We start from the raw sequence: 57671 nt of genomic DNA on the forward strand, positions 1-57671 counted from the left end.
CTTTGTTTGCTGTACTCTTTTTCCTTGCTTGCACCAAAAAAACAAACGGCACAGGGCTTTTCCCCATGCCGTTTCGGATTCCATTTTTATTCCCTGTCTTGTCTTTGAGTTTAACTTAATGACATTGCCGAGGAGGGCTAAGCTTTTGTTCATCAACATCCTTATTGTACCGAGTCCGGCGCAACCGGAGTGAACAAGTATTTGGTCGATCCCGGCCGGTTACCGTCATCGAAGGTCGCGTCGTCCACGAAGAAAGTGACGTAATCGGTTCGGCCAACATTGACATAAAGAGGAGTCGCCAAGTCAAATGTCAGTGTCTGCGCTTCGGTTACGCTCATGTAATAGAGCTTCTTTCCCGTTTTACCGTTCTCCCGAACCTCGATCCAACATACTCCGGTAATATCAAGCTTCAGCTGATGTCCCGTTCCAGGCGACACATCGTAATAGTTGATGCTGTTGCTAGTTTCCTTGAGGGTTAGCGTAACAGGGCTGATCGAAGGCGTCTCGGTAGGGCTCTCCGTAGGCGTGACGCTAGGAGTTACGCTAACCGAGGGGCTAGGGGTCGACGTCTCCGAAGTGATCGGCGGGTTGGAGTTCAGCTCTTGAGTTCCAGGCTCCTTGTTGTTAGACCAATAAATATATATAACGACGACGATCAGGATGGGAAAGGCCCACATAAGCAGGGATACGGCTACTTTGCCCCATCTGTCGTTATGTTGCACGCTTCTTCTGCTGGATTTGATCCTTGGCTCGGTCTTAACGACCTCCGTGGAGGTTGGCTGAGGCAGTTCCTTGTGATAAAGGCGCAGCACTTCTTCCGCGTCCAAACCAACCGTTTCCGCATACGTTTTTACAAAAGCCCGCACGTAAAAGGAACCGGGCAATACTTTGTAATCGCCGGTCTCAATCGCTTCTAGATATCTCTTTCGAATCTTCGTATATTCTTGAATGTCGTCTAACGTGTATCCACGTTGCTCGCGAGTTTTACGAAGCAGGGCACCCAAATCGGACATGCCTTTCACCTCCCGATGTTCATGGTGTTGGCGGTATGTAATTTAGAACTCATCGTTCAATCCCGCGGTCGTGAAGTTCTCGTACGTGATCTCTTCATCCGGGGTATTGCGCAATTCCACGATGCAATCGAAAACGTCGTAATCGAACTGCGATTCCCTTACGAAAATATCGGGATGCTCGATCACCTTCGTGGAAGGCATGGCCATTATGTCTTGAAGCAAGGAATAATGCTTCTCGTTAGATCGAATCGTGCTGACGATTCCGTCGATGATAAATACATTATTAGGATTCATTTCTTCTTCGGACAGTTGGCTTCTTACGGTCTGACGAAGCAAAGTCGAAGAGACGAATGCCCAGCGCTTGTTCGAACAGACGCTTCCGGCAATGATGGATTCCGTCTTGCCTACTCGCGGCATTCCCCGAAGGCCAATCGTCTGGTTGCCCTCGCGCTTGAATAATTCACCTAGAAAATCAACGAGAAGGCCTAATTCGTCGCGAGTGAACCTGAACGTCTTCCTGTCATCGGAGTCCCGTTCGATATAACGGCCGTGCCGAACAGCCAAGATGTCCGTCAATCTAGGCGGTCGCAACGTATTCACGGTAATATTCTCTACTTTGCGCAGCATCTTGCCGAGAAGCTCGATTTTCTCTTCGTCGTCGGTTTGCAGCAGCATTCCGCGCGTTCTATCTTCTACGCCGTTGATCGTCAGAATGTTGACTTCTAGCATCCCAAGCAATGATGCGATATCGCCGAGCAATCCGGGACGATTTTTATGAATCTTGTACTCCATGTACCATTGTTTGGGTTCCATCTTGCACCTCATTCAAAATAACGATAATAATTCCCATTTATGACTATCGTCAAATGGACGAATTTTTATATTTTATATCATACTTCTCCTTTATTCTACAACGCTCATCATTATCCTGCAAAATAAAACGATTATTAAACCGAAAGTCCTATGTTTATTCGCGCTGATGGACAGAAAAGCCTCCAATTGGAGGCTTTCCCTTGCTATCCACTTGCGTTACTCGTTTTTGCCGGCTAATTTGACCATCAAGCGAGCCATCGTCTTGCGATCGCCTTCGTCGCCTACGTCCCATAATTCCTTGAGCACGCGTTCCTCATCGTTCTTCGGATCAACCTTCTGATCCAGAAACTCGCCGATCTCATACGCAAGCTTAGAGATGGCTTCCTCGTTAATCCCGAGCTTTTTGGCCGCCTCTACCCGATCGCCCAAAAACTTCTTCCATGTATCGAAATTACTGAGTACCGTTGACATTGAGCAGCCTCCTTACGATGATTGGGGTTAAATCTCAACGATAATATGTCCGTAAAAGTACGATTGTATTCTACATATGCCAGCCGCCGTTTATTCCGATTAGCTGTCCGGTTATGTATTCCGCTTCGTCCGAAACAAGAAAGCGTACCAGTTGAGCGATTTCGTTCGCTTGCCCTAGCCGTCCCGCGGGAATCTCCTTGCGCAACTGTTCCAGATCTGCCTGTTCAAGCGATGCAATCATTTCCGTCTCCACGGCTCCCGGACTTACCGAATTTACCGTTACGCCCGAGGAAGCCAATTCCTTAGCTATCGACTTCGTAAAGGCATTCAAGCCGCCTTTGGAAGCAGCATAAGCCGCTTCGCCCGAAGCGCCAGTCTGGCCCCAAATGGACGAGAGAAATACGAAACGTCCCCACCGCTTCCATCTCATCGAAGATGCGAACCAACGGGTCAAATAGTACGCGCCCTTCAGATTCAAGTTCATCAGATCATCCCAGAGCTCTTCATCCGTATCTTCTATTAACCCATAATGTGCCATTCCCGCGCAATGAACGACGATAGCGGGCGTCCATTGCAGCTCGTCTAATTGCTGCTTCAAGCTTAACGCAGACGATCTGGAGCGTAAATCCGCCTGCAATACAATCGCAAGCACTCCATAGCCTCGGCATTGATCCGCAACGGCCTCTGCCTCTTTCCTCGCCGAATGATACTGGATAACGACGTCGGCGCCGTCCGAAGCCAACTGACGGGCTACCGCGGCACCGATGCCGCGGGAACCACCCGTCACAAGAGCTACTCGCTTCATGCCGTCCCGCTCCGCACGATGGAGATCGCCCGCCGATCCGGATTCGCATGCTCTTTGACACGTTCGTTGATTTCTTCAAGAGTCAAGCTTTCGTACACTTCCACTAACGTGAACAAGTCGCCGCCTTTATGCCGGTAACGGGTAAATTCGCTTGCGATCGATTCCGGACTGTTCATCATACGCAGGAAGGCCCCGATTTTTTTGCGGCGCGTCCGCTCGAAAATATCCGAGGAAATTCCGTTCTTGGCAGCTTCGTACAAAGCCTCGCTTACTTGCGTAACCAATTCGTCCGGATCCCTTGTCTCGCCGCCGATAATCGAGAAAGCATAGCCGGGACCTGTATTATACTCTTGCCCGAAGCCGTCGGAGATCAGGTTGTCGTCATACAATTGTTGATATAGCGCCGAACTGGAACCAAGCAACGCCTCTAACATTATTTTACTAGCTAGCTCTTTGCGGACGTCATCTTTATGTTCGTCAGGATCTTCCTTAAATCCGAACAAGCACTTCGGCAACGAAACTGGAAGCTGGAGCTCTCTTTTCTCGTCTTTTACCTTTTCCGGCTCATTTTCAAACAATCGTTTGATTTCTCCGCTCGGCGGGAACGTCTTGTTCGCTTGATTCCGCTTTATCCGCTCCATCGTTTCCTGCGGATCCACTCCTCCGACGACGAAAAACGTCATGTTCGAAGGATGATAGAACGTGTTGTAGCAATCGTAAAGCATTTCTTTCGTTATGGAACGTACGGACTCGGCTGTCCCGGCGATATCGATATGAACCGGATGAGTTTGGTACATCGCCTCGATTAATCCGAAATAGACGCGCCAATCCGGATTGTCCCGGTACATGTCGATTTCCTGCACGATAATTCCCTTTTCTTTTTCCACGTTCTCGTCCGTGAAATAGGGGTTTTGAACGAAGTGCAGAAGCGTATCCAAGTTCGCCTCGATCTCGTCCGTCGCCGTGAATAGGTATACCGTCCTGTCGAAGCTCGTATACGCATTGGCTGAAGCGCCTTGGGAAGCGAATTTGGAGAAAATATCCCCATCGGGCTCCTCGAACATCTTGTGCTCGAGAAAATGCGCGATACCGTCCGGCACTCTAATCGTCTCGCCGCCCGGAGGAGTAAAGTGATTATCAATGGAGCCGAAACGCGTCGTGAACGTCGCATAGGTTTTCGTGAAACCGGGCTTCGGGAGAATAAATACCTCTAGTCCGTTATCCAGCTTCTCATGCCATAACGTCTCTTGAAGCTTCGGGTATGGTTTAGCAGACATGTTCAGCCCTCCTCCTTCCGGTTGCGCAAGAAGTAAATGGTGTCTAATTCAACGCCTTGGGCGACCGCGGTAATTCTCTCAGGCGTTACCGCCTGGATTTCGGCTATAAAGCTTTCTCCCGTGCGCTCTACGCCGGACAATACATTGCTGAAATCAAATGAAATTCTCTCGAAAGCAGAGTCCTGTATCTCGCGCAATTGACCAATAATCATGGCTTGAGTCCTCTGCAAATCCTCCATCGCGAAATCCCCAGCCTTCATCGCTTCGATCTGCTCGCGAATGATCTTAACGGCTCGCTCGTAATTGGCAATTTCAACGCCCGATTGGAGCGTCAGTATGCCCTTATGTCCGTCTAGCCGCGAAGAAGCGTAATACGCTAGGCTTGCCTTTTCCCTAACGTTAATAAAAAGCTTCGAGTGAGGGAAACCGCCGAGTAGTCCGTTATACACTAGCAATGCCGCATATTGCTCGCTGCCATAGGTCGCTCCCGCCCGCAGGCCCATGTTCAGCTTGCCCTGCCCGACGTCCAACTTCTCCACGATGGTTTGGACTTCGCTTCTGGCACCTCTGAGATTTGGCTTCGTATAGGTCGATGGCCGACCACCCGGGAGGTTGAACGATTTTTCAACCAAAGCCTGAACCTCTTCCAGGGAAGTATCGCCCGACACGTACAAATCGAAAGAAGCTTCCTCAAGCCATTTCCGATAAGCTTCATAGAGTGTATCGGCGCTTATCGTTGCAAGTTGGTCTTTCCGGCCGAGAGCTGGCAAACGATAGGGTTCATCCTTGCACATCTCTTCGACGCACCGCTCTGCCGCATAACGGATCTTATCATTGATAATCGCGTCGATTCGCTTGCTTATCGTCGTTTTCTCTGCCTCGACGTATTTGCTTCTAAACTGGTCGCCGTCCAATGCGGGAGCCGTTAGCACTTCGCCGAGGAAAGTCAAAGCTTCCCCGAGCAGCGATTCCGTCACCGAAACGAACCGGTCGTTAATGATATCCAAACGGAATTGAACGATCTGGTGATCGCCTCTTTTGTACAAATCGAATCCGAAGCCCGCGCCGTATAAATCATCCAATCGTTCGCGGAATGAGATCGTTTCCGGATACGAACGGGTCCCCCGTCTGAGAACGAAGGGCGTAAGCGCAACCGGCGTCACCCTATCTTCGGATAATGGAACGCCTGCAAACAATGACAAGGCGAACGTTTTGAAACGTTTGGTTGGCAATACGTGCAGGCGCAGCCTTCCCCATACGCCCCTCTGGAACTGTTCCGACATCCTCTCAAGCCCCTTTGACTAATTTCGCTTCATAAGCGTCCATCGTGACATTTCAGCCCCATTCTAACCGATTGGACGAACAGGAAGCAAATGTTGGAAATGCGATTCTCGTCCGTAAACGCGACAACCAACCGCTGCGCTAGGCGCACTGGTTGGTTGCATAGAGCAATATCGATCGTACTATCTGCAGAAAATATGTTTGCCGATCGTTTTGTACTGCGGACGGGTCCATATCCACTTCGACGTTGCCGTCTCCGGATTAAAGTAATAGGTGCATCCATCGCTCGGATCCCATCCGCTCATCGCGTCTTTAACGGCTTTGATCGCTTTCTCGTTCGGGGTCAGCCAGATCTGCCCATCGGCGACGGCCGTGAATGCTAAAGGTTGAAAAATAACCCCAGTCGGAGTATTCGGAAACTCCGGCGACTTCACGCGATTGATAATAACGGCCGCTACCGCCACCTGTCCTTCGTACGGCTCGCCCCGCGCTTCTCCGAATACGGCGTTGGCCATTATTTTCAGGTCCTTCTCGGTAAAACCAAGATTGTTCGATGCGGGCAGCTTAGCATCGCCTTCAATCGCGTTACCTCCCGGGGTTTGCGGTAATCCCTCAGCCGTCGGCTTCCAGTTCTTCGTCGCTTGCCATAACTTCAGCTTGGTTTTGGCGCCTACGACGCCATCCGACTTCATTCCGAATTTCCATTGGAACCAAGTTACGGCATTTTTAGTGGTGGCGCCGAATTGTCCATCCACTGGGCCGTTATAATACCCAAGCGCTTTTAATCGGCCTTGCAGCTCGTAAATATCCTTTCCCGAGGCTCCCTCCTTGAGAATGGTATTGCTGAACGTTTCCCGGCTTTGGGTCGAGTGCTGTATCGTATAAAGCCCCAGCAAGCCAAATACGACGCATACTGTCAAGATCACTAGACGATAACTCACTAAAGGTCACGCCTTTCCTGTTCCATGTTATGTCTTCGATCGTTAGTATTAGAAAGGTGAAAGGCTCTTATACCCATTTTTATTTGCTTTCTAATTACGCATGAAAGCCCGCGGTCCATTAAAGGACAGCGGGCTTTCATGAAATTCGAATAGCTAGGATGGAATGCGTTGCTGGTATTGCTCCATCGTCATAAGCACCTCGCGCGGTTTGCTTCCCTCGTAAGGACCGACGACACCTTTAGCCTCCATCGAGTCGATGAGTCTAGCTGCGCGCGTGTAGCCTATTCGCATGCGCCTCTGGAGCAGCGATACCGATGCCTGCTTTGCCTCCAGAACGATATGTACGGCTTGATCGAACAGCTCGTCCAATATTTCTTCGGAACCTTCGTTAACGGAATCATCGATCTCCGGGACGAGATCTTCGATGTATTCGACTTCCGCTTGCCCGCGGCAATAAGCAACAACCGATTCCACTTCCCCGTCGGACAGGAAGGCTCCCTGCACGCGGATAGGCTTCGAAGCTCCCATCGGCAGGAATAGCATGTCTCCCCGGCCTAGCAATTTCTCCGCTCCGACCATGTCCAATATCGTCCGAGAATCGACTTGGGAGGATACGCCGAAAGCAATTCGGCTTGGAATGTTGGCTTTGATAACCCCGGTGATAACGTCGACCGACGGCCTCTGCGTCGCGATGATGAGATGGATGCCCGAAGCCCGCGCCATCTGCGCTAAGCGGCAGATCGCGTCTTCTACGTCGCCTGCAGCGACCATCATTAAATCCGCAAGCTCGTCTACGATGACGACGATGTAAGGAAGTACGGCATCGGCATTATCTCCGCTCAGCATTAAGGCATTGTAGCCCTCGATGTTCCTCGTTCCGGATTTGGAGAACTTTTCGTACCTCTTCTCCATTTCCACGACGATTTTCTTCAGGGCTAACGAAGCGCGTCTAGGATCGGTTACAACGGGAGCTAGCAAATGCGGAATGCCGTTGTATACGTTCAGCTCGACCATCTTAGGGTCGATCATCAGAAACTTAACCTCTTGGGGCTTCGCTTTGTATAACAAACTCGTTATGATCCCGTTAATACATACCGATTTCCCCGAGCCGGTCGCACCGGCGACGAGCAGATGCGGCATCCGGGCAAGATTGCCGACGATCGGCTGTCCGGAGATATCCCGGCCGAAGGCGATGGTCAGCTTGGCCGCAGACTCTTGGAAAGGCTGGGTTTCCAGCACTTCCCGAAGCGTTACTACGCTGACTTCATTGTTAGGCACTTCGATGCCGATGGCTGCTTTGCCCGGGATAGGGGCTTCCATCCGAATATCCTTCGCGGCCAGAGCAAGCGCGATATCGTCCGTCAGGCTGACGATACGGCTTACCTTGACGCCGACATCCGGTTGAAGCTCGTAACGGGTCACCGCCGGTCCACGTGCGACATCCAACACCTTAGCTCTAACGCCGAAGCTCTCCAGCGTTGCTTCCAGCTTCCGGGCGATGCTCATGTAGTCCGCAGGATTGCCGGATTTCGCGCCTCCCGAAGGTTTGTCCAGTATATTTACTCCAGGCAAACGGTAGGGCTTCTGGATTTTGCGAACGGGCTTCGGCGGGACGGCCATAGGCGTTACGGAATCCTCATTCAAGTTCAGATCCAACTCCGTATCAACGATATCCGCGTCTATTGCGACAGACAAGTCCGTCTCCATCGCAAGCGGCATAGTTTGTTGCTCAACCTCCGCCTCGTCATCCCACTCGTAGTCCGGATATCCCTGCGCGGTGAAATCCGTAAATCGTGGAGCAAGCGGCTGTTCCTCATCCGGCTCTTCCGATTCATGAATACCGAAATCCAGCGGTCTTTGCGAAGGTGCCGTGCGCTCACCTCGCTGGCTATGCGCATTTGGCGCCGGCGTAGTTGGAGTAGCCTTCCCAGAATAGGGGATCGGCTCCTCATCATCCCAATGCTCCTCTTGGGAAGCATTCGCAACCCTTTCGGGTTTGCCATGGAATAGTTGGAAAAAGAGCGGCGTTTTCCTAGGGCGCGGAATGAGAGAAGGCTCGTCCATTCCGTCGTCTTCGGGCAACGTAGGGATAGCAGCCTCTACAGGAGCTTGCCTATTACCTCGTCCCGAGTTTTTAATCGGAATCGCCTTAACCGACAGCAGTTTGCGACCGGAAGACAAGCGCGCCGCCAACAAGGGCATTACCCTAAGCAGGAACAAACGGACGGTTCTTCCGATTTCAACGTAGGAACGATTCGTTACTAGCATCACCGCAATGGCAATCTCAATTATTAATACGAATTTAGCGCCGTAATATCCAAATAACCAATAGAGGACCGAATACTGGAAAGCACCGACGATTCCACCGCCGACATGATCGATTCCCTCGGTCGAAGGCGTCATCTGCAGCATTTCTCTTAGCTGGATCATAGTCTGGCTGACTATACTGGACGGAGTTAGGGTCATGGTCTCAAGAGCGCCAAATGTATTGTCTATGGCCGTCATAGCACTCCATAATGCCGCGATCAGAGACACAAGAACAAAGCCTGAACGCCTTGCCGTCCAGCCCCTTGGCCAGCTTCTTTTAACCATCACATATAATCCGACCCATATGCATGCTAACGCGATCAAGTAATAATGCTTCCCTAATAGAAAGCCGAACAGCTTGGAAAGCGAGCGTCCGACTGCGGCTTCTCCGGAGATGGCGATAACGGAAATCGTAATGAGCAATATCCCGTAAACCTCATATTTCAAGCTTGCTCCGAACGAGGCCCGCTTCTTTTTGCGCTTGGCCAAATTTGCCACCTCCCGGTTCAACATTATATCACAGTTGAGGGGAGGTTGGCAGGCTTACCTAAGCTACCATGTAAAGTCGGGTAAATCCGATCCTTTCGGCGGTTCGGCTGCGGGATGATAACTGATTAACTGGCCTGGAGCATATTCTGAAAGCAAGTAATAATCCAAAGGGGCCGAAAGGAGCCTCACGATGCGTCCGATGCCGGGAGCGTCCGTGGGGCTGAGCTGCATGAAGACTCCATTAATCGTGACCTCAACGAAGGGACCTGGTTCATTTCGCCACCCGTCAAGCACCAATTCCATAGGCATCGGAGTATAAATCGTCATTCGCTCTTAGCCTCCTCGGGACCGCTCTCCTTACGAACCTTGATGCGACGATTAAGTTCACGCAACGCTTCCCCAAGCGCTCCTACCGCATCTATCAAGCCATACTTAACAGCGTCGCCGCCAATAACCGTCGTTCCGATATCCCTTGTCAATTCACCAGTCTTGAACATGAGTTGTTTGAACATATCTTCAGTGATCCGCGAGTGCCGAATTACGAATCGGGTAACTCTTTCCTGCATTTTCTCCAAGTACTCGAAGGTCTGAGGAACACCGATGACAAGCCCGCTCATCCGAATCGGGTGTATGGTCATCGTTGCCGTTTCCGCGATCAGGGAATAATCGGCCGACACCGCGATCGGAACGCCGATGGAGTGGCCTCCTCCCAGCACGAGCGTTACCGTCGGTTTCGTCATGGAAGCGATCATCTCGGCGATGGCAAGCCCTGCTTCCACGTCTCCTCCGACCGTATTCAGCACGATCAACAGCCCTTCTATTTTCGGGCTCTGCTCGGCCGCGATCAGCTGCGGAATGACGTGCTCGTATTTCGTTGTTTTATTTTGAGGAGGCAACATCAGATGACCTTCGATTTGTCCGATGATGGTAAGACAGAAGATATTGCTCTCGCCCGTCGGAACGGATGTCTGACCCAGCTGTACGATCGTTTCCGTTACTGCGGCTATCTTGCGTCCTTCTTCGGATGGGGCCTCCGGCTGTTCCGCGGTTTCCCCGGGTTTACCTTTTTCGCTCATGTGTCGGACCTCCTACGTTTTGTGCGGCTTGACATAGTATGGGCGTTCGCGCAAAAAAAAACCGTCCTCCTGCCGCTTTAGCGGTGGAGAACGGTTTTAGGTGAGTGTGGGTTAGTCTTTCTACACTTCCATGATGATCGGCAAGATCATCGGTCTTCTTCTCGTTTGTTCGTATAAGAACCGTCCGAGCGCGTCTTTGACGTTCGTCTTGAGCGACGCCCATTCGTTAACGTTCTCGTTCATCAGCTTATGCAAGGTGCTCGTCACGATGCGATTAGCTTCTTCGAGCAAACCTTCGGACTCGCGAACGTACACGAAGCCGCGGGAGATAATATCCGGTCCGGACATGATCGTACCGTCTTGCTTGCTTAGCGTGACGACGACAACCAGAATTCCGTCTTGGGACAACAATTTGCGATCGCGGAGAACGATATTGCCTACGTCTCCTACGCCTAGACCGTCGATCAGAACGTTGCCGGCAGGAATTTTACCTGCTTTGCGAGCTGATCCGTTCTGAATCTCGACCGTATCGCCGTTGTCCAACAGAAAGATATTCTCCTTCGGAATGCCAACGGATTCGCCGAGCATGCCATGATGGCGGAGCATCCGGTATTCCCCGTGAATCGGGATGAAATATTCCGGGCGCATCAGGTTCAGCATAAGCTTAAGCTCTTCTTGGCTGCCATGTCCCGATACGTGAACTCCGGAGACGGAGCCGGGACCATAAATGACGCTTGCGCCTAAGCGCATGAGCTCATCCACAGTTCTTCCGACGTACCGTTCGTTGCCCGGAATCGGGGTTGCCGCGATAATAACGGTATCCCCCGGTAAAATGTCAACCTTCCGGTGAGTGGAGCGGGCCATCCTTGTAAGCGCCGACATCGGTTCGCCTTGACTACCGGTCGATAGGATAACTACGCGATCCGCAGGAAGCTTGTTTACTTCTTCAGGCTCGATCAGCATCCCTTCCGGAATGTTCAGATAGCCCAGCTCGGAAGCGATGCTCACCACGTTCACCATGCTTCTGCCGATAACCGTCATCTTGCGGCGAGTCTCGGCGGCGGCATTGATGACCTGCTGAATACGATGAACGTTCGAAGCGAACGTAGCAACGACGACGCGCTGCTTCGCGCTGCGGAATAACGATTCGAACTCCTTGCCGATGTTGCTCTCGGACGGCGTATAACCCGCGCGTTCCGCGTTAGTGCTATCGGAAAGCAAGGCCAATACGCCGCGGCTGCCGATTTCCGCCATCTTCTGCAGATCTGCGAACTGGTCATTGACCGGAGTATGGTCGAACTTAAAGTCGCCCGTATGAACGACTAGGCCTTCCGGCGTTTCCAAGCATACGCCGACGGAATCGGGAATACTGTGGTTCGTACGGAAAAAGGTCGCTTTGATCGTACCCAAAGTCAGTTCGGAATCCTCGTTGATCAAATGCCGTTTCGTATCCCCCAGCAAACCTGCTTCCTTCAGCTTGTTTTCCACTAAGCCTAGCGTAAGCTTCGTTCCGTAAATCGGTACGTTAAGTTGCTTCAAGACGTACGGCAGACCGCCAATATGGTCCTCGTGTCCATGCGTAAGCAGAATGGCGCGCACTTTCTCGCGATTCTCCATCAAGTAGGAAATATCCGGGATGACGACGTCGATTCCGAGCATCTCTTCCTCCGGGAACTTCAATCCAGCATCTACGACCACGATGTCGTTTCCATACTGAATGCAATACATGTTTTTGCCGATCTCGCCAACGCCGCCGAGCGCGAAGATCAGTAATTTATCTTGGCTGTTTTTCTTTGACACTTCTAGTACCTCCTAGATCCATTCGACGCACCCGATCGATATGAAATTTTCAATTTGCTAAAATATTAGCCGCACCCAATCACTCTCAATCATTATACATGAAGCAATTCAGGAAATACAAGATCGACGATATTATCTTTCCCTGCCGAGTATACCGGATTCGCTACCCGCCAATGACAGTATTCTTATGTATCGAACGATCAGATGAGCCTAGGTGCGCCCGCACCCCTACCCATCTCATCGCGCGAAAAACCGACGCCCGGAGGACGTCGGTTTGCGCATGCGAAGGACTGAGCGACCGACGGACTCCTCGATTAGTTATCAAGCAGGTTTTGCAGGAAAGCAGCCTCATTATCGTCCATGGGAACCAAAGGCAGGCGAACTCCGCCTACCGGGAAGCCGCGTAAAGCAAGCGCATGCTTAACGGCAACAGGATTCGGAACGGGATGCGGGCAATTAAACAATCCGTTGAAAATAGGATAGCATTCCTCGTTGATTTTCTTCGCGTCATTCACTCGGCCTTCTAGGTAGGCTTCGATCAACTGCTTCATCCTTGCGCCGATAATATGGCTCGCGACGCTGATGATTCCGTAACCGCCGACGGACAGCGTAGGGAGCGTAATCGCGTCGTCTCCGCTGTATAGTATGAAGCCCTCCGGAGCGCCGCTTACGATCTCGGTCATTTGCCCTAAGGAAGCGCATTCCTTGGTCGCTACGATGTTAGGCAGTTGGGCCAACCGCAACGTCGTTTCCGAAGAAATGCTAACGACCGTCCGGGATGGAACGTTATACAGGATAACCGGCAGCGATGTCGCTTCCGAGATCGTGCGGAAATGCTGATATATCCCTTCCTGGGAAGGTTTATTGTAATAAGGAGCAACGAGCAGAATGCCGTCAACTCCTGTTTGCTCGGCTTTTATCGTCAATTGCACGGAGTGCGCCGTTTCGTTGCTTCCCGTACCGGCTATGATTTTACAGCGTCCTGCCGCATGCTTGACTGCGAAACGGAACAACTCTACCTTCTCTTCATCCGATAAGGTCGGAGATTCTCCGGTCGTCCCGGAAATAACCAAGCTATCGGTTTTCTGCTCGTCGATTAAATAATCGATCAAGCGGCCCGTCGTTTCCCAATCGATATTCAATTGCTCGTCAAAAGGAGTTACCATTGCCGTAATCAATCGACCGAAACTCATTACCTTTTCCTCCTCTATGTTTTGTCTGGAGTAAGATGCAATCCGAAAGCCTTATGCAAAGCTTGCAGAGCTTCAGCTAAATTTTCTTCGGAAATAAGCACCCATATCGTCGTATTCGAGTCCGCTGACTGCAGGATCGGAATCCCGGTATTCGTCAATGCTTCCACGATGACCGCCATAACTCCCGGCTCCCCGTTCATTCCGCCGCCGATAACGGACACCTTAGCGCATCCTTTGCGTATCTTCGGTTCAAACCCTAATCCCTGAAGCAATTGCACGGCATTGGGAGTATCGTTTTCCGAAACCGTATAATGAACGCCCGTAGGCATTACATTAATAAAATCAACGCTGATCCCGTGCGAAGCCATCGCGCGGAAGATGCGCAGCTGCAAATCCGCAGGGCCGTTGTGATTTATGACGGCCAATTGCGTCACGCTTCGCACGTGGGCGAGTCCCGTGACGGTCTTGTCGAACCAGATTCCTTGGCTCCTAAGCTCCCTCGCGTGGGTAACCAATGTTCCTTCGCTATCCGAGAAAGTGGATCGCACGCGAACCGGAATACCGGCCTTCATCGCGATTTCTACCGCTCTTGGATGAATCACCTTGGCTCCATTTTGCGCCATGTTGCAAATTTCCTCATAGCTGACCGCCGATAAAGGCCTCGCATCGCTAACCCACCGGGGATCCGCGGTTAAGATTCCGTCTACGTCCGTATAAATATCGACAATATTCGCATTTAACGCGGCACCTAGAGCCGTTGCGGAGGTATCGCTGCCGCCTCGCCCCAAAGTTGTCATTTCCCCGTCGGTTGTCATTCCTTGGAACCCTGTGACAATGACGACACGTCCATCCGATAAATGCTTGAGCATTCGATCCGTCTTGATTTCCATAATCCGAGCGGAGCCGAAGCGATCATCCGTGACTATGCCTGCCTGTCCTCCCGTTAACGATACCGCAGGGATGCCTTCTGCGTTGAGCAGACTGCAGAGGACCGAGGCAGAGATAAGCTCTCCGCAGGAAAGCAGCAAGTCCCTCTCCCGGGAAGGGATGGCATTGCCGTTGCCGCGGATAAGCTCCAAGAGAGAGTCGGTTGCATAGGGATCGCCGCTTCTTCCCATCGCCGATACAACCACGACAAGGCTTCGGCCGGCTTCATGCTCCCGGATAATATGACGGAGGACGTGGCGCCGACTTTGCTCGTCGGACAGCGACGTCCCGCCGAATTTTTGTACGATCAGTTCCATCTCGTTTCCTCCGCTCTAGATAGTTGTGATAATTGAGTGGAAAGAAATGAAAGGATGTCTGCCGAAATTCAAGTTCAGTTATTATTGCTGCGGAATCGCAATATACTCGGCGATCTGCACGGCGTTCCATGCTGCGCCCTTAAGAAGATTATCAGAGACAATCCACATGTTCAGGCCGCGAGGGTTCGACAGATCGCGACGAACGCGACCTACGAAAACATCGTTTTTGCCAGCGGCGTCGGTAGCAAGAGGATATTGTTGGCCGGAAGGATCGTCGATAAGCACAATACCCGGAGAATCGGACAGTAAGCCTTTAATTTCTTCAATCTCGAAATCCTTCTTGAGCTCCACGTACACGGATTCGGAATGACCGTATACGACGGGAACGCGTACGCATGTCGCCGTAACTTCAAGAGACTCGTCACCCATGATTTTCTTCGTCTCGCGAATCATTTTCATTTCTTCCAAAGTAAAGCCGTTGTCTTGGAATTTATCGATCTGCGGAATGACGTTGAAGGCGATCTGGTGCTTCACGGGCAAGGACGATACGGGGAGAATCGCAGGCTTAGGATCGTTGCCCGCAAGAACCTCGCTGGATTGTCTCAGCATCTCGGTAACCGCCGATGCGCCCGCGCCAGATACCGCCTGATAAGTCGAAACGATAATTCTCGATATGCCAAAACGATCGTAGATCGGCTTTAATGCAGCGACCATCTGGATCGTGGAACAGTTCGGATTGGCGATAATGCCTTTGTGCTCGTTGATTTTATCCAAGTTGACCTCCGGAACGACAAGAGGCGTTTCCGGATCCATGCGATAAGCATTCGTATTATCGATGCAAACGGCACCATGCACTACCGCATGCGGAATAAGCGCTTTGCTTACGTCTCCGCCCGCGCTGAACAGGGCAATATCCACGCCGCGAAAACTTTCCGGAGTAGCTTCCTCGACCGTAATCGGCTGCCCCTTGAACTCGATAGTAGAACCTGCGGAGCGTGCGGAGGAAAGCAGCTTCAGACTAGCGATCGGGAAGTTGCGTTCTTCAAGTAATCTGCGGATCTGTTCCCCAACGGCACCGGTCGCTCCCACGACGGCGACATTAAACAACTGCTGTATCGACATTTGGTATATTCTCCCCTCGAATGAAAGCAAGTATATCTCAAGCGTGCAAGAAACGCTCTATGAGCAAAGGTTGAAGTTGTTTGCCTTGCAATGCGGCTTCGCAGGTTTCCATGACGAGATCCATTCTGGCCACTAGCGAATTCGGTTTGGCAATCGGATTATCCTGGCCGAATGGCACGAAAAAGATGTTCTTCATGATGAGAAGCTTGGCGATGTTCGCGGCATTGAGCCCTAAGCCGTCATTAGTGGATATCGCGAGTACAAGGGGGCGTTGGTTGCGCATTTGCGCTTTCGCCGCCATTAACACCGGTCCGTCCGTCATGGCGTTGGCTAACTTGCTCGTCGTATTGCCGGTACAAGGAGCGATCGTCAATACGTCCAGCAGCTTGGAAGGTCCCAGCGGCTCCGCGTCCACGATCGTGGATATGATCTGATTTCCGGTTATCTCACGCAGGGATTCCTGCCAATGGTTTGATGTTCCGAACCGCGTATCGGTAGTCATAATCGTAGTCGATACGATCGGCACCACATTCGCGCCCGCGTCTACGAAACGCTGAATTTGCGGCAAGATTTCCTCTAGCGTGCAGTGAGAGCCGGATAGCGCATAACCTACGGTAATTCCCTGCCAGTTCATGGTCCATTCCCCCGTAATCGGTTGTCTTCCAGAATGATCTGGGTTAGACTGTTCGCGATGATTCGACCGGCTGTCTTCGGAGCCACGATCCCGGGTAATCCGGGAGCGAGCATCGCCTTGATTCCTCGCTTCTCTGCGAAACGGAAATCGGTGCCGCCGGGCTTGGATGCCAGGTCGATAATACATGCGCGCAGGGGAAGTTGAGCGATCACTTGTGCTGTGACTATCATAGTCGGAATTGTATTAAAAATCAAGTCGATATTCCCCGCCTGACGCGCTAATTCAGGCATATAGAAGGGTTCGAAACCCATCTCGAATGCGCGTGCGAAAGCTTCGTCCCGGCGCACTCCTACCTTCACGCGCGCCCCTAACGCCTGCAGTGTCCTTGCCATCGTGAATCCTGTTCTCCCAAGGCCGAGAACGATGCAATTCGAGCCGTGAATCGTAATATCCGTATTCTGTATTGCCATCATTAGAGCGCCTTCCGCGGTCGGAATCGAGTTATAAATGGCCACGTCGTCTCTCTCGAACAACTCTACAAGTTCCAGATGGTATTTCTCGCACATTTTACGCAGATAAGACTTCGCCATACCCGTTATAACCTTGCAGGTCTTCGGAATTCCGGCAAGATGGGCATCGGTCAGCTTTAACTCCTGGTCCGTAAACAACGCCGTAATCAGGCCTTCGTCATCGGTGCCAACCGCGGGCAAAATCAGGGCGTCTGCCTGCTTTAAAATCTCGGGCGTCCACTCCGCTTTAATGACACCGCTAAAAGGAGTATCCAGCCTGTCGAATCCCGCTATCGTCACCGAGGCATCCAACTCCGTTAAGCGCTGAATCACTTCCAATTGACGGGCATCTCCGCCCGCGAGAACGATTTGTATTCCCGTAAGTATCGTAGCCCCCTCCTTTCGGCAATCATGCATAGCACATCGTATGCATGCGCCCAGTCCGGGGTGCCTGTAGACATTGCGGAGGGATTAACGCAAAAACAACCTAACGAGGCAATTGGCCTCGAAAGATTGTTTGCGATGCGAATGGATGTTTATTTGCCGGTATGGCCGAAGCCGCCTTCGCCGCGAGCCGTGTCCGATAACTCTTGCACTTCTTCGAGTATGACCTGGGGCACTCGTTGGAATACCATTTGCGCGACGCGCTCGCCGCGTTCGATCGTAAAAGGGTCTTGGCCCAAGTTAACGAGTAGTACCTTCACCTCTCCGCGGTAATCCGCATCGATCGTTCCCGGCGTATTCAAGCACGTAATGCCATGCTTAAACGCTAATCCGCTTCGAGGCCTGATTTGCGCCTCAAGCTCCCTTGGCATCGCCATAGCGAAGCCTGTCGGGATCAATGCCCTCTGGCCCGGAGCAAGCACGATCGGTTCCGTTACGGCAGCGTGCAGATCGAATCCCGCCGCCCATTCCGACATTTGACGCGGTAAAGCAACATCCTCATTCCCCGGCAACCTCTTCAACTGAATTGGATACAATGAATTCCCTCCCGATTCCCGACAGCACTTTCTCGTTTGCTCCCACAAGCGCAACCGCGCATGGCTGCGCCATGATGGACTGCATAATTTCGTTAAGATCGGACAACTTTACTTGGTCGATCCGCTCCAGCATCTCATCAAGCGTATAATGACGACCGAGCATCAACTCGTTCTTCCCTAGCCGATTCATTCGGCTGCTGGTACTCTCCAAGCTTAATATCAGATTTCCCTTTAATTGTTCCTTGCCCCTATGCAATTCCGCTTCGCTCAAGCCGCTAGCCGCGATTTCGTTGAGCAATTCCATCGTGATATCATGGACATCCTGCGTTTGTTTAGGCGCCGTTCCCGCATATACCGTAAACAGACCGCTATCCGCATAGGAGGTATGATAGGAATAGACAGAATAGGCTAATCCGCGCTTTTCCCGAATTTCTTGGAACAGACGGGAGCTCATGCCCCCGCCAACCGTATTGTTAAGCAGGATCATCGCATAGAGGTTAGGTGCTTGTATCGAGCTGCCGGGGAAGGTTAAGCACAGATGGTTTTGCTCAGTCTTCTTGCGATGAAACAAAGCTCTTGAATAAAATACGGGCGATGTCAATGCCGCATCCTTGCCTTGCACGTCGAATCCTCCGAAATGACGCTCGATCAGCTCTAATACTTCTTCTCCCACATTGCCGGCTATGCTAATGACCGTATTATCAATACGATAACGCTCGTTCATGTACTGACGCAAATCGGCTGAGCCCATCGCATTCAACCTATCGGCCGTTCCGAGAATCGAATAGGCAAGAGGGTGATCTTGGTAAGCCGCGCGCGAAGCTAAGTCATGGACGGTATCGTCGGGCGTATCTTCGTACATCGAGATCTCTTCGAGAATGACATTCTTCTCTTTAGCCAATTCGACATCGGCCATTTGGGATTCAAAGAACATATCCGACAAAATATCTACCGCAATCGGCAAGTGTTGGTCCAATACCTTGGCGTAATAACACGTATATTCTTTGGAAGTAAACGCGTTCACGTTGCCGCCGATACCATCGAATCGATCGGCTATATCTTTGGCGCTATGCCGGTTCGTCCCTTTAAAAAGCATATGTTCAATGAAATGGGAGATCCCGTTATTATTCAAATCCTCATAGCGGGAACCGGTTTTTACCCAGATACCGAACGATACCGACCGACAGGTCGGGATGGATTCGATCATGACGCGAAGCCCATTCTTAAGTACGTATTTGTTCATCCGATTTCCCCCTTTTCTTTGATCCCTATCGCACAGTGATATCACTATAACAAATATAGACAATCGTCACAACCGATCTTCTATCCTCTCGGACGACAGCGTTTGCGACACCGTCCCGAGCAAGTATCCTTTCGATCGGATGACCTTTATCATCCCTCTTAATGCTCCTTTCGAAGTCGAGGTCGGATGCATCAGAATCAAATGGCCCGGACCGACTTTCATCGATACCTTGGAAACGACCGTCGACGGCTCGGGCTTCTGCCAATCGATCGTATCCAGCGTCCATAACACCGTTCTCAATCCGTATTCGGAAGCTATTTTTACGGTATTGGCATTGTAATAACCCGACGGCGGAGCGAACCATGCGTTTTTCACGCCTAATTTCTTCAGCAACGCTTCCGTTTTCCCTATCTCTTCGCGCTGCCTTGCCTCGCCAAGCTTACTCATATCCGGATGAGTATACGCGTGGTTGGATAACTCGTGACCTTGCGATAGAATGCTCTGAGCCGTATCCATGTGCTTTGAAAGCCAAGTTCCGTCGAAGAAAAAGGTAGCCTTCACGCCAGTATCTTTTAGAATATCGAGCATGGGAAATAAGAACTCGTCTCCCCAAGCCACGTTTATCATCAGAGCGACCATAGGCTTGGCGGAATTCCCTCTATAAATCGGTTGAACCGGTAAATCCTCAAGCGCGACCTTCGGCTTGATCGTACGATAGATCCATGGAAATTCCTTATCGTTACCGGGAGAAGCACCGATGACCTTTGCCTTCAAATAAGTAGCCTGAACATCAACGGTACGCCCTTCATAACCTGGAATCGCTTTCCATACACGATCGATTACCGCGTTAACCGGCGGCCGATTATGTTTGGCCGCTTCGGATTTAATCCAGTTCATTAGCGAATCTTCGTTTTTATCGCGCATCATCGACGCATTCGTTGCCGCATGCGGCTTAACCGCAAGAACGTACGGCTGCAACGGCCCATAGGTCCCGGCAAGAATGACGGCCGAGAAGCAGATCAGCATTGCCGCCAATAGTCTCCCGGTCAATTTCCTTTTCAATCGGCTCACTCCCGTCTTGTCCCGATTCCCTGCCTCATCCTATGCCGGGATATCGTTCTTTATGAGTGAGCATCCCATTGAAGCCGCCGATTTATGCAAAACAAAAAGAGACCGTCACTTCGGAGTCTCTTTTGTCCATCCTATGCAGTTGCGTTGATCTTTTATTCCTTCGTTATACGGAAACTTCTTCCGAGCTAAGCAATGCTTTCCGGGAGAGATTAATACGGCCCATGTTATCGATCTCGGTAACCTTTACTTCGATCTGGTCTCCGATATTAACGACATCCTCGACTTTCGCCACTCGCTCGTTAGCTAGTTGGCTAATGTGGATCAGCCCGTCTTTGTTCGGCAGAATCTCTACGAAGCAACCGAATTTCTCGATCCGTTTGACCGTTCCCGTATAGATCTCGCCAACCACGACTTCTTTGACGATGCCTTCGATAATTCCGCGCGCGCGTTGATTTGCCGCTTCATCCGTCGATGCGATATAAACGGTCCCGTCTTGCTCGATATCGATTTTCACGCCGGTTTCCTCAATAATTTTATTGATGATTTTACCGCCGGAACCGATAACGTCCCTAATTTTGTCGGGATGAATTTTAAGCGAAATGATTTTCGGAGCGTATTTGCTTAATTGCTTACGCGGCTCCTGAATCGTCTCGAGCATCTTGCCCAAGATGAACATGCGTCCTTCTTTAGCTTGCTGCAGGGCATCCGTAAGAATCTGGCGATTGATACCGTCGATTTTGATGTCCATCTGGATGGCGGTAATTCCTGCTGCCGTTCCCGCGACCTTAAAGTCCATGTCGCCCAGGTGGTCTTCCATGCCTTGAATATCCGTAAGAATCGAAGTATGGTCGCCATCTTTGATCAAGCCCATAGCCACGCCGGCTACCGCCGCTTTAATCGGTACGCCTGCATCCATCATCGCTAAGGTGCTAGCGCAAATGCTGGCTTGGGATGTGGAGCCGTTAGATTCCAGAACCTCGGATACAAGGCGGATTGTATAAGGGAACTCGGCTTCGGAAGGCAGAACCTTCAACAACGCTCGTTCACCTAGCGCTCCGTGACCGATCTCGCGGCGGCCTGGCGGACGCAATGGTCGTGCTTCCCCAACGGAAAACGGCGGGAAATTATAATGATGCATGAACCGTTTCGATTCCTGAGGGCTAATGCCGTCTAGAATCTGTACTTCGCCTAATGGCCCAAGCGTACAGATGCTTAGCGCTTGCGTTTGTCCGCGCGTGAACAAACCGGATCCGTGCGTACGCGGAAGAATGGACGTATCGCTGGAGATCGGACGGATCTCGGCCAATCCGCGGCCATCCGGACGCACTTTGTCATGCGTGATCAGACGACGGACTTCGTTCTTGACGATATCGTACAACACTTCTTTTACGTCTTTGAGTTTGCTTGGCGTATCGGCGTACAGATTGCCGAAATGCTCCACCGTCTCGCCATTGATAGCATCGATCGCGTCTTGACGGGCATGCTTCTCGGAAATGCTGACGGCTTGTACCAATCGAGCCTGCGCAAATGCTTTAACGTCAGACTCGACGGAAGCATCGACGCTATGTAGCTTAACTGCCATTTTCGGTTGTCCGGCCGCGGCGACCAACTGGTCGATCGTATCCACGATCTTCTTGATTTCATCGTGACCGAACATGATTGCTTCCAGCATGTCCGCTTCGGACACTTCGTTAGCTTCGGCTTCTACCATCATGATGGCATCGCGCGTTCCCGCTACGACGACGTACATATCCGTGATCTCTTCTTGCGCTTGCGTTGGATTGACGATGAACTTGCCATCGATGCGTCCAACGATAACGCCGCCAACCGGACCGTTAAACGGAACGTTAGAGATCGAAAGAGCAGCGGACGTACCTATCATTGCCGCTATTTCGGGCGAGCAATCCTGGTCCACGCTGAGTACGAGATTTACGATCTGCACATCATTCCGGAAGCCTTCCGAGAATAGCGGACGAATCGGGCGATCCGTCAAACGGCTAGCCAGAATGGCTTTCTCGCTCGGGCGTCCTTCCCGCTTAATGAATCCTCCGGGAATTTTACCTACCGCATATAACCGTTCTTCATAGTTGACGGTAAGCGGGAAAAAATCAAGATCCTTCGGCTCGTTAGACGCCGTGACGGTTGACAAAACCACTGTATCTCCATAACGAACGACGACAGCGCCGTTCGCTTGCTTAGCCAACCGACCCGTTTCCAGAGCGAACGAGCGGCCTCCAAGCTGCATTTCCACGCGATGTTCCAAACCAATTCCCTCCTTTAATTAACCCTATGTACATTCGACGCTCTTTCCATTATTTCCTGCCAATCAATTGCTTAGGCATATGACTCGCGATTCTTCTCCCATTAATATCAAGTTCAAAAAGTCAGCTTTTCAGCATCGAGAAGGTTGGATGAAGCTAGGGACTGAGGAGCGGAGCGTAGGCAAAACCTACGTGAGCACCGGAAGGCCCGGCTGAATTCAAGATTCGAAGTCGAATACGCTCCTTGTCCATCTTCGTGATCAAAAGTTGACTTTTTGAACATCCTCTAATATGGGAAAAAGCAACCTGTTGCCGTCGAGGGCGTTGAGCCCCGTTCGGCGTGGCCAGGTTGCTTTCGTGCAGGTAATAAATTAACGGCGAAGTCCCAATTTTGCAATCAGGGCACTATACCGGCTAACATCTTTGTTTTTCAAGTATGCTAGCAGCTTACGGCGTTGACCAACCATCTTGAGCAGACCACGGCGGGAGTGATGATCTTTCTTGTGCTCCCTGAAGTGATTTGTCAGATTATTGATGTTCTGCGTAAGGATAGCAATTTGGACTTCCGGAGAACCGGTATCCGTAGCATGCGTCTTATGCTCTTCGATCAATTCTTGCTTGCGCTCTTGTGTTAATGCCATCCTTGTTCACCTCCTTCATTAGAATCGCCATTAGCCAAGCAGGCGCCGGTGAGCACGCTTTGCCAAGCTAAGGTTCATGTGTACAACGTCATATAGTATAGCATAGTCCCTACTGCAGATACAATGCCAAAACTTTTAATCATTTTATGATAGATATTTAGTCCTGGAGCTTAACGGAGAAAATCTCCTTGGCTTGGGCGGAATCGCTTGAGATTTGCTCTATCAACTTATCGATGGAAGCAAATTTATTCTCCGCTCTTAGAAAGGAATGGAAAGTGAGAGCTAATTGGCGCCCATAGAGATCATCATTGAAATCGAACAAATGCGCTTCGAGCTTTAGAGCTCCGCCGGGAGCATCGAAAGTGGGCCGGTAACCCACGTTCAGAACGCCATTATGACGGCTTTCCACCGCTCCGGAATCTTTAAGCACATCGATGTGGATCGCGTAAACTCCAGACCTCGGGATGACGAAGGGTTGCTCCGGCTCCAAATTCGCCGTAGGGAAGCCGAGTAACCGACCTCTCGCATCCCCGTGAACGACGACGCCCTTGATGACATAAGGTCGTCCAAGAAGACCCGATGCTTCCGAGCATTGCCCGTCGTCCAACCGCTCGCGGATACGCGTGCTGCTCACTTTGGTTCCTTCCAGGAATACGGGCGATACTACCTGCACCTGTATTTCACCGTTGCCGTAAAGCTTTAAGGCTTCGGCATTGCCTTCGCCCCGATGTCCGAAGGAGAAATCGAATCCCACGGTCGTCGCTTTAACCCCGAGCGGCGTGATAAACGACTTAACGAATTGCTCTGCCGTCACTTCCGAGAATTCCCTGTCGAAATGAATAATATAGGCTGCCTCGATGCCAAGCTCGGAAAGTAACGTCAGCTTGTCCGATAGCGGAGTCAGCACCGTCTGAAATTGCGAGCCTTGACCGAGAACGACCCGGGGATGCGGATCGAAAGTCATGACCGCAGGGACGAGTCCTTGCTGGCGCGCCAAAGCGACCGCTTGCCGAACGACCTCTTGATGCCCCAGATGGACGCCGTCGAAGAAGCCGATCGCTAGCGATATGCCTTGTTCCTTGCGCGCTCCGTCCGGGAGAACTCCTGTTACGTTCGCTGCTGATAGATCATACCGTTCCACGTGATGCCCTCCTGCTTAATCGGACTGACTGTCGTTTGGCTGCCCATCCGGAGTATGAAAAACCTTTACCGGACGGACCGTTTCCATATTCTCGTCGACAGAGAACAATCCGAGAAAAACCCCATCCGATCGGTATAGCTTTAACAAACCTTTGCTTTCCGGGATAGGCAGCAGCCTTGCGGCTGCAATCCCTTTGCCCTGCAGAGCATGCAGGGATTCCGGATATGCCGCCATGGCGGTTGGAATCGCCGTAAGCATGGCATCGGGCGCTAATAACTTATCGCCCAATTCTCCTGATGCAAGTAACTCTGGAATCTCCTCCAAGGTTACGCAATGCTCCTGCTTCATTCCCGCGCTTTCCGTGCGGACAAGCTCGGACATGACTGCCGGAACTCCCAGCTTGCGGCCGATATCCACGCATAAGGTTCTGATATAAGTTCCTTTAGAACACGTGACGGAGAACGTAAGTTCAGGCTCCTCGGCTGCCGTATTCACCTGCAAAATGTCAATGGCATAGATACTTACGCGCCTGGATGGCCGTTCAACCGTTACGCCTTGCCGCGCCAATTCGTACAGCCGTTTGCCATTGACTTTAACGGCAGACACCATCGGAGGTACCTGGTCGATCTCTCCGACGAAAGATAGAGCGGCTTCGACTATCATCGACTCCGTAAGGAAAGATGCATCCTTCCGATCGATGACGTTACCGCTTAAGTCTTCGGTATCCGTCGCCAACCCGAATCGGAGGGTTGCTCTGTACGTCTTGGGCATTTCTTGCAAATACTCGACGAATCGCGTGGCGCGACCGATACAGAGCGGCAGGACACCCGTTACCGCCGGGTCAAGCGTCCCCGTATGCCCGATTCTGCGGACCCTCAGCAATCCGCGAGCCTTAGCCACTACATCGTGGGATGTCCATCCGGCAGGCTTCCAGATCGCTAATACTCCGTCCCAATTCCCCTCGGTCCGCTTATTCATTCTTCATCCAACGCCTTCTGAACGTAGCCGACAACTTGATCGATAGCTTCACTAAGCGGATCGGTCAGCCTGCAGCCTGCGGCCCGGACATGCCCTCCGCCGCCGAAATGCTGGGCAACCGCGGCGACGTTGACTCGTCCTGCAGAACGCAAACTAACTTTAACGGACTCTTCCCCATTTTGCTTAAAGAGTATGCCAACCTCGACTCCCTCTATGTTGCGGGGATAGTTGACGAGGCCTTCCAAATCTTCGTTGGTTGCTCCCGTTTCGTTCAGGTCCTCCGAATTCACCCAAAGCCAGCCAATCCGTTGATCGGGACTGAAGCTGAGCCTGGAAAGACCTCGTTGAACGACGAGCAGCTGACCCATCGTCATCCGTTCGAGGAGCAACTCCGCAAGCTCCGGGCCGTTGACGCCCGCTTCAAGCAGACGGGATGCCATAGCCATAACTAGAGGGCTTGTATTGGAGTAACGAAAGCCACCCGTATCCGTTAGCAAACCGGTATAAATGGCAGTCGCTACGTCCGAATCCAACTTAAGATTCAACTCGTCAAGTAACTCGAATAAAATCTCGGCGGTTGCCGAAGCATGAAACTTCATTAAGTTTACGATACCAAAGCCGTTATTCGTAGGATGATGATCGATATTCAGCAGTTCGGCGTCAGGAGCAAACCATTGATTGGTTTTGCCGACCCGCGCGTAATCCGCGCAATCCACGCAAATCACATTGCGGTATTGCCTATTGGGTGTACTCTCGCTTCCGTCCAACGTAAGAATATCCGAGCTTTTCCACAGAAATTGCAGACGGGAAGGCACAGGCCCTTCGTTCAGCATCGTAAATTTCTTGCCCAGCTTCTCCAGCAGCCATCCAGTGGCAACCGTGGAGCTAATCGCATCGCCGTCGGGCTGCACATGAGAAACGATAAGGAAATCGTCCCTTTCACGAATGAAAGCGGCGGCTTCCTTCAGATCCTTGGCCCACATGCTCGTTTCCCCCTAGCTAGTACTAAGTCTCCAGTGAATCTTTGTTAATCTTCTGCAACAACTCTTCAATGTGGCTACCGTAAGCTATGGAACTGTCGAAACGGAATTCCATTACCGGGGTATGGCGAAGCTTGACGCGACGCCCCAGCTCCGAGCGCAGGAACCCATTCGCGCGCCCGATTGCCTTAAGCGTCTCTTCCTTTTGCTCTTCGCTTCCCAATATGCTCAAATATACTCTCGCAAGCGACAGATCGTTAGTGATATCCACTCCGGTCACCGTGATGAAACCGATACGGGGATCTTTCAGCTCCGTCTGAATGATGGAGCTGATCTCCTTCTTAATCTGTTCGCCGACCCGTCCGACTCGGAATTTGGCCATGCAGATCCCACCTTAAATTTGTTGCTAATATTAGCGCTCGACAGACTCCATCACGAATGCTTCGATGATATCGCCCTGTCTAAGGTCATTGAATTTGTCCAACGTAATACCGCATTCATAGCCTTCCGAAACTTCCTTCGCGTCATCCTTAAAACGTTTGAGGGAATCGATCTTGCCCGTGTAGACAACGATTCCTGCGCGAGTTAGGCGAGCTTCGGAATTGCGGGCGATTTTGCCGTCGGTAATCATGCAACCGGCAATCGTACCGACCTTAGTAACTTTGAACGTCTCGCGAACTTCCGCATGTCCGGTAATTCTTTCCTTGAATATCGGATCGAGCATACCTTTCATCGCGTATTCGATCTCTTCGATCACTTTGTAGATGATCGAGTGCAGACGAACGTCGACTTTCTCTTGCTCCGCGATTCCTTGCGCGCGCGGCTCCGGACGAACGTTGAAGCCTACGACGATCGCCGAGGAAGCAGACGCCAGAAGGATATCGGATTCGGTAATCCCGCCTACGCCGCTGTAAATCGTTCTAACGCGCACGCCTTCGATCTCGATTTTCTCGAGCGAGCCTTTGAGTGCTTCAAGCGAACCTTGAACGTCGGCTTTAAGGATAACGTTAAGCTCCTTCATGTCGCCTTCTTTGATTTTGCTGAACAGATCTTCCAGCGTAACCGTTTGGTTTGCTTTAACTTGCGATTGCCGGGTCTTGATCGAACGCTTGTCGGCGATTTCGCGCGCTTTGCGCTCGTCTTCGAACACCATAAACGGATCTCCCGCTTGCGGCACTTCCGTCAAACCCGTAATTTCCACCGGCGTCGATGGGCCCGCTTCTTTAATGCGGCGACCGCGATCGTTCGTCATGGCGCGAATACGTCCGAAGCAGTCGCCCGCTACGAATGCGTCGCCCACTTTAAGCGTACCGTTCTGCACGAGAATCCTTGCAACCGGTCCTTTACCTTTGTCGAGCTCGGCTTCCAAGACCGTACCGCGCGCCCGTTTGTCAGGATTTGCTTTATAATCGTTGACTTCGGCGACGAGTAGAATCATCTCCAGAAGGCCATCCAAGTTGATGCGCTGTTTGGCGGACAATTCTACGAAGATCGTGTCTCCGCCCCACTCTTCTTGCACGAGGCCGTACTCCGTCAATTCCTGTTTTACTTTATCCGGATTCGCGCCCGGTTTATCGATTTTGTTAACCGCAACGATAATCGGCACGTTAGCCGCTTTCGCGTGAGCGATCGCTTCTACGGTTTGAGGCATGACGCCGTCATCCGCCGCGACGACGAGTATCGTAATATCCGTAACTTGAGCTCCACGGGCACGCATCGTCGTGAACGCTTCATGACCCGGTGTATCCAAGAAGGAAATTTTCTTGCCGTTGATTTCAACTTGATAAGCCCCGATATGCTGCGTGATACCGCCGGCTTCGCCGCTTGCGACTTTCGTCTCGCGGATCGCGTCGAGAAGCGTTGTTTTACCGTGATCGACGTGACCCATGATCGTAACGACCGGCGGACGGGAAATCAAAGCATCCGGATCGTCGTTTTCTTCGATTGTCTCGAATTGAGTATCCTCGACCGCGATTTTCACTTCGGACTCTACGCCGTATTCCCCAACGACGAGAAGGACGGTATCCAAATCAAGATCCTGGTTGATCGTAGCCATAACGCCCATCATCAAGAGCTTCTTGATCACTTCCGAAGCGTCCTTGTGCAACAATTTCGCCAACTCGCCTACGGTCATGTTACCGCGAACGATAACTTTCTTCGGCGTGTTGTCGATTTTCTCGCGCGGAGGTTGATTGCTCTTGCGAGCGTTCTTGCCGCCTTTGCCTTTTGGACCTCTGAAGTTGCCGCCTCTGCTGTCATCAAACCGACTGTTGCTATCTTTACGCTTACCGGCAGCTCCTGTGCCGCCTGGTCCGCGATTGAAATCACTATCGGTACGTCCTTTTTCGCCAGGACGCCCGCCGCGCGCGCCCGCTGCCGATGCTGCCGGACTGCGTCCTGCGCCCACGCCTTGACCCGGACGGCTAGGTGCCGCGCTGCTCGCGCCGCCAAATCCGCCGCCGCCTTGCGGACGTGCTCCGCCGCTGCTATATCCGCCGCCTTGGCCTTGCGGACGGCTTCCGCCGCCGCTGCTATATCCTCCGCCTTGGCCTTGCGGACGGCTTCCGCCGCCGCTGCTATATCCTCCGCCTTGGCCTTGCGGACGGCTTCCGCCGCCGCTGCTATATCCTCCGCCTTGGCCTTGCGGACGACTTCCGCCGCCGCTGCTATATCCTCCGCCTTGGCCTTGCGGACGGCTTCCGCCGCCGCTGCTATATCCTCCGCCTTGGCCTTGCGGACGGCTTCCGCCGCCGCTGCTATATCCGCCGCCCTGGCCTTGCGGACGGCTTCCGCCGCCGCTGCTATATCCGCCGCCCTGACCTTGCGGACGCGCTCCGCCGCCGCTGCTATATCCGCCGCCTTGGCCTTGCGGACGTGCTCCGCCGCCGCTGCTATATCCGCCTTGGCCCTGAGGACGATTGCCGCCTTCACGTTGGCTATATCCGCCTTGACCTTGCGGTCGATTGCCTCCTTGGCCTTGCGGGCGATTGCCGCCTTCGCGTTGGTTATAACCGCCTTGACCTTGCGGACGAGGCGCTTGACCTTGCGATGGTGCAGGTGCAGACGTTGATGGCGCCGGTGCGGAATTAACCGTTGGCGCAGGAGTCTGCGCCGGAGCCGTTTCCGACGGCGTCGAAGCAGCCGATGTTTGTGCTGCTTGAGGAGCCGGTGCTTGCGCCGCAGGACGCGATTGCTGCTGAGCTCCCTGGCTAGGCGCGCCGGAAGAAGCCTGCGCACCCGGACGACGGTCGCCCGCCGCCGGTGCCGGCTTGGAAGCTTGGGCCATTTTCGCGGCCGCATTCGCTTTAATATCGCGGAAGAACTTCTCAACCGCTCCGGTCATTCCGTTTTCCATAACGCTCATGTGGTTGTTGACCGGCATATTCATTCTTTTCAATATCGTAATAACCTCTTTACTGCTCATGTTGAGCTGCTTGGCATATTCATAAACCCTTAATTTATCCTTGTTATCCGTACTATCTTGTTTACTCAATATTCTCCACCTCCGAATGATGACCCCAACCGACGGCTAGCATGTCGGCAAAGCCCCGATCCGTTACCGCGAATAACACGCGCTCGGGCTTGCCTACGGCAGATCCCAGTTCGAATCGGGTAAAACCGATTAACAATGGAACGTTATAACTATTGCATTTATCTTTAATCTTCTTGGTCGTATTAACCGAAGCATCGGCGGCTAGCAACACAAGCTTGGCTTCGCCCGCTCTTACCGCCTTAAGCACGACTTCTTCTCCGCTGATCAGCTTGCCCGCTCTTGTCGCCAAGCCTAGCCGGGACAATACCTTATTCCCTGTCGTCATCGTCGCCCTCAAGCTCCTTGCCGGCCTGAAACTCTCCTTCAACCTGAATGAAGTCGGCTTCCAGACGATCGTATATATCCGCGCCGACCGGCGTTTTCAAAGCACGCTCGAACGCCTTCGACTTCTTCGCCAGCTTGAAGCAAGCGACTTTGCCGCATAGATAGGCTCCGCGTCCGGGCTTCTTGCCGGTCAGATCGATTTGAATTTCCCCTTGCGGAGAACGAACGATTCGAATCAGTTCCTTCTTGGGCATCATTTCCTGACAGGCGACGCATTTGCGTTGCGGTATCTTTCTCGGTCTCAAGGCAATCCCCCTCAGTCGATGGATACGCTGTCCTGATGCATCGTCGTTCCGGTCGATTTCGGACGTCCATACTCCTGCTCGGCCTGCGTTTCGCTCTTAATATCGATTTTCCACCCCGTAAGCTTCGCGGCTAAACGAGCGTTCTGTCCTTTTATTCCAATCGCAAGAGAAAGCTGGTAATCCGGCACGATTACGCGCGCCATCTTCTCGGCTTCGAATACGATGACCTCAAGTACCTTCGACGGACTTAATGCGTTAGCCACGTACTCATCGATCGACTCGGACCATCTGACGATGTCGATCTTCTCGCCTTTAAGCTCCGTCACGATAGACTGTACCCGAATTCCGCGTTGTCCGACGCATGAACCGACCGGATCCACTTCCTCGTTGCGCGAATGGACGGCAATCTTGGAACGGAATCCCGCTTCGCGGGCGACCGAACGAATTTCGACCGTACCGTCGAATATTTCCGGCACTTCCAATTCGAACAAACGTTTCAACAGCCCCGGATGAGTACGCGATAAAATAATTTGCGGGCCTTTGCTCGTATTCTCGACCTTCGTTATGAAGGACTTGACTCGATCGCCCTGTTTGAACTTGTCCGTCGGCATCAACTCCGTTAACGGCAATGCCGCTTCCACTTTGCCGAGGTCAACGTATAAATTGCGCAAATCCATCCGTTGCACGATACCGGTAACGATATCTTGCTCCTTATCTACGAAAGCATGATAAATGAGTCCGCGTTCTGCTTCGCGAATCCGTTGCGTGACGACTTGTTTAGCCGTTTGGGCGGCAATTCTACCGAAATCCCTTGGCGTAACTTCAATCTCGGCAATATCGTCAAGCTGATAATGCGGGTTCATAGCCCTAGATGCTTCCATTGAAATCTCCAGACGCGGATCAAGCACTTCTTCCACGATCGTCTTACGAGCGTACACTTTAATTTGCCCCGTCGTCCGGTTGATGTCGACCCGAACGTTCTGAGCTGTATTAAAGTTACGCTTGTAGCTGGAGATAAGTGCCGCTTCGATAGCTTCGATCAGGACGTCCTTGCTAATGCCCTTCTCGCGCTCGATTTCGGTCAGCGCTTCGATGAACTCCATGCTCATGTTTTGATAATTCCTCCTATTTGTGCGATCAATGTGCAACGAAGGCGTTGCGATCTTTCGTCACTTATAAATGATACTAGAAAACAATGGCCAACCGTGCGGAGGCCACTTTATCGTAAGGGATGGCATGTTTGCGGCGTCCGATCATTACGATCAAGGTCGATCCGTCGAACCCGTCCAGCCGTCCTTCAAACTCTTTGGCTCCGTTAATCTGTTCATAGGTCGTAACGAACACATGCTTGCCTACCGCTTTCGCTACGTCCTCCGCCTTTTTAAGCGGCCTTTCGGCGCCGGGCGAACTAACTTCGAGGAAATACGCTTCTTCGATCGGATCCAGCTCATCCAGCTTTGCGCTAATGAATTCGGATGCGCGGCCGCAATCCTCGATCTCGATGCCGCCTTCCTTGTCCACGTAAATACGCAAAAAGTAGTTGCTGCCTTCCTTCACGTATTCGACGTCCACTAGCGTAAGCCCGTTCTCCTCCAAGTAGGAGGTCGCGAAGCTTTCCACGATGGACTTGATTTGCGGTGAATTCAAAATGGTTTACCTCCCGATGCTCCAAATGGATTCCTGCAGTCTTCGTAACCGTAAAGATCCGCAGACAAAACGGAAAGAGTGGGTTTCCCCACTCTTCTGCAGACAGTGATATCCACATGATTACCAAAATTAATATAACATAACCTTAAAGCGGCTGGCAACCACAAGTTTCCTGTGCCGCCGCTCTCTCGCACCTAGAACAGCATGAGTTGGTTGGATTCCGGCAACCCTCGGAAAGCGCCTAAACCGGTCAATACTTCGACGATCGTCTTGCTCGCTTTCGACCGCTGCTGGAAGTCCTCGATCGAGAGGAAATCCCCGTCATCCCGCGATGCGGCGATGTTGCGGGCCGCGTTCTCGCCTACCCCCGGGATCGCTCCGAACGGCGGAATCAGGCTGTCCCCGTCAATAATGAAGCGGGTAGCTTCCGAACGGTAAAGGTCGACGGATTTGAACTTCATGCCTCTCGCCGTCATCTCAAGGCCCATCTCCAGAATGGAGATCATGTTCTTCTCCTTCGTCGTTGCTTGGAAGCCTTTTCCTTCGATTTCGAGCAACATTTTCAAGATCGCGTCATAGCCTTGGCAGAACAGTTCCACATCGAAGTCGGCTGCGCGAACGGAATAGTACGTCGCATAATATTGAATCGGATAATATAACTTGAAAAAGGCCGTCCTAACCGCGGAGATGACGTATGCGGCGGCATGGGCTTTCGGGAACATGTACTCGATGCGCAGACAGGAATCGATGTACCACTGCGGAACCTTGCATCGCTTCATTTCTTCGATCCATTCCGGAGTGAGCCCTTTTCCTTTCCGCACGCTTTCCGTGATTTTGAACGCCAGGGAAGCGTCCATTCCCGCTTTATAAATAAGAAATAACATAATATCGTCCCGGCATCCGATAACCGTCTTGATCGTGCACGTATTGTTCTTGATCAGCTCTTGCGCATTGCCGAGCCATACGCCCGTTCCGTGGGACAATCCCGAAATCTGCAGGAGATCGGCGAAGGAGGACGGCTTCGTTTCCTCAAGCATTTGCCTGACGAACCTTGTTCCCATCTCCGGGACGCCGAACGTCGCGACCGGCGACCGGATTTGCTGCGGGGAGACGCCGAGCGCTTCCACGGAGTTGAACATGCTCATGACCTTAGGATCGTTCATCGGTATCGTCGTCGGATCGACGCCCGTCAAATCCTGCAGCATCCGCATCATCGTCGGATCGTCGTGACCTAGAATATCGAGCTTCAGCAAGTTCGCGTCGAAAGCATGGTAATCGAAATGGGTCGTTTTCCATTCCGAGTTCTTATCGTCCGCGGGGAATTGCACCGGCGTGATGTCTTCCACTTCCATATAATCCGGAACGACGACGATGCCGCCGGGATGCTGACCGGTGCTGCGCTTGACGCCCGTGCAACCGGCCGCCAGCCGGTTTAATTCCGCGCCGCGCCACGATTTGCCGTGTTCTTCCTCGTATTTCTTCGTGTACCCGAACGCCGTTTTCTCCGCTACCGTACCGATCGTGCCCGCGCGGAAAACGCTTTTCTCGCTGAAAAGAATCTTCGTGTAGTTGTGGGCATGCGGCTGATATTCTCCGGAAAAGTTCAAGTCGATATCGGGAACCTTATCGCCTTTGAAGCCGAGGAACGTCTCGAACGGAATGTCCTGTCCTTCGCCGCGCATGATCGTGCCGCAATGAGGACATGTCTTGTCCGGCAAATCGAAGCCGCTCGGGACGCTGCCGTCAAGGAACCATTCGCTGTGCTTGCAGTCGCTATTCTTGCATAGGTAATGCGCCGGCAGCGGATTTACCTCGGAGATGCCCAAGAACGTGGCGACGACCGATGATCCTACGGAACCCCGGGATCCGACGAGGTAGCCGTCTTGGTTCGATTTCTTCACGAGCCGCTCGGATATCAGATAGTTGGCGGAGAAGCCGTACTTGATGATCGGTACGAGTTCTTTCTCCAACCGGGCGGTTACGACTTCCGGAAGCTCGTCGCCGTACATGCTTCTCGCCGTTGCGTAACAGGTTTCGCGGATCTCGTCGTCAGCCCCTTCGATAATCGGCGTGAACAGCTCGTCCGGGAAAAGCTTGATTTCCTCGAAACGGTCCGCCAGCTCGGACGTGTTCTTCACGACGACTTCGTGCGCTTTCTCGGCTTCAAGAAACTGGAAAGCCTCCAACATCTCCGCGGTCGTCCGGAAATGCGCGTCCGGCTTGCGTTGGTCCTTCAGCGGACTGAAGCCCGTGATGCCGTGAATCGTAATGTCGCGGAAGATTTTCTCCCTCGGCAGCAAATAATGGACGTTACCCGTCGCGATCACGGGTTTGGTCAGCTTTTCTCCGATTCTGACGATTTTCCGCAGAGCTTCCTCGAGCGCGGCTCTGCTTGCGACCAGTCCTTTATCGAGCAAATGCATGTAGAAGTCGATGGGTTGAACTTCCAGCACGTCGTAGAACGCCGCGACCTCTTCGGCTTCCTCTTGCGATTTGTTCAACGCCGTCTCGAACAGTTCGCCTTTCTCGCAGCCCGAAATGACGAGCAAACCTTCTCTATATTCGATCAGCTTGCTCTTCGGGATGCAAGCCACGCGATTCATGTACTCGGTATGAGACAGGGAGATAAGCTTGTACAAATTCTTCTTGCCGATCGCGTTTAAGGCGTAAATGCCGCAATGGAACGGCCTTGTCGTTTTCCAACTGTTGTCGTTCACTTCATTCAGCGCTTGAAGCTCATTCACGCCTAACGCCAGTGCATCCTTAAGCAGTCCATTAAGAATGCCGCCTAGTGCGATCGTATCATCGATGGCCCTATGGTGACTTTCCAACGCTACTTTATACAGATCGGCCAACGTATTCAAACGATGATTCTTCATCTTCGGATATAGGAACCGGGCGAGCTCGAGCGTATCCAGCGCCGGGTTCTTAAGAGGCGGCAGCCCGTGTTGCTTGCACGCTTCCTGCATAAAGCCGATATCGAACCGGGCGTTATGCGCGACGAGGATGGCATCGCCGATGAATGCGATGAATTCCTTCAGCTTAGGTTCCAGCTCCGGCGCATCCGCGACCATGTCGTCCGTGATGTTCGTCAATTGCTGTATGTTGAAAGGAATCGGTTCATGAGGATTAATGAACGTTTCGAATCGTCCCGTCTCTTGGCCGTTCACCATCTTGATTCCCGCAAGCTCGATGATCTTGTTGTTCGTCACCGAGAGCCCGGTCGTCTCGATATCGAATACGACGTATTCGGCATCGGTTAAGCTCTGCTCCCGCGGCTGAATGACCATCGGAACGGCATCGTTGACCACGTTCGCTTCCACGCCGAACATTACTTTGATGCCATGCTTCTTGCCCGCTTTCGCCGCATCCGGAAAACATTGAACGTTAGCGTGGTCGGTAACCGCGATCGCCTTATGCCCCCACTTGGCTGCCGTCTTGACGTAAACGTCGATCGGGGTGACCGCGTCCATCGTGCTCATCGTCGTATGTAGATGGAACTCGACCCGCTTCTCCTCGGCCGTATCTTTAGGCTCCGGCGGTGCCATGATCTCGCGAATGTCGCTCGGGAACATGACTAACTCAGGCGGATTGAGGAATCTGTCATATTCGATTTTTCCGCGCATTTTTACCCATTTACCGTTAGCAAGCAAGCCGAGCATCTTAATGTCTTCTTTGTTTTTACCGAAGATCTTAACGGACAAAGAATCCGTAAAATCGGTGATATAACATTGGAAAAGCGTGCTTCCCGTCCTAAGCTCTTTCGTTTCCAATCCGAAAATAACGCCCTGAACGGTGACCTTCTTCTCTTCTTCGCGGATTTCCTGGATCGGCATGGCGGCATCCTTAATCTCGTACCCATGCTGCAGCACCTGAGGAGCCTCCCCCTCTTCGACCTGGGTTTCCTCTCTGGCGCTGGCCATCAGCTGTTCGATCGCATCGCGATTTTCCTGCTCGATTTTCTGCGTGAATTCCGTATACGTCTCCGGCCTCGATTCGCCGACGGCAAGCTTTACCCGGCAGGTCCGCAGAAATCTTTCCTCGAAAAACCGAGCGGCTTGAACGTCGATCTCTTTCTTTCGGGCTAGTTCCAAGTTCGTTTCGTTGAGAAGGGTGATCGTTAGAAGATCCCCGTCCACGGCTAAATCCGCTTTGGCCAACCAACCGTTCACCGACGCGATTTCCCGCTGCATGAAGTCTACGAACACGGACCAATACTCTTGCACGATATTTTCCGTCGTTACGGCTTGTCCGTAATTGAAGATTTTCTTGATTTCAGCGATATGTCCAAGCTTCGCCTTAACGCGTTCCGTAAACCCGACGTATATGGATTTCGGGAGCAAAGCATCCTTGCCGATATATAAAGTCCACTCTTTGCGGGTACGGTTGATTTCCACTTTCTCGATATGCCCGTCCCGAAAATGCTGCCCTAGCCATTCGGTCGGCAGCTCCGCCTGCTGCAGCAGTACCTCGAACCGCTTGCGTTTATCTTCCGTCGGCTGCATTCCCACGTTCCTCTCCTGTCCCGCTACCCCGTAAATATAAAAGCTTCCGTGAAAAGGGCCGGATGCGAAAATCCGCAGCCGTAGACCGTCTTCAATCAGAAGCTAACTTTGCGTCTTCTATCATTCTACCTGAACGACAACGAGCCATCAATAGAGCATCCGATAAAAAAAGCCGTAAACGGATGCGATATCCGCCTGCGGCTTTCCCTATCGAAATCTTGTTTTTTAATAGGCTCTAGCGAAAACGACGGTATGTTCGGCAGCGGCTCCGCACACAAGACAGGTCGATTTCTTCTCGGCGGGCTCGAACGGAATATTCCGGCTCGTTGCTCCCGTCTCTTCCTTCACTTGCTTCTCGCAAGCCTCCGATCCGCACCAACCCGCTAACGCGAACCCTCTCTTCTCTTCCATAGCCGCCTTGTATTCATCCAGCGTATTGACGGAGAAGAAATTCTCTTCGCGGAACGTCAGAGCGCGAGCGAACATATCGTCATGGATTTGCGCCAGCAGCGACTGAACTTCCGCCACCAAATTGTCGATCGGCACCGATTTCTTCTCGCCGCTCACGCGGGAGACGAGCACGCATTGACCGTTCTCCAGATCGCGAGGTCCCAGCTCCAAGCGGATCGGTATTCCCCGCATCTCGTATTCGTTGAACTTCCAGCCTGGAGATACGTCAGCGCGGTCGTCAACGCGAACGCGAATGCCTGCAGCCTTCAGTTGCGCGTAAAGCTCGTCCGTCTTGCCAATGACGACATCGCGCGTCTTAGGCGGCCCGATCGGGATCATGACGACCTGCGTCGCCGCTACCTTCGGCGGCAGCACGAGCCCGCGATCGTCGCCGTGAACCATGATCAAAGCGCCGATCAACCGGGTACTGACGCCCCAAGAAGTCGTATGGCAGAACTGCTGCGTGTTCTCGCGATCGAGATATTTAATGTCGAACGCGACGGCGAACTTCGTGCCGAGGTAATGGGAGGTTCCCGCTTGAACCGCGCGTCCGTCCTTCATCATCGCCTCGATGGAGAACGTATCCACCGCTCCGGCGAAACGTTCGGAAGGGGTTTTCTGCCCCTTGATTACCGGAATCGCCAATACGTTCTGAACGAAATCCGTATAGACGTCCAGCATCTGCATCGTTTCCTTGCGCGCATCCGCTTCGTCCTCGTGGGCAGTATGGCCTTCCTGCCATAGAAACTCGCTTGTCCGAAGGAACGGCAGCGTTCTTTTCTCCCAGCGCACGACGTTCGCCCATTGATTGATCAAGAGCGGCAAGTCACGGTAGGAATTGATCCACTTGGCGTACATATGGCCGAACATCGTCTCCGAAGTCGGACGGATCGCGAGCTTCTCCTCCAACTGCTCTCCTCCCGCCTCGGTGACAAACGGCAGCTCGGGATTAAAGCCTTCCACGTGCTCTTTTTCTTTATTGAAAAAGCTCTCGGGAATGAACAGCGGGAAGTAGGCGTTGCGGTGGCCCGTGTCCTTGAAGCGTTGGTCTAATTCCTTCTGCATGTTCTCCCACAGCTCATAACCGTCCGGACGAAACACGATGCAGCCGCGAACGGGCGAATAATCCATTAACTCCGCTTTCTTGATAACGTCGATATACCAACGGGAGAAATCCTCGCTCTGCGGCGTGATTTCCGTTACGAATCCTTTATCCTTCGACATAATGGTCCTCCAGCTCCAAGCATATGCTTACTTAATTTCTTACCAATCCTAAAATATCGTTATAGGTGACCACGATCATAAGCAGCATGAGCATGGCGAAACCGATTAAATGCACCATGCTTTCCCGGTTGGGATCGATCGGTTTTCCCCTTACCGCTTCCAATCCAAGGAACAGCAAGCGGCTTCCGTCGAGCGCCGGAATCGGCAACAGGTTGAATATGCCTAGATATAAGCTAAGCACTGCCGCCCATAGCGTAAGCTGGTCAATGCCCTCACGCGCGATCTCGATGCTAACTTGCGTCGTTTTTACGGGTCCACCCAGGTCATCCAGCTTGAATTCTCCGAATATCAGCTTCCTGAAGCCTTCGAAAATGCGTTTTGTCATCTCGACCATCGAATTGCCCGCGAATTTTAACGTTTCGCCAGCGGTAGGACTTCTCATTTCCCCGGCCGGATAGATTCCGATCTTCCCTGTTTCGGCGTCGGGCGTTATTTTAAGAGGAACTTCCTCTCCGTCCCGGTCGACGACCCAGTTCATGGGCTTGCCGGCAGACGCGTTGATCTGCGCGACGAACTTTTCTACGTCTCCGCCGATCGACTCGCCATTAACGGATTTCACCCAGTCACCGCCGCGCAGACCGGATTGTTCCGCCGGCGTATCCGGCAGAACCTTCGAAATAAATACTTTAGACGAATTTTCCAGCGGAACTCCCTGAATAAGCAAGAACGTGGCGAATAAGACGAAAGCCAGCAAGAAGTTCATTACGGGTCCGGCAAATATGGCTAACGCCCGCTTGCTAACAGGTTTATGTCCGAATTGTCGATCGAGAGGCGCGATCTGCGTTTCCCGCCCTCTTGCAATGATTAAAGCTTGAGGATGCATGGAATATCTTTCGATCTCTCCATCAACGTCCAGCTTGATATAGAGGTCTTTTTCCAGGTCAAGGGCTTTCACTTCTCCGCGCATGACGCCGGAGCGCTCGTCCAAACGATCCAGATACAAGCGAGTGACCAAATCGTCCTTCACGCGGACGGCTAACGTCTGCCCGGGCTGTACCTCGACGATCTCCGGATCCTCTCCGGCCATTCGTACGAATCCGCCGATGGGCAATAAGCGCAGCGTGTACCTTGTTTCCCCGCGTTTGATGGAAAACAGCTTAGGCCCGAATCCGATCGCGAACTCGCGGACCAAGATACCCGCCCTGCGAGCGAAATAATAATGACCCCATTCGTGCAGCGATACCAATAAGAAGAACATAAGCACGATCAACAACGCGATCTGTATATTTTCCATCATTTCAACCCCTTCGTACCGCGGCAAACGGCTGTCCTTAGATTAACATTATTCTCCGAGCCGTTACAAGAGAATACAACCTTGCGTTTTACTGCTTCGCCGATGCTTCTAGGCGTGCCCACGCATCCGTCTCCAGAATAACTTCCAGACTTGGAGAGGCTGCAACCGTATGACGCGAGAGAACTTTCTCGATGATTTCCTCGATGGCTAGGAACGAAATTTCTCCCCGCAGGAACCGCGCGACGGCGATTTCGTTGGCCGCGCTGAATACCGTGGGGGAAGTCCCGCCCGCACGTCCTGCCTCGTACGCCATTCGCATGCAGGGATAGCGTTCGAAATCCATCGGTTTGAAATGCAGCGTTCCCTGCTTAAGCAGATCAAGGGGAGACGCCGGGGAAGCTTTGCGCTCCGGAAAGGTAAGCGCATATTGAATCGGCACGCGCATATCGGGATTGCCGAGCTGCGCCATGACGCTCGTATCGACGAACTCCACCATCGAGTGAACGATGCTCTCCGGATGAAGGACGACGTCGATCCGATCGTAAGGCAAATCAAATAGCCAGTGTGCTTCGATAACCTCCAAGCCCTTGTTAACCATGGTCGCCGAATCGATCGTGATTTTCGCGCCCATACTCCAGTTCGGATGCTTCAGCGCGTCCTCAACGGTAACGTTCTGCAGTTGATCCCTGCCGAGATTGCGGAAGCTGCCACCGGAGGCCGTTATCATAAGCCTTTTAACCGCTTTGCCGCTTTCGCCGTTAAGACACTGGAAGATAGCGGAATGCTCGCTATCGACGGGGAGGATGGATATCCCCTTTCGTCTTGCCCTGTCCATAACAAGATGTCCCGCGGTTACTAAGGATTCCTTATTGGCAAGTCCGATATCCGCACCCGCTTCGATGGCGGCTAGCGTGGATTTAAGTCCCAAGCTGCCAACCAACGCGCACACTACGTAGTCCGCTCCGGAATGTCCCGCGATTTCCGTCAAACCCGCTTCCCCGGAGACGACTCGAACTCCCGCCGGCAACTCAGCGCGAAGTTGATCCGCTAACGCTTCATTCGCGGCGGAAACCCATTGCGGCTGAAACTTTCTAGCCTGCTCCAGAAGCAAGGAAACGTTGTTTCCCGCGGCCAAGCCCACAACCTGGAAGTCTTCCGGTTGACGGGAGATGACATCGAGCGTTTGGGTTCCGATGGATCCCGTACTCCCGAGCACCGCTATTTTCTTCATAAGAGAACCTCCGTCAACGCTTTATGTATAAGTCATTCAATCTATAAGGTCAGAAGCCCAAGTAAATGAATCAAAGGAAATACGATAAGCCAGCTGTCCGTTCGGTCCAGCACTCCGCCGTGGCCCGGCAGCAATTGTCCGGAATCCTTCACTCCCCGGAATCGCTTGTACGCGGATTGAACGAGATCCCCTAGCTGACCGGCAACGGCGGCAGTTAAGCCGATAAGCGCAGCTTGACCATAACCAAGCCAATCCGGGTTGCAGAAGGCGAAGATCAGTCCCGCGATTACCGCGATAGCCAAACCGCCAAGCGCGCCCTCGATCGTTTTGTTAGGGCTGATAGCTGGCCAGAGCTTCGTCCTGCCTATCGCCTTCCCGACGAAATAAGCGCCGGCGTCCGAAGCCCAGATACAAGCGAACACAAGGGCAGACCAGAATATGCCATGATCAAGATCTCTCGTAAGCGCCATAAAGTGAAATCCCGTGCCGACGTATACCGCTCCTAGAAACATTACGCTGACGTGCTCTAACTGTATACGGTTTTTGCTGAACACGGTTCCGCATAACAGGGCGAACATCAGAACCCACGTTACCGTCGTGAAGGAGGGCAGATCCCAATCAAACGGCATCCTGGGAAGCGCAATCAATAGAACGGCCGCGAATCCGATCAGCACGTCCAACCGATTCCAGGCTTGTCCGTTTAATCTCGCATATTCCCAATACCCGATAAGTGCCAACAGCAACAGAAGGCCGGTATAATACCAGCCTCCCGCAACCAGCAGGCCGAGGAACGCCGCTCCCGCGACAACTCCGGTTACAATCCGCTGACCCATTCCGTCAAAGACCCCCGTAACGGCGCGCACGCCGTTGATATTCGCGAATCGCGTCGTATAAGTGCTCTTCGCTGAACTCCGGCCAATACACGTCGGTAAACCAGAATTCGCTATAAGCCAGTTGCCATAACATAAAATTGCTCAATCGCAGCTCGCCGCTGGTCCGGATTAGCAAATCCGGGTCAGGAAGTCCGCACGAAAGCAACCATTTCTCAAAATCGGACTCTTCGATCTTATCGGGATCCAACTCTCCGGCTACTGCTTGCCGGGCTAATTGCTTCGCTGCTTCTACCATTTCCAGGCGACTTCCGTAATTCAACGCTAAATTAAGGATAAGACCCGTATTATGCCGCGTTTGCCGAACGGCTTCCTCCACGGCTGCCACCGTATGATCCGGCAGCAAATCCCGATTGCCCATCATTTTTACCTGTACGTTATTTTCAATAAGCTCTCCAAGCTCCAAAGACAAAAATTCCTGCGGCAATTTCATCAGGAATTCCACCTCCGCTTTGGGTCGCTTCCAATTTTCCGTGGAGAAAGCATACAAAGTCAGCACTTTGACGCCGATGCCATCGGCAGCCTTCGTTATTCTTTTGACGGCTTTCATCCCGTTATGATGCCCGGCGATGCGAGGAAGCCCTCTCGCCTTTGCCCAGCGGCCGTTCCCGTCCATGATGATGGCCACGTGTTCCGGGATATTATCTCCCGACGGGATTTCCTCCGATTTCACTTGCGATTGCTGCATCTCGTTTTCCGTCAACACCCCGAACCGCAGCTTACGGAGCCATTTGCTGAACAAACCCATGGTCCTTCCCCCTAATAGCGGACAATGCTCGCCCGCTAGCTAACCAAAAGAGAATAAACCCCACCTTTCGGAGGGGCCTTGCGAACTCGAATCAAACTTCCATGATTTCTTTTTCTTTGGCGACCAGGATTTTGTCCACTTCGGCGACAAAACGGTCGGTTATCTTCTGAACGTCATCTTGATGACGACGGGATTCGTCCTCCGAAATCTCGCCCTTTTCTTTTTTCTTGATCTCGTCGTTGGCATCGCGACGAATGTTGCGAATAGCCACCTTGGCTTCTTCGCCGAATTTCTTCGTCGATTTCGCCAGATCCGCGCGACGTTCTTCCGTAAGCGGCGGAATGTTCAGGCGAATAATCGAGCCGTCGTTAGCAGGAGTCAGCCCGAGATCCGATTTCTGGATCGCTTTCTCGATGGCGGACAAAGCTGTTTTGTCCCAAGGCGTGATAATGATGGTACGGGAATCGGGCGTGTTAACGGAGCCCATCTGGTTAACCTGCGTAGGCGTACCGTAATAATCCGCTTGAATCCGATCCAGCATGGCAGCCGAAGCGCGGCCCGCCCTTAAGGTTTGCAGGTCGCGTTTCAACGCGCCCAACGCTTTCTCCATACGCTCTTCCGCGTCTTTCTTGATTCCCTGCGGCATTAGTCGATACTCCCCTTCACTATGGTACCGATTTTCTCGCCCATTACGGCACGCTTAATATTCCCTTTCTCGGTAATCGCGAACACGAGGAGCGGAATATTGTTGTCCATGCAAAGCGAGGAAGCGGTTGAATCCATAACGCCTAAGTTTTTATTCAATACATCCATGTAGGTCAGTTGCTCGTATTTCACGGCGGTGTCATCCTTGAACGGATCGGCGCTATAGACGCCATCCACCTTGTTCTTCGCCATCAGGATAACTTCCGCCTCGATCTCGGCCGCTCTAAGCGCAGCGGTCGTATCGGTGGAGAAGAACGGGTTGCCCGTTCCCGCCGCGAAAATGACGACGCGTCCCTTCTCGAGATGACGGATCGCGCGGCGGCGAATGTACGGTTCCGCGATTTGCTGCATGGCGATCGACGTCTGCACCCGGCTAGGAACATCCATCTGCTCCAATGCGTCTTGCAACGCGAGAGAGTTCATCACCGTTGCCAGCATGCCCATGTAATCCGCCGTCGCGCGGTCGATTCCCTTCTGACTGCCTGCGATTCCGCGCCAGATATTGCCTCCGCCGCAGACGATCGCCACTTCTACTCCGAGCAAAATGACTTCTTTGACTTGCTCCGCAATCGACAAGATGGTCGTCGCGTCGATGCCGTAGCCGTTCGGACCGGATAACGACTCGCCGCTCACCTTTAATACCACACGTTTATAAACGGGACGCTCCAACGTTTTGTACCTCCATCATGTCTTGAGTTTAAAAAATAGGGAACACACTGTGCCCCCTAATTTCGTTATTATTAATGTTTGACCTGAGCCATAACTTCTTCTACGAAGTTGTCTACTTTTTTCTCCAAGCCTTCGCCTAGCTCGAAACGAGCAAATCTGCGGATGGAGATTTTTTCGCCGATAGCTGCAATTTTTTCGTTAAGCAGCGTCGTGATCGTTTTGTCCGGATCTTTAACGAACGCTTGCTCCAAGAGACAGTTTTCTTCGTAGTATTTATTCATGCGGCCTTCAACCATTTTATCGACGATTTTCTCCGGTTTGCCTTCGTTAAGAGCTTGGTTGCGGAGAATTTCTTTCTCTTTGTCCAGCTCGGCTTGAGATACTTCTTCGCGAGCCAGGTATTTCGGGTTAGCTGCCGCGATTTGCATAGCGATGTCTTTGCAGAACGCGCGGAATTGATCCGTTTTGCCTACGAAATCCGTTTCGCAGTTGATTTCAACAAGAACGCCGATACGTCCGCCGGCGTGAATGTAGGATTCTACTACGCCTTCGGTGGCGATACGATCGCCTTTCTTAGCTGCCGCAGCTAGGCCTTTCTCGCGAAGAAGCTCGCCTGCTTTCGTCAAATCGCCGTTCGCTTCCTCTAATGCTTTCTTACAATCCAACATACCTGCTCCGGTTCTCTCACGGAGAGATTTAACGTCTGCTGCATTTACTGCCACGTGGATTCCTCCTAAGTATTGGCTCCCTTAAACTTGATTCTATAAGGGATGCTCATCTATTTTTTGAAAAAAAGGGCGGTGAGAAGGTTCTCTTCTGACCACCCTTTGATTGTGTCCTTATGAATGCCTTGGCTATTAAGCCGTTGTTTCTTCGCCTTGGCGGGATTCTACGATCGCGTCTGCCATCTTAGCCGTCAACAGCTTAACGGCACGGATTGCATCGTCGTTACCTGGGATAACGTAGTCGATTTCGTCCGGATCGCAGTTCGTATCAACGATTCCTACGATTGGAATGCCTAGCTTGCGAGCTTCGGCAACGGCGATACGCTCTTTACGAGGATCGATGATGAACAAAGCGTCCGGCAATTTGCGCATATTTTTAATGCCGCCGAGGAATTTCTCGAGGCGCTCTTTCTCTTTGCGGAGAATGATAACTTCTTTCTTGGGCAGCACTTCGAACGTGCCGTCTTGTTCCCATTTGTCCAATTGGTGCAAACGGTCCGTACGCTTCTGGATCGTGGAGAAGTTCGTCAACGTACCACCCAACCAGCGTTGGTTGATGTAGTATTGGCCGCTGCGCTCAGCTTCTTCCTTAACGGAATCTTGAGCTTGCTTCTTCGTTCCTACGAACAGCATCGTTCCGCCGTTCTCTCCGAGCTGACGCACGAAATTGTAAGCCTCGTCAACCTTTTTAACCGTTTTCTGCAAATCGATAATGTAAATGCCGTTACGTTCAGTAAAGATGTACTTATCCATTTTCGGGTTCCAACGACGTGTTTGGTGACCGAAATGTACCCCTGCTTCGAGCAGTTGTTTCATGGAAATGACTGCCATCTTCCTGCACCTCCTAGTGGTTTTTGGTGAATCTCCGCCGCATTTCGCTTCTTTCGCCAAAACTCTTCTCGTTTCACACGAGAAAAGCACCGTCAGCGAAATTGAAATGCGTGTGTTTTTTACACCGAAAAATAATATACCATATCGCTAACCTTCGCGCAATGGTAGATCATCAATATATCGCTATTTCTCGCGAGTGAGCTCTTGCATAATCGCTTTATAAGTCGGCTTGCCAGTAAACGTTGATTTTCCAACGCTCATTTTTTTGGCAATCGAACTCGCTACATAGATGAAGTCTTCGGCATCTTCGATGACGCCTAACATCTTCAGCTCATCCGCCACTTCCGTGAGGGTCATTCCATAAGTCACGTTCAATGTCGCCGTCTTAGGTTCGGGATCCTTGGAAGGCTCTGGTGGTTTAAGGGCGGAATTCGTTTCCTTGTTGCCTTCGGATTCGCCCTGCGTCTTCGGAGCTTCGTCTTGCAGGGCGGCCGAGACCGCACTCTCGACCTTCGCGGCCAATTGTTCTTCCGTTAGCAGCACTAAGTCCGCCTTCTCTGCCTCATCTTTCAATTGCTCCCGAGTGATCGGTTCCTCGGCCACCATGACGGCCTGTTCCTGGGCAAGCTGTATTAACTGCAGCATGGAAGCTCCGATAATCAGCCCGATTCCTAATCCCATCAACCAACTCCGATATTTACGCATGCTGCTGTTCCTCCCGACGCACGAGCTGCAAGATGAGTTGCACCTCGCCCTTGTTCATGCCCATCGCTTTGGCGATCTGTTCTACCGATCTGCCTTTATCATGCATCTCCAGCAGCTCAGGATATCTTCCGCGAATGGTGGTCGGCGGGACATCTATTTCCCCTGCGACGAGATCATTCCCCATCTCCGCTGCCTCGGTCTCCAGCGAAACTGCCACATAGGGCAATGGACTTTGAGAAAGAGCTTCTACGGCTGGAGCTTGAAGCCCCGATTGTATCTCTGTTGGAACGCTGACCGAGACCGCCTGCTCCGTCCACATTTTCATCTGTTGTTCCATATCGACGATGCGCCGCCCTAATTTGTCGACGGTCTCGTCCTGCTCCCGCTTAAACTTGGCAACCGCATCGAACAGTTCGCGATTTTCCGTTTCCAGATCCTCAAGCAACTGAGTGTATGCCGCCTCGCTCTCGAATTCCTTTTCCTTGTCTCGGGCGTTCGTCTTGGGCATCAACCATGCATACCCGGTGATCGCTACGCCTAACAATACAACGGCTAACCAAGGACTCACCTTTATTCCCCTCTCTACTGCCTCTTACTTCTACGTCATCCCATGAAATCGATATGCTTCCCTTTGTACGGGTGCTCCGAGACCTTGCTTTCATCCGGAGCTTGTTCATGGGATCGTTTATTGGAAGAAGATGATTGCTTGTTGCGATTGCGAGGTTGCCGCTCCGAGATCGTTCCGTTCGAGGTCGATTCCATCTTCGCGCTGCGCTTGGCTTGCTGCTCCGCGTTCTTAACGACCTGTTGTCCCAGCAAAGACTGCTCGGTGGCCGAACGCTGCTGCTGTTGATGCTGCAGAGGAGACATCTCTAACGTGCGGGGCAAAGAAGCTTGCAAATCGATCGACTTGTAACTCAAAGCGATTCACCTCGATGGTTTAAAATGAAGAGAGGCTCCTTCACCTAGAATCAGTTGAAAGGAACCATGACGATGTCTCCGTCCGAGAAACGGAGGGAAACTCTTTGGGAACCGTCTTTAACGAATCGGGTATACCTGCCGATGACGATTTTCGTTCCGCCCCAGAGAGTATGTACCGCGTCGACTCGCGCCGTCGTGGCATCTTCGAGCGTTTTCTCGATCTCGAGCACGCGCTCTTTGGCGGCAGCGAGTTCCTCTAAGGTTTGGCGTTTCGTCGCGGTAACCTTTATCCTTAGCGCAAGCTTGTCAGGGGACAATTGGCCAATGGAGGCCATCTGGTCAAGCATAACGAGCGCTTTCTCGGACTTGTCCATGTTATCGGCTAGCTGGCGCATGGTCGTTCTTAATTCGCCCAGCTCTTGACGAAGCTCCGGTCGCACGCCAACCTCGATCACCGTTGCCGTCGACATGGAATTTCCGATCATTCTCGCGGTGACGCGGTCTCCGGCCTGTACGGTACCTCCCACGATAAGACCTTTAGCTCCAATGCATTTAACCGTTTTTCCCGCGCGTACGTTCGAATGCATGATGCTCTGGGAAACCAGAACATCCTCGCCCGCAATGACGTTCCCCTCCTGGATAAAGGAACAACGAATATTACGGCCGGATTTTACATATCCTTTGTTGCTTCCGATAATGCCGCCGGAAATCTCGATCGAGCCGTCGGACTCCACTTCCGCTCCTTCTATCCCGCCGGTTACTCGAATGTCTCCCGACGCTTTCACCCGGAAACCGGTTAGAATATTCCCTCTGATCACGACGGTGCCTACGAAATCGATGTTACCGATATTATAATCTACATCCCCGTTAACCTCGTAAACGGGGAATACGTTCAGCTTATCTTTATCGGTTCTCGTTACGAGTCCGTCAATGGCGGCGTACATGGCGATTTGCTCGGGATTGACGACCACGTTCTTGCCGACCTTGAAATGAGCCTCTTTCCCTTCCCGCGGAGGGATTTCGTCTCCCGTCACGCCTTTGCCCGGGGCACCGGGCTGAGGAGGCACTCTTTCCGCGATCAACTGGCCTGCTTTCACGTTAGCCAGTTGCTTAACTTCTTTATAATCCACGCTTCCGTCTTCTTTTTCCGTCGGCCGCTTATTATCTTCGCTAGACTCGTCGTATAGGACGTTAACGAAACCATCCACTCCCGGCTTAGGCGGAGTTCCCACGGCGACTACATTTTGCGTAAAGAAAAAATCCTGCGGCTTCTGAGCGATTAAATACAGGGTGTCCGACTGTAAGCCATACTTAATCCCTTGAGAGGATAAATACTGCTCTAATTGACGTGAATTAAACTTAAGATCATCTTCAACGCGTTTGAAAACCAAGTAAGCCTGCATCTTATCTTCGGAAATCGTTACCTGCAGACATTCCTCCAATGGCATTGATCCATTGTCAGGCATTATTTCGCGCCTCCTTCATTATCCATTCTGAAGCAGCTGTTCCTTTTGTTTGGCAAGAGCTCCCCTGAGCCTCAATATCGCTTTAGAGTGCAACTGCGATATCCGCGAAGGCGACAAGCACATTACTTCCGCAATTTCGCTCAAAGACAGATCCTCATAGTAAAACAATGAAACGACGGTGCGTTCTTTTTCCGTTAATTTCTCTATTCCGTATTTCAAGGAGTCCTTCAGGTAGGTTTCATGTACCTTCGATTCCGGACTCACCGCTTTATCGTCCACCAAGAGGGACATTCTCGTTTCGGACTCTTCCTCCCGGATGGGATCTTCCAGGGAAAATACCGCCGCTACCGCGACTTCTTGAAGCATTTGTTGAAAGTCTTTTTCGCTAATATTTAAATAGGCGCATATCTCGTCATCCGAAGCAGAACGTAAATTCCTCTGTTCCAGTATCGCATAAGCGTCCTCCATTTTTTTCGCTTTGTCGCGAACTGACCGCGGTACCCAATCTCCTTGCCGAAGACCATCGATGATAGCGCCTCGAATTCTCCAAGAGGCATAGGTTTCGAATTGGAGCCCCCGTCGATAGTCGAACTTCTCGATAGCATCGATCAAGCCCATGGCCCCATTGCTCGCCAGATCGTCTTTCGTTACGTTCTTCGGTAAGCCAACCGCCATTCGACTGGACACGTAATCCACGAGTGGCAAATAGTGCTCGATCAGAAGCTTTCTCGCATCCGGATCCTCGTCCTCTTTCCAGCGCTGCCATAAATCTTGATGGGATAACCGGGAACGTGTTTGATCGACCATTTTAGCCTCACCATCCTTATTCGTCCGTCAGACGACGTATCGCCTGAACCACTTCCTCCGGATTGGGATTGTCAAGCGACACCAATCGCTTGGGCGTGAGCGGCTGGAAGCCTTTAACCGGCTCTCCCTTGCCGTCCGCCCACTGTTCCTTCATCATCTCCGACAAGGAATCGTCATCGGGAGTCGTAATATCTAGCACTGCGCCGCGTTCATTCTCCGTAGACTCGATTGAATCAGGCTTCTTCGCCGGATTTAGGATCTGGCCCAATACGATTCTTACGACCAATGCTAAAGCAGCAAATACGATAAATGCATACAAACTGCGCATAAAAGTCGTTCCTAGAGGATTGTTCGACAGCGAGAACATAAAGGTCAATAATGCGCCGAACCCGCCGAATCCGACATTTAAGCGCCAGGAACCTACCATCTTAAATCTCCTTTACTCCGAACTGCACGCTTCGTATGCTGAACACTCCGGTTTGACTGCTCAATTCCACCGTTCGTCCATAATTGCCTCCGGTATCTTCGGATACTAGAGGGATCGAGAAGTATTCCAACGCTTGCTTCGTCGCTTCCACGTTTCGTGGACCAATACGCATCGTATCAGCCGCGCCCACTAAAGCGAACATTTGCGCTCCTCCCGCCATTTTCGCGATTAGCCGTCCGGTTACCGCCCCCTTGCTTGTCATACGCCGCAGGAGCTCCGGAACGGCAGTGTCCGCGTATTTGGCGATGTTCAACTGACCTTCGCGGGCAATATCGGATGAAGGGAGCATAATATGCGCCATCCCGCCGATCCGAAGAATAGGGTCGAATAGAGTAAGGCCTACGCAGGACCCCAAGCCGGTCGTTCTGAGCATCGCCCCTCCTTCGGCAATGTTTAAATCAGCCATCCCTACCTTGATAAGGGTGCCTTCCGTCATTAGAGCGGCACTCCCAACGCACGGAAAAGTTTGTCGAACGACTCGGGGTCGGGTATGAGGAAGAAGTGTCCTTCCGCTTCTTGATGACCCTCAAGAAAAGTCGTATCGATAAGCAAAGCATCATCGCCCATCGTGCCGAATTGGAGTAAACCGTAACTTAAAATCGCGCCTGCCATGTCCACCGCAAGAGAAGGAACCGTCGGGGACATATGCAGTCCCGTAAAATCAGCCAAAGAGGATAAGTAAGAGCCTGCCAGGATATTTCCGATTTCGTTAAGTGCCGATAGCTCCAATTCGCTGTAGTTATCGTTCTCGGCGGCATTAAAGCCCAGTAACCCTTGCAAGATACGTCGAGCTGGTTCCTTGTTAATGATGAAGAACATGTTGCCGGGAGCATCGCCTTCAACGCGAAGGAAGATGGCAATAACGACGGCTTCCGTTCCTCCGACCCGCTCGGCAATCGCTTCGAACGGCAGCAGGCTTACGGTCGGAACCGCCATATCTACCGGTTTATTAAGCAAGGTCGACAATGCGGTCGCCGCGTTGCCTGCGCCGATGTTTCCGACTTCCCTGAGTACGTCCATCTTGAAATCCGCGTCATTCTTGAAGAGATTCACCGACTTATTCCCCAAACTGTTCTAATTGAATAATTTCGTTGCGGCTGAGCACTTCTACCAAATTCAATAGAATCAATAGACGGCTATCGCCGATCTTAGCTACCCCGCTGATGTACTTGGCTTTGATTCCTCCAAGCACTTCCGGCGGATTCTCGATAGCATCGCTCATCACGTCCATAACGTCGTTCGCGGAATCTACGATGAAGCCAACCTCCAGATCGTTCGCCGCTACGATAATGATCCGGGAATTCTCCGTGATCTCCGTCTCGGCAAGCCCAAAACGACCGCGTAAATCGATGACCGGAATAACGATTCCTCTAAGATTGATAACGCCTTTAACGAATGCAGGGGTTTTCGGAACTCTCGTAATCGGAACCATCCGCTCGATCGTGCGAACTTTGTCTACCTCGATACCGTACTCTTCATGCGCTAACGTAAAGACAATGACTTTCAATTCCTCTGCCATGGAATAAATCCTCCCTTGAGTCCGGTTTTTACTTAATAAGTGCGTTTGGATCTACGATTAATGCAACTTGGCCGTCTCCTAGTATCGTTGCCCCGGAGACGACGTCTAGGCTGCCGGCTAAGTATTTGCCTAACGGTTTCAATACGATCTCGCTCTGTCCGATAAATTCGTCAACCAATATAGCGGCAAGCTTGTCCCCTTTGCGGACGACCAGCATTTCCGTTTCCGCCTCTTCGTCATCGCGATAATCCGGCGACTGTACCAGAGCAGCCAACGAAACGACCGGAATGATAGATTGACGATAATCGATTATGCGATTTCCATGCAACGTACGTATTTCCGATCTCTTGACGGATCCTGTTTCTACGATTGAAGATAGCGGAAACGCATATTTCTCGGAGCCAAGCTTGATGAGCATAGCGGCAATGATCGATAGCGTGAGAGGCAATTGAATCGAAAATTTAGTTCCCGCCCCCAAAGTCGAGTGAACGGCAACATGACCGCCCAGCGAGGATATTTTCGATTTGACCACGTCGAGCCCGACGCCCCTGCCGGAAATATCGGATACTTTGTCCGCGGTACTGAAGCCAGCCGCGAATATGAGCATGTTGACTTCGTCGTCGGTGAGGTTCTTCGCCTCCTCGTCTGTGATTACGCCACGCTTGATAGCCGTCTCCAACACCTTCGGACGATTGATTCCCTTACCGTCCTCTTCGATCTCGATGAAGACGTGATTACCGCTATGGAAAGCCCTTAGATGAACCGTTCCGACTTCTGGCTTGCCGAGCTTGACTCGTTCCGTGATCGACTCGATGCCATGATCGACCGCATTACGGATAAGATGAACGAGCGGGTCGCCGATTTCATCGATAACGGTGCGATCCAGTTCCGTCTCTGCTCCGACGATTACCAGATCAACCTTCTTATCCAACGACTTCGCTAAATCCCGGACCATCCTTGGAAACCGGTTAAAGACGCTTTCCACGGGAACCATCCGCAGCTTAAGAACGATATTCTGGAGGTCCGCGCTGACTCGGGCCATATGCTCGACCGTTTCCGTCAAGTCATTGCGCCTAACCTCGGATGCAAGCTGCTCCAATCGAACTCGATCGATTAACAATTCGCTAAAGAGATTCATCAACGAATCGAGACGCTCGATATCGACGCGAATCGTGCGGGGCGCGGCATTGCCAGCGTTCGTCGCTGCTGGCCGGGTTGCATTGCTATCCGCTGCGGAAACTAAGGAAACGGGTGGAGGTGTAGAAATGGCTACAGTGGCCGCGGACTCCTTAATCGCCGCTTCAACGGCTTTCTCCGCCTCGCCTTGGGAGCGTCCCAATTCTTCAAGCGATGCACGATCAACGGCATTTAATATGGCTGATTCGATCTCGGATACTCGCGAGATTTGGTCGCGAAGCAAACCTTCCTCGGCTTGAGTAATGTAATAGACCGAGAAACTGCGATCGAACTGCTCTTGCTCGATCTCTTGAACGGAAGGATAAGCTTTGACCACTTCGCCGTTTCTTTCCAGCACGTCGAATACCATGTATGCACGGGCGGCCTTAAGCAAACAATCCTCCCGTACCTTGACTTCAATGTAATACGCATTATGGCCGCTTTCCAAGGATTGGCTAAGGATGGACAATTGATATTGATCCAACACTAACGAAGCGGATAATCCAGCCGCCGGAACCGTCGCTTTCACGACACCGCTGCCGTTGACATCCCCCTTGACGATCGCTTTTAACCGCTCTACTAAATCCGCGACATCGCCTTTGCCCGTTCCGCCATTGATAATATCTTGAACCATGGCTTCAAGAGCATCCAAGCATTTGAATAACGTGTCGAAAATCTGGCCATTCATGCTAAGCTTGCTGTTACGAACGAGATCCAGTACATTTTCCATTTCATGCGTCAAAGCCGCGAGATCTTCAAATCCCATCGTCGCCGACATTCCCTTCAGCGTATGCGCGGAACGGAAGATAATTTGCACGATGCCGATATCCTCCGGCTGTTGCTCCAGCCGAAGCATATTTTCGTTCAGAGATTGCAAGTGATCGTTAGACTCATCGATAAAGATGGACATATATTGATTCATTTCCACGTGCCGGACACCTCCTTGTTGGCTGAACTTCCATAATCTAAATTAGGATTTTCGGGTTTTCACTTCCTGTATTAGAACAGGGGCGATGGCTTGAAGCGGGAGCTGATGGGAAACGGCGCCTAACTCTACGGCGGAGCGCGGCATGCCGTATACGACGCAGGTTTGCTCAGCTTCCGCTATCGTCGTTGAAGCACCATCCGTTTGCAGTGCCTTCATTCCCTTTGCCCCGTCGCTGCCCATCCCAGTCATAAGCACGGCATGCCTTTTTAGTTGCTGGTGCCCGATTAAGGATTCGAACAATACATCAACGGATGGCATATGGCCGGCCCTTGGACCTTCCTCCGACAATCTGATGCGGTATTTGCCGGTTGCATCCTTCGCTAGCGACATATGCTTGCCGCCGGGGGCGATATAAGCCGTCGCCGTTTCTACTGCCTCGCCATCAACCGCTTCCCGGACGTGGATGCTGCAAAAGTTATCTAGTCTTTGCGCCAGCGAGTGCGTAAATTTAGGCGGCATATGCTGGACGACCAGGATGGGTGCCGGGAAATCCGACGGTATGCCGGTAAGGACTTCGTGAAGAGCGCGCGGCCCCCCCGTTGAAGTACCTATTGCCACTAAGTGAGTAAAGTTGGTAGTGACTTTTGGAGCAACTGCAGAAGCAGCAGGAGGAATAGCTTGAGCCGGTTTCTCCATATTTACCGTCGCTTTAGGCGTTTTCTTAGTTGAGGTTTCATGATTCGCGACCGCCGGAGAAGGCTTTAACTCTTGCCTCTGTACAATCTCTTTACCGAGCTTCGGCTCTATCGCATTAACTTTCGGTAGTCCGTTGTTAGAAACCGGCTGCGATGATGACCCGGTTCGCGGTATACGTTTGTCCATCAGCCCATCAGGCGCGCGCTGTATCCCTTCCGGATTCTTCTTTGCTCTCTCGGATTCGGAAGGAGGTCTGGTCCCATCCGTCGACAGCTTGCGTAAGGTCGCTTCGGCACGACGGATCGGCTCGGGTTTCTCCGACGGAGTCGGAGGAGGAGATGGAACGACGACTTCCGCTTTTTCCTCCACGGCCGGCAGCATTCGCAACGAGCCGCTGCTCATCGTTTCCAATGCAATATGTAATTTTTCTAAAAGCTGCTCTCCGACTTGACGGATATCATGCTTAACGGCACCGTCCGGCTTACGAATAAAGTCGACCGCTCCGCATTGAAGAGCTTTAATGGTATCCCTTGTCCCGTTATCCGTTACCGCAGAGAGCATGATTACCGGAGTAGGCTGAACGGCCATTATTCGTTGCAAGGCTTCGATCCCATTCCAATGCGGCATTTCCAGATCCATGGTAATAATGTCCGGCTTAAGCTTGATCGCCAAGTCCACGGCTTCTTTGCCATTAGAAGCCGTTGCCAATACATTAAATGCAGCGTCGGCATCGATCACATCGCTGAACACCTTGCGCATAAAAGGGGAATCATCAACGATCAGCACTTTATATTCCGGCATTTTGGCGACCCTCCCCCGTTAGTCTAGTTGTTATATTGTTTTCGCTCTAACTCCACAGCTTTTTTATTCGTTGCAAGAAACTCGATACTCCGCCGACCGGGGTTGACCCCCGATCTTCCAATAGGAAACGGGACGTGATCCGATCGATCCCCCGAGTCGCATCGCTATTAGGGAACGCTATAGATAAAGGGGTTTGGCGTTTTACCGCTTTCGATACGCTGGAATCGTCTGGAATGTAACCAAGTACCGGAATTTCCAACCCCAAATATTTGCTAGCTACTTGACGGATATTATCCGCCGTTTGATTTCCTTCGCGTTCATCGGTAACGCGGTTCACGACGAGCCTGAAGGAAATTTGGTGCCCCATCGACTTCAACATCTTGATGAGGGCGTAAGCATCCGTAATGGACGTCGGCTCCGGAGTCGTCACTACGATGGTCTCTTCGGCAGCCGTAATGAATCGAACCGTTTCTTTGGATAACCCGGCACCGGTATCAAACAGAATAAAATCTACATGGCCGTGCAGCTTGCCAATTTGTTCGGAGAAATACTCCAGCTCTTGTTCGCTTAGACGGACCAAATCCTGAAATCCGGAACCGCCCGCGATAAATTGCAAGCCACCCGGTCCGACCTGTATAATCTCCCAAATCGTCTTCTCTCCCTTAAGTAGATGCATCAGATTGTATTTGGCCGGGGTACCCAACAATACGTCGATGTTCGCAAAGCTAATGTCCGCATCGAACACCAGCACGCTATACCCCCGACTTTGCAATGCCATGGCGAAATTAAGGCTGAAATTGGATTTTCCTACCCCGCCTTTACCGCTAGTCACGGTAATCACCCTTGTCGTCCGAGCGGAGCCCAAATCCTTAGAATGAACCAAATGCCGAAGCGCTTGCGCTTGATCAATCATCGGTTCGATCCCCCAGTATTCTTGTGACCAAGTCCTCCGGATCGAAAGGTTTAATATCGTCCGGAACCGCTTGTCCGCAGGTTATGTAGGAAATTCGGAAATCGAACTCCTTAACCAGATTGATCACGGCTCCGAAGGAATCCGTCTCGTCGAATTTGGTTAGCAAGAGCTGATTGACGCCGTATTTCGCGAATTGAGATGCAACCATCTTCATATCGCCGTATTTATGAGTCATGCTTAAGACTAAAATCGTTTCCGTTTGTTCGCCGGGAGCGAGCAGACTGTTCACTTCGGATACGAATAACTCATTGCGGTAATTGCGTCCCGCGGTATCCATGAACAATAAATCGTGATCGCTAAGCTTTTTATATGCTCGCGTTAACTCGCTTGGAGAAAACACGACTTCAAGCGGTACGTTTAAGATATCGGCATAAGTTCTTAGTTGATCCACTGCCGCGATTCGGTAGGTATCCGCCGTGATGAATCCTACGTTTCGTCGGTGGCTGAACGATTGATCGGCGGCTAGCTTGGCAATCGTGGTCGTCTTGCCAACCCCGGTCGGTCCTACGAAATGAACGACGCGAGTCGAAGTGTCGATACCGTCTCCCTTGGCGTTTCTTAGCCAGGAAAGAAGGACGGCCCGAGCGGCTTCATAAGAGGAATCTTCCGGATTATCGATTCCTTCGGCTATAAGCTGATTAACCGCTTCCGCGAATTGCTCCACGTATGAAGGCTCCACCCCTTGTTCCGCAAGACGTTTACTCCATTTCATGACGGCTTCAGGCATGCTGCGGAAAGTTTGCTGCTTCGCCATCTTGGTCATCATTTCTTTCATGGAACGCAATTCCAGGAGCAAAGCAGATGTTTCCTCTGCCGATTCCTTGTTCTCCCTAGCCTCCAGCGTCTGCACCGCTACCGCTAATGCGGCGGTTTTCGCTGAATAAGGCGTTTGTTCACTATACGATTCTTGTACGGAGTTCCCTCGATCCTGCAGTTCTTTCACTGCTTGTTCGAATCCGGATTGAAAGCTGCCCGGTTTGACCAAGTTGATCTGAGCCGAATCAGAATCGTATTCCGGAGCTGACGGTACCGGCTTCCTGCCGCTATCCGCGAACGGCGGTTGGGAGTACCTCTCCCTTATTGCGTTTGATGGCAATAAGGGAGAGGATACAGTCTGATCATTTACTAAAGGCAAAACCGGATTTCTCTCAATCGGTTTAGAAGAAAAAGGCGCGCGAGCAGGCGGTTTCTTGGTTTGTTCGTCAATGGCAGCGATGACTTCCATACGCTTTTTGCGAAACATACCAAGAAATCCGCCTATGCGGATTTCTTTCGTATTCAGAATAACGGCATCCGAGCCAAGCTCGCTGCGGATCATTTGCACCGCTTCCGGCAAATCGTCGACGACATATCGTTTTACCTTCATGCACTCACCACCCCAACGCTCTGCACTTCAATGCTTGGCTCCAATTCACTGTAGGAAATGACCGGTATGTCCTGCAGGCTTCTCTCAAGCAACTGGCGCAAGTACATACGAATCGTCGGGGACGTAAGAATAATTGGCTGCTGCCCCGATTGAACAAGCCGATTCACTTGTTCGGTTAACCTCTGATAAATAGCTTGGGAAGATGCAGGATCCATTGCCAAATAACTACCCTGGTCTGATTGCTGTACGGCTTCAGCGATCTTCTTCTCCACCGCGGGACTAACCGTTATGACTTTAAGCGGTTCTGACGTACTGGCATATTGCTGCGTAATTTGCCTCGACAAGCTTTGCCGTACGTATTCCGTTAGTACTTCAGGATCTTTGGTGAATTTCCCGTAATCCGCCAGCGTCTCGAAGATCGTGACCAAATCCCGGATCGAAATTTTCTCCTTCAATAGCTTGGACAATACCTTCTGAACGTCTCCGACGCTAAGAATGGATGGAATAAGCTCTTC

At 51.9% G+C, this 57671-nt stretch carries 54 protein-coding genes (1 of these 54 running past the window's edge); all 54 read right to left on the reverse strand.

All coding sequences use genetic code 11. From position 1 onward, the window contains the following. Positions 1 to 161: 161 nt before the first annotated feature. On the reverse strand, positions 162 to 1013 hold the full coding sequence (locus E2980_RS16135) for a RodZ domain-containing protein (protein WP_135153210.1): 852 nt from the start codon (positions 1011 to 1013) through the stop codon (positions 162 to 164). 42 nt (positions 1014 to 1055) lie between these two features. Continuing rightward, complete coding sequence (locus E2980_RS16140; RefSeq protein ID WP_135153211.1) at positions 1056 to 1826, reverse strand: DUF3388 domain-containing protein; 771 nt, start codon at positions 1824 to 1826, stop codon at positions 1056 to 1058. Between the two features lie 216 nt (positions 1827 to 2042). Further along, a complete protein-coding gene (locus E2980_RS16145; protein WP_135153212.1) occupies positions 2043 to 2297 on the reverse strand; it encodes a DUF3243 domain-containing protein in 255 nt (84 codons plus the stop codon). 70 nt (positions 2298 to 2367) lie between these two features. Further along, complete coding sequence (gene ymfI, locus E2980_RS16150; protein WP_135153213.1) at positions 2368 to 3102, reverse strand: elongation factor P 5-aminopentanone reductase; 735 nt, start codon at positions 3100 to 3102, stop codon at positions 2368 to 2370. After that, the gene (gene yfmH / locus E2980_RS16155; RefSeq protein WP_135153214.1) at positions 3099 to 4379 is read right to left on the reverse strand and encodes an EF-P 5-aminopentanol modification-associated protein YfmH; all 1281 of its coding nucleotides are present in this window, start codon (positions 4377 to 4379) and stop codon (positions 3099 to 3101) included. Before yfmH ends, ymfI begins: the two co-directional genes overlap by 4 nt. 2 nt (positions 4380 to 4381) lie before the next feature. Then, positions 4382 to 5662, reverse strand: a complete 1281-nt coding sequence (yfmF, locus tag E2980_RS16160; RefSeq protein WP_135153215.1) for an EF-P 5-aminopentanol modification-associated protein YfmF — start codon at positions 5660 to 5662, stop codon at positions 4382 to 4384. Between the two features lie 180 nt (positions 5663 to 5842). Next, positions 5843 to 6601: a spore cortex-lytic enzyme gene (gene sleB, locus E2980_RS16165; protein WP_135153216.1), complete on the reverse strand. Its 759-nt coding sequence runs from the start codon at positions 6599 to 6601 to the stop codon at positions 5843 to 5845. Positions 6602 to 6754: 153 nt separating this feature from the next. Further along, the gene (locus tag E2980_RS16170) at positions 6755 to 9397 is read right to left on the reverse strand and encodes an FtsK/SpoIIIE family DNA translocase (RefSeq protein WP_135153217.1); all 2643 of its coding nucleotides are present in this window, start codon (positions 9395 to 9397) and stop codon (positions 6755 to 6757) included. 63 nt (positions 9398 to 9460) lie between these two features. Beyond that, positions 9461 to 9724 carry a YlzJ-like family protein gene (locus E2980_RS16175; protein WP_135153218.1) on the reverse strand — a complete coding sequence of 88 codons (264 nt, stop codon included), beginning with the start codon at positions 9722 to 9724 and terminating at the stop codon, positions 9461 to 9463. Then, positions 9721 to 10473, reverse strand: coding sequence for a ClpP family protease (locus E2980_RS16180; RefSeq protein WP_135153219.1), 753 nt, complete (start codon positions 10471 to 10473; stop codon positions 9721 to 9723). The genes E2980_RS16175 and E2980_RS16180 overlap by 4 nt, the downstream gene beginning before the upstream one ends. A gap of 120 nt (positions 10474 to 10593) precedes the next feature. Continuing rightward, a complete protein-coding gene (locus E2980_RS16185) occupies positions 10594 to 12273 on the reverse strand; it encodes a ribonuclease J (protein ID WP_135153220.1) in 1680 nt (559 codons plus the stop codon). A gap of 314 nt (positions 12274 to 12587) precedes the next feature. Further along, on the reverse strand, positions 12588 to 13466 hold the full coding sequence (dapA, locus tag E2980_RS16190; protein WP_135153221.1) for a 4-hydroxy-tetrahydrodipicolinate synthase: 879 nt from the start codon (positions 13464 to 13466) through the stop codon (positions 12588 to 12590). Between the two features lie 14 nt (positions 13467 to 13480). Further along, on the reverse strand, positions 13481 to 14710 hold the full coding sequence (gene dapG / locus E2980_RS16195) for an aspartate kinase (protein WP_135153222.1): 1230 nt from the start codon (positions 14708 to 14710) through the stop codon (positions 13481 to 13483). An 81-nt stretch (positions 14711 to 14791) separates the two neighbouring features. Beyond that, positions 14792 to 15832 (reverse strand): aspartate-semialdehyde dehydrogenase, encoded by a 1041-nt coding sequence (locus E2980_RS16200; protein WP_135153223.1) that lies wholly within the window; start codon positions 15830 to 15832, stop codon positions 14792 to 14794. A 37-nt stretch (positions 15833 to 15869) separates the two neighbouring features. Next, positions 15870 to 16466, reverse strand: a complete 597-nt coding sequence (locus E2980_RS16205; protein WP_135153224.1) for a dipicolinate synthase subunit B — start codon at positions 16464 to 16466, stop codon at positions 15870 to 15872. Then, positions 16463 to 17362: a dipicolinate synthase subunit DpsA gene (gene dpsA, locus E2980_RS16210; protein WP_135153281.1), complete on the reverse strand. Its 900-nt coding sequence runs from the start codon at positions 17360 to 17362 to the stop codon at positions 16463 to 16465. The genes E2980_RS16205 and dpsA overlap by 4 nt, the downstream gene beginning before the upstream one ends. Before the next feature lie 149 nt (positions 17363 to 17511). After that, complete coding sequence (dut, locus tag E2980_RS16215; protein ID WP_135153225.1) at positions 17512 to 17955, reverse strand: dUTP diphosphatase; 444 nt, start codon at positions 17953 to 17955, stop codon at positions 17512 to 17514. Beyond that, on the reverse strand, positions 17918 to 19198 hold the full coding sequence (locus E2980_RS16220) for a M16 family metallopeptidase (protein WP_135153226.1): 1281 nt from the start codon (positions 19196 to 19198) through the stop codon (positions 17918 to 17920). Before E2980_RS16220 ends, dut begins: the two co-directional genes overlap by 38 nt. A gap of 66 nt (positions 19199 to 19264) precedes the next feature. Then, a complete protein-coding gene (locus tag E2980_RS16225; RefSeq protein WP_135153282.1) occupies positions 19265 to 20224 on the reverse strand; it encodes a polysaccharide deacetylase family protein in 960 nt (319 codons plus the stop codon). Between the two features lie 208 nt (positions 20225 to 20432). Next, on the reverse strand, positions 20433 to 22532 hold the full coding sequence (gene pnp, locus E2980_RS16230; protein ID WP_135153227.1) for a polyribonucleotide nucleotidyltransferase: 2100 nt from the start codon (positions 22530 to 22532) through the stop codon (positions 20433 to 20435). 369 nt (positions 22533 to 22901) lie between these two features. Then, positions 22902 to 23171 carry a 30S ribosomal protein S15 gene (gene rpsO, locus E2980_RS16235; RefSeq protein ID WP_135153228.1) on the reverse strand — a complete coding sequence of 90 codons (270 nt, stop codon included), beginning with the start codon at positions 23169 to 23171 and terminating at the stop codon, positions 22902 to 22904. Between the two features lie 157 nt (positions 23172 to 23328). Beyond that, positions 23329 to 24312 carry a bifunctional riboflavin kinase/FAD synthetase gene (locus E2980_RS16240; protein ID WP_135153229.1) on the reverse strand — a complete coding sequence of 328 codons (984 nt, stop codon included), beginning with the start codon at positions 24310 to 24312 and terminating at the stop codon, positions 23329 to 23331. Positions 24313 to 24327: 15 nt separating this feature from the next. After that, positions 24328 to 25290: a tRNA pseudouridine(55) synthase TruB gene (gene truB / locus E2980_RS16245; protein ID WP_135153230.1), complete on the reverse strand. Its 963-nt coding sequence runs from the start codon at positions 25288 to 25290 to the stop codon at positions 24328 to 24330. Further along, the gene (locus E2980_RS16250) at positions 25287 to 26273 is read right to left on the reverse strand and encodes a DHH family phosphoesterase (RefSeq protein ID WP_135153231.1); all 987 of its coding nucleotides are present in this window, start codon (positions 26271 to 26273) and stop codon (positions 25287 to 25289) included. The genes truB and E2980_RS16250 overlap by 4 nt, the downstream gene beginning before the upstream one ends. 22 nt (positions 26274 to 26295) lie before the next feature. Then, positions 26296 to 26652: a 30S ribosome-binding factor RbfA gene (rbfA, locus tag E2980_RS16255; RefSeq protein ID WP_135153232.1), complete on the reverse strand. Its 357-nt coding sequence runs from the start codon at positions 26650 to 26652 to the stop codon at positions 26296 to 26298. A 30-nt stretch (positions 26653 to 26682) separates the two neighbouring features. Further along, complete coding sequence (gene infB / locus E2980_RS24955) at positions 26683 to 29763, reverse strand: translation initiation factor IF-2 (protein WP_135153233.1); 3081 nt, start codon at positions 29761 to 29763, stop codon at positions 26683 to 26685. Continuing rightward, positions 29756 to 30088, reverse strand: coding sequence for a YlxQ family RNA-binding protein (locus E2980_RS16265; RefSeq protein WP_135153234.1), 333 nt, complete (start codon positions 30086 to 30088; stop codon positions 29756 to 29758). The genes infB and E2980_RS16265 overlap by 8 nt, the downstream gene beginning before the upstream one ends. Continuing rightward, entirely contained in the window at positions 30072 to 30392 is a 321-nt protein-coding gene (gene rnpM / locus E2980_RS16270) for an RNase P modulator RnpM (protein WP_135153235.1), read from the reverse strand. The genes E2980_RS16265 and rnpM overlap by 17 nt, the downstream gene beginning before the upstream one ends. 11 nt (positions 30393 to 30403) lie before the next feature. Beyond that, positions 30404 to 31501, reverse strand: coding sequence for a transcription termination factor NusA (gene nusA / locus E2980_RS16275; RefSeq protein WP_135153236.1), 1098 nt, complete (start codon positions 31499 to 31501; stop codon positions 30404 to 30406). A gap of 76 nt (positions 31502 to 31577) precedes the next feature. Continuing rightward, entirely contained in the window at positions 31578 to 32039 is a 462-nt protein-coding gene (gene rimP, locus E2980_RS16280) for a ribosome maturation factor RimP (protein WP_135153237.1), read from the reverse strand. Positions 32040 to 32233: 194 nt separating this feature from the next. Further along, on the reverse strand, positions 32234 to 36544 hold the full coding sequence (locus E2980_RS16285; protein ID WP_135153238.1) for a PolC-type DNA polymerase III: 4311 nt from the start codon (positions 36542 to 36544) through the stop codon (positions 32234 to 32236). 225 nt (positions 36545 to 36769) lie between these two features. Further along, positions 36770 to 38218 carry a proline--tRNA ligase gene (gene proS / locus E2980_RS16290; RefSeq protein WP_135153239.1) on the reverse strand — a complete coding sequence of 483 codons (1449 nt, stop codon included), beginning with the start codon at positions 38216 to 38218 and terminating at the stop codon, positions 36770 to 36772. 31 nt (positions 38219 to 38249) lie between these two features. After that, positions 38250 to 39512 (reverse strand): RIP metalloprotease RseP, encoded by a 1263-nt coding sequence (rseP, locus tag E2980_RS16295; RefSeq protein WP_135153240.1) that lies wholly within the window; start codon positions 39510 to 39512, stop codon positions 38250 to 38252. Positions 39513 to 39600: 88 nt separating this feature from the next. After that, on the reverse strand, positions 39601 to 40743 hold the full coding sequence (locus E2980_RS16300) for a 1-deoxy-D-xylulose-5-phosphate reductoisomerase (RefSeq protein ID WP_135153241.1): 1143 nt from the start codon (positions 40741 to 40743) through the stop codon (positions 39601 to 39603). 41 nt (positions 40744 to 40784) lie between these two features. Beyond that, a complete protein-coding gene (locus tag E2980_RS16305; protein WP_135153242.1) occupies positions 40785 to 41576 on the reverse strand; it encodes a phosphatidate cytidylyltransferase in 792 nt (263 codons plus the stop codon). Positions 41577 to 41580: 4 nt separating this feature from the next. Beyond that, complete coding sequence (locus tag E2980_RS16310; RefSeq protein ID WP_135153283.1) at positions 41581 to 42321, reverse strand: isoprenyl transferase; 741 nt, start codon at positions 42319 to 42321, stop codon at positions 41581 to 41583. A gap of 151 nt (positions 42322 to 42472) precedes the next feature. Further along, positions 42473 to 43027 carry a ribosome recycling factor gene (gene frr / locus E2980_RS16315; protein ID WP_135153243.1) on the reverse strand — a complete coding sequence of 185 codons (555 nt, stop codon included), beginning with the start codon at positions 43025 to 43027 and terminating at the stop codon, positions 42473 to 42475. Then, a complete protein-coding gene (pyrH, locus tag E2980_RS16320) occupies positions 43027 to 43755 on the reverse strand; it encodes a UMP kinase (protein ID WP_135153244.1) in 729 nt (242 codons plus the stop codon). The genes frr and pyrH overlap by 1 nt, the downstream gene beginning before the upstream one ends. Before the next feature lie 71 nt (positions 43756 to 43826). After that, positions 43827 to 44477, reverse strand: coding sequence for a translation elongation factor Ts (gene tsf / locus E2980_RS16325; RefSeq protein ID WP_135153245.1), 651 nt, complete (start codon positions 44475 to 44477; stop codon positions 43827 to 43829). A gap of 135 nt (positions 44478 to 44612) precedes the next feature. Continuing rightward, positions 44613 to 45311: a 30S ribosomal protein S2 gene (gene rpsB / locus E2980_RS16330; RefSeq protein WP_120976280.1), complete on the reverse strand. Its 699-nt coding sequence runs from the start codon at positions 45309 to 45311 to the stop codon at positions 44613 to 44615. A gap of 183 nt (positions 45312 to 45494) precedes the next feature. Then, positions 45495 to 46016: a hypothetical protein gene (locus E2980_RS16335; RefSeq protein ID WP_135153246.1), complete on the reverse strand. Its 522-nt coding sequence runs from the start codon at positions 46014 to 46016 to the stop codon at positions 45495 to 45497. Then, entirely contained in the window at positions 46009 to 46584 is a 576-nt protein-coding gene (locus tag E2980_RS16340) for a hypothetical protein (RefSeq protein ID WP_135153247.1), read from the reverse strand. The genes E2980_RS16335 and E2980_RS16340 overlap by 8 nt, the downstream gene beginning before the upstream one ends. Before the next feature lie 35 nt (positions 46585 to 46619). Then, a complete protein-coding gene (locus tag E2980_RS16345; RefSeq protein WP_135153248.1) occupies positions 46620 to 46937 on the reverse strand; it encodes a hypothetical protein in 318 nt (105 codons plus the stop codon). Positions 46938 to 46987: 50 nt separating this feature from the next. After that, entirely contained in the window at positions 46988 to 48403 is a 1416-nt protein-coding gene (locus tag E2980_RS16350) for a DUF342 domain-containing protein (RefSeq protein ID WP_135153249.1), read from the reverse strand. An 18-nt stretch (positions 48404 to 48421) separates the two neighbouring features. Next, entirely contained in the window at positions 48422 to 49210 is a 789-nt protein-coding gene (locus E2980_RS16355; RefSeq protein ID WP_135153250.1) for a FliA/WhiG family RNA polymerase sigma factor, read from the reverse strand. Between the two features lie 16 nt (positions 49211 to 49226). Further along, entirely contained in the window at positions 49227 to 49637 is a 411-nt protein-coding gene (locus tag E2980_RS16360) for a hypothetical protein (protein ID WP_135153251.1), read from the reverse strand. Between the two features lies 1 nt (position 49638). Next, positions 49639 to 50133 (reverse strand): chemotaxis protein CheD, encoded by a 495-nt coding sequence (locus E2980_RS16365; protein WP_135153252.1) that lies wholly within the window; start codon positions 50131 to 50133, stop codon positions 49639 to 49641. Then, positions 50133 to 50717 carry a chemotaxis protein CheC gene (locus E2980_RS16370; protein WP_420808655.1) on the reverse strand — a complete coding sequence of 195 codons (585 nt, stop codon included), beginning with the start codon at positions 50715 to 50717 and terminating at the stop codon, positions 50133 to 50135. Before E2980_RS16370 ends, E2980_RS16365 begins: the two co-directional genes overlap by 1 nt. 37 nt (positions 50718 to 50754) lie before the next feature. After that, entirely contained in the window at positions 50755 to 51216 is a 462-nt protein-coding gene (locus E2980_RS16375; protein ID WP_135153254.1) for a chemotaxis protein CheW, read from the reverse strand. A 28-nt stretch (positions 51217 to 51244) separates the two neighbouring features. After that, a complete protein-coding gene (locus E2980_RS16380) occupies positions 51245 to 53320 on the reverse strand; it encodes a chemotaxis protein CheA (RefSeq protein ID WP_135153255.1) in 2076 nt (691 codons plus the stop codon). A 42-nt stretch (positions 53321 to 53362) separates the two neighbouring features. After that, the gene (locus tag E2980_RS16385) at positions 53363 to 54817 is read right to left on the reverse strand and encodes a protein-glutamate methylesterase/protein-glutamine glutaminase (protein ID WP_240703058.1); all 1455 of its coding nucleotides are present in this window, start codon (positions 54815 to 54817) and stop codon (positions 53363 to 53365) included. Positions 54818 to 54863: 46 nt separating this feature from the next. Further along, positions 54864 to 55730 (reverse strand): MinD/ParA family protein, encoded by an 867-nt coding sequence (locus E2980_RS16395; RefSeq protein ID WP_135153256.1) that lies wholly within the window; start codon positions 55728 to 55730, stop codon positions 54864 to 54866. Next, positions 55723 to 57156: a flagellar biosynthesis GTPase FlhF gene (flhF, locus tag E2980_RS16400; protein WP_135153257.1), complete on the reverse strand. Its 1434-nt coding sequence runs from the start codon at positions 57154 to 57156 to the stop codon at positions 55723 to 55725. The genes E2980_RS16395 and flhF overlap by 8 nt, the downstream gene beginning before the upstream one ends. Continuing rightward, positions 57153 to 57671, reverse strand: partial view of a flagellar biosynthesis protein FlhA gene (gene flhA, locus E2980_RS16405; protein ID WP_135153258.1) — the 3' portion only. The gene runs 1515 nt beyond the window's last position; 519 of the gene's 2034 nt are visible here — the last part of the coding sequence; its start codon lies off the right edge, out of view — the gene reads right to left on this strand; the stop codon is at positions 57153 to 57155. The genes flhF and flhA overlap by 4 nt, the downstream gene beginning before the upstream one ends.

Source organism: Cohnella luojiensis, from assembly GCF_004564235.1.
Lineage (GTDB): Bacteria > Bacillota > Bacilli > Paenibacillales > Paenibacillaceae > Cohnella > Cohnella luojiensis.

What these genes read in the sequence shown, in the direction of transcription:
- E2980_RS16305 (WP_135153242.1), bottom strand. Translation starts at nt 41,576, where the DNA reads ATGGGTCAGCGGATTGTAACCGGAGTTGTCGCGGGAGCGGCGTTCCTC.
- E2980_RS16365 (WP_135153252.1), bottom strand. Translation starts at nt 50,133, where the DNA reads ATGACGGAAGGCACCCTTATCAAGGTAGGGATGGCTGATTTAAACATT.
- yfmH (WP_135153214.1), bottom strand. Translation starts at nt 4,379, where the DNA reads ATGTCTGCTAAACCATACCCGAAGCTTCAAGAGACGTTATGGCATGAG.
- E2980_RS16360 (WP_135153251.1), bottom strand. Translation starts at nt 49,637, where the DNA reads ATGGTAGGTTCCTGGCGCTTAAATGTCGGATTCGGCGGGTTCGGCGCA.
- E2980_RS16385 (WP_240703058.1), bottom strand. Translation starts at nt 54,817, where the DNA reads ATGCCGGAATATAAAGTGCTGATCGTTGATGATTCCCCTTTTATGCGC.
- yfmF (WP_135153215.1), bottom strand. Translation starts at nt 5,662, where the DNA reads ATGTCGGAACAGTTCCAGAGGGGCGTATGGGGAAGGCTGCGCCTGCAC.
- rseP (WP_135153240.1), bottom strand. Translation starts at nt 39,512, where the DNA reads ATGGAAAATATACAGATCGCGTTGTTGATCGTGCTTATGTTCTTCTTA.
- flhF (WP_135153257.1), bottom strand. Translation starts at nt 57,156, where the DNA reads ATGAAGGTAAAACGATATGTCGTCGACGATTTGCCGGAAGCGGTGCAA.
- truB (WP_135153230.1), bottom strand. Translation starts at nt 25,290, where the DNA reads ATGAATAAGCGGACCGAGGGGAATTGGGACGGAGTATTAGCGATCTGG.
- E2980_RS16265 (WP_135153234.1), bottom strand. Translation starts at nt 30,088, where the DNA reads ATGACGACAGGGAATAAGGTATTGTCCCGGCTAGGCTTGGCGACAAGA.
- E2980_RS16350 (WP_135153249.1), bottom strand. Translation starts at nt 48,403, where the DNA reads ATGCCTGACAATGGATCAATGCCATTGGAGGAATGTCTGCAGGTAACG.
- nusA (WP_135153236.1), bottom strand. Translation starts at nt 31,501, where the DNA reads ATGAGCATGGAGTTCATCGAAGCGCTGACCGAAATCGAGCGCGAGAAG.
- rbfA (WP_135153232.1), bottom strand. Translation starts at nt 26,652, where the DNA reads ATGGCCAAATTCCGAGTCGGACGGGTCGGCGAACAGATTAAGAAGGAG.
- E2980_RS16135 (WP_135153210.1), bottom strand. Translation starts at nt 1,013, where the DNA reads ATGTCCGATTTGGGTGCCCTGCTTCGTAAAACTCGCGAGCAACGTGGA.
- E2980_RS16250 (WP_135153231.1), bottom strand. Translation starts at nt 26,273, where the DNA reads ATGTGGGCCAAGGATCTGAAGGAAGCCGCCGCTTTCATTCGTGAAAGG.
- E2980_RS16180 (WP_135153219.1), bottom strand. Translation starts at nt 10,473, where the DNA reads ATGAGCGAAAAAGGTAAACCCGGGGAAACCGCGGAACAGCCGGAGGCC.
- dapA (WP_135153221.1), bottom strand. Translation starts at nt 13,466, where the DNA reads ATGAGTTTCGGTCGATTGATTACGGCAATGGTAACTCCTTTTGACGAG.
- frr (WP_135153243.1), bottom strand. Translation starts at nt 43,027, where the DNA reads ATGCCGCAGGGAATCAAGAAAGACGCGGAAGAGCGTATGGAGAAAGCG.
- E2980_RS16370 (WP_420808655.1), bottom strand. Translation starts at nt 50,717, where the DNA reads ATGGACGTACTCAGGGAAGTCGGAAACATCGGCGCAGGCAACGCGGCG.
- E2980_RS16225 (WP_135153282.1), bottom strand. Translation starts at nt 20,224, where the DNA reads ATGCTGATCTGCTTCTCGGCCGTCATTCTTGCCGGGACCTATGGGCCG.
- ymfI (WP_135153213.1), bottom strand. Translation starts at nt 3,102, where the DNA reads ATGAAGCGAGTAGCTCTTGTGACGGGTGGTTCCCGCGGCATCGGTGCC.
- E2980_RS16145 (WP_135153212.1), bottom strand. Translation starts at nt 2,297, where the DNA reads ATGTCAACGGTACTCAGTAATTTCGATACATGGAAGAAGTTTTTGGGC.
- E2980_RS16285 (WP_135153238.1), bottom strand. Translation starts at nt 36,544, where the DNA reads ATGCAGCCGACGGAAGATAAACGCAAGCGGTTCGAGGTACTGCTGCAG.
- E2980_RS16335 (WP_135153246.1), bottom strand. Translation starts at nt 46,016, where the DNA reads ATGCGTAAATATCGGAGTTGGTTGATGGGATTAGGAATCGGGCTGATT.
- E2980_RS16175 (WP_135153218.1), bottom strand. Translation starts at nt 9,724, where the DNA reads ATGACGATTTATACTCCGATGCCTATGGAATTGGTGCTTGACGGGTGG.
- E2980_RS16200 (WP_135153223.1), bottom strand. Translation starts at nt 15,832, where the DNA reads ATGTCGATACAGCAGTTGTTTAATGTCGCCGTCGTGGGAGCGACCGGT.
- E2980_RS16205 (WP_135153224.1), bottom strand. Translation starts at nt 16,466, where the DNA reads ATGAACTGGCAGGGAATTACCGTAGGTTATGCGCTATCCGGCTCTCAC.
- rpsB (WP_120976280.1), bottom strand. Translation starts at nt 45,311, where the DNA reads ATGGCAGTCATTTCCATGAAACAACTGCTCGAAGCAGGGGTACATTTC.
- proS (WP_135153239.1), bottom strand. Translation starts at nt 38,218, where the DNA reads ATGTCGAAGGATAAAGGATTCGTAACGGAAATCACGCCGCAGAGCGAG.
- E2980_RS16220 (WP_135153226.1), bottom strand. Translation starts at nt 19,198, where the DNA reads ATGAACAAATACGTACTTAAGAATGGGCTTCGCGTCATGATCGAATCC.
- E2980_RS16375 (WP_135153254.1), bottom strand. Translation starts at nt 51,216, where the DNA reads ATGGCAGAGGAATTGAAAGTCATTGTCTTTACGTTAGCGCATGAAGAG.
- dapG (WP_135153222.1), bottom strand. Translation starts at nt 14,710, where the DNA reads ATGGAACTGATCGTACAAAAATTCGGCGGGACGTCGCTGTCCGACGAG.
- rpsO (WP_135153228.1), bottom strand. Translation starts at nt 23,171, where the DNA reads ATGGCATTAACACAAGAGCGCAAGCAAGAATTGATCGAAGAGCATAAG.
- E2980_RS16310 (WP_135153283.1), bottom strand. Translation starts at nt 42,321, where the DNA reads ATGCAGCAATCGCAAGTGAAATCGGAGGAAATCCCGTCGGGAGATAAT.
- E2980_RS16395 (WP_135153256.1), bottom strand. Translation starts at nt 55,730, where the DNA reads ATGATTGATCAAGCGCAAGCGCTTCGGCATTTGGTTCATTCTAAGGAT.
- E2980_RS16300 (WP_135153241.1), bottom strand. Translation starts at nt 40,743, where the DNA reads ATGAAGAAAATAGCGGTGCTCGGGAGTACGGGATCCATCGGAACCCAA.
- E2980_RS16140 (WP_135153211.1), bottom strand. Translation starts at nt 1,826, where the DNA reads ATGGAACCCAAACAATGGTACATGGAGTACAAGATTCATAAAAATCGT.
- E2980_RS16355 (WP_135153250.1), bottom strand. Translation starts at nt 49,210, where the DNA reads ATGGTCGATCAAACACGTTCCCGGTTATCCCATCAAGATTTATGGCAG.